Here is a 55,091-nt window from a genome sequence, read left to right as displayed (position 1 = left end):
GAACTCAGAGAGGTCTATAATTTCCGCCTTCCTCGAAATCTTCAGCACGGCTACTGGAAACTTCAGGCGTTTTGGCTCAACACCCAGCTCTTCCGAGAGCTCCCTTAGGGTTGCTCCCGCTAAAACTTCCAGGGCATCGGTGAGCTTTTTCTGAAGTTTTCGCTGTGTATGCATTGAAACGGGAAACGTGAGTGCCACCATGGCAAGGGTGAGGCCCCATGGGAGATAGCCGAGGTAGGCCATAAGGAACAGAAGGGCGAAGGCCATGAGGCCTATAAAGATTGGATTTAAGGTGAGCCTTTTCACTTTTAATTCTATTATCTTTCCGGTGGAAAGCTCGGGCTTTGAGGCCCTGCCGTTGAGTCCCCTCATTGCTACGTCCTTGTAGATTGCGGCATAGTTCTCGTCCTGTTCAACAACGGCCTTAACAGGGTTAAACGTCATCAGCACCACCACGCCCTTACCATAGTGTGCCTCGGTAATGGCCGGCTCCCCCGTGCTGTAGCTTGCTATTACATCTGCCCCCACAGGCCTGACCACAGCAATCTGAAAGCTCGTGTTGTAGAGGTAGAGCTTCCCACTGTAGTTAATGTAAACTACGTCTCCGGAGGATTTAATCCTTAGAAGGCTAACCCCAAGGATTTCGTCAAGCTCTCTACTCCAGTGCTGGACGTAGGTGTTGAGGCCAAGAACAAGAACACCCCCAATTTCCGCGTACTGTTTGAGGGCATCAATTTCATTTTGAGAGAGTTTTCCACCGTACGTCAACTGAAGGTTCAAATCGGGTATCCAGATCTCGTCGTATTGAGCAAGGTACTCAAGGCTGGAGAGGAGGGACCTGTCGTCGGGCAAATCCTTCCCCAGGTAAAGGATATCAACCGCAAAGCTGTCCATTGAGTTGGCCATCATAACATCTTCTACGTCACTGCAAACTACGAGCATTCTTGGGGTGGAAGAGCCCGAAGCCAGAGGAGACAGTAAGAGCAGGAAGATGATGAGTGTGAGGGTTAGCAAGCTTACCCTTATCGTGGTCATGGTCTAAGTTTTGGATTTGAACTCTTATAATGTTTAGCCAGTTCCTCGAACGGCGGAGCAACCTTTTAGCATTTTAAATGTTAAAAGTTCAGATTAAGCCAAATATTTTATACATAAAAATGGCAAAGCTTTTAAGGAACCGAGGGAAGGTGTAGCGGTGGTGCCCATGCTGACCTACGCCCAGGCCGGAGTCGATGACGAGAAAACTACCATAGCCTTAAGGGGGATAATATCGCTCGCAGAGGCAACCTTCGAGTTCAGGAAAGGCAAAATCGGCGAACCGGTTGAGGAAATCGGCCACTACGCCGCTGTGCTGGATTTCGGAAACTTCTATCTTGCCATGAAGACAGACGGCGTTGGAACCAAGGTTTTAGTTGCTGAAGCAGTTGGAAAGTTCGACACGATCGGTATAGACATGATAGCAATGAACGTCAATGATTTGCTCTGCGTCGGGGCGGAGCCGGTCGCTCTCGTTGACTATTTAGCCGTCAGGGAACCGGACGAGAAAGTCTTCTCCGAGATAGCCAGGGGGCTCTACGAGGGGGCCAGGCAGGCGAGGATAGCGATAGTCGGAGGAGAAACCGCAGTCATGCCCGACCTCATAAACGGCTTTGACCTGGCGGGGATGGCCATTGGCATCATCGAAAACAAAAAAGTCATAACCGGTGAAGCAATAAGGCCCGGCGATGCCGTCATAGGAATTTCCAGCTCCGGGATCCATTCCAATGGCTTAACGCTGGCGAGGAAGCTTTTGATCCCAAAATACGGCCTTGATTATGAGTATGAAGGCAAAAAGCTCTGGGAGTGGCTTTTGGAGCCAACGAGAATATACGTCAAGCCAGTTCTTGAGCTCCTTAAGAGAGTTGAGGTTCACGGACTGGCGCACATAACCGGCAGCGGGCTGCTCAACCTCAGGCGTCTCACAAACTACGGCTTCTCGCTGGAGATGCCCCCGATGGAGGGGATCTTTAAGCTCATCCACGAGAACGGCGTCCCCCTGGAGGAGATGTTCAGGGTATTCAACATGGGTGTTGGCATGATGGCCATAGTGCCCCGGGAGGAGAAGGAGGAAGCCCTCGAAGTCCTCAACAGGTATTACGAGAGCTTTGAGCTTGGAACCGTCACGAGGGAGCCGGGAATAAGGGTGGAGAACTACGGGGTAAGGCTTTAAACTCCCTTCCCAACTTTTTTGGGTCCTCCCTGAAAACCTGCCGGGCTCGTTTGGAATGCCGTGGAGGAATATGGGGTGGGGCTGAGGGGGTCGAGCTGAGAAAGAAAAAAAACGAGAAAAGCTGCTACAAAGGTTTTAATCATGCACGACCCGGAGTTTCGCCCGTGAGCCTTGCGTAGAGCTCCTCGTAGGCCTCAATGAGGTCGCCCTTGTCAAAGCGGAACACGTCTTTGTCGAGGCTCTTTCCGGTTTTCGCGTCCCAGAAGCGGCAGGTGTCCGGGCTTATCTCATCGCCTAAAACTATCTCGCCCCTGCTGTTCTTTCCGAACTCCAGCTTGAAGTCGACCAGAATTATCCCGCGCTCCCTGAAGTACTCCCTAAGGACTTCGTTCACTCTGAGGGCTATCCTCTCCATTTCCTTTATTTCAGACTCCTCTATGCCGAGGATCCTTGCGTGGTAGTAGTTTATCATCGGGTCGTGGAGGGAGTCGTTCTTGTAGTAGAGCTCGACTATTGGCTCCTTCAACTCGGTTCCCTCCTCAAGGGGGAGGCGCTTCTTCAGGCTTCCCGCAACGACGTTCCTCACCACGACCTCGAGGGGATACATGTCAAGCCTCTCGACGATTAGCTTGTTATCGCCTGCAACGCCGATGAAGTGCGTCTTTATGCCCTTCTCCTCGAGAACCCTGAAGAGGTGGGCGCTTATCTGCGCGTTGAGCCAGCCCTTGCCCCTGAACTGGGCCTTCTTACTCCCATCGAAGGCCGTCGCATCGTCCTTGAACTCCATCACGACCTTTCCCTCGTCGAGAGGAATAACCTTCTTGGCCTTTCCCTCGTAGACCTGCACGGGCATCACCATTTTTATGTAAAATCTTGTGGGTTTTTAAGGATTTTTTGACATTTAAAAGTCAATCACTGGGCAAGGTTTTTAAACTGAAACCTGTAAAGAAGTGCAGGGCCAAAGGCATTTATAAGCACGTAAACGTCAAAGGACGGTGGGACGTTGAGGGAGAAGTGCGGTATCTTTGCGACGGTCTCAGAGGACGCACCAAAGAAAGCCTACTACGCCCTCATAGCCCTCCAGCACCGCGGACAGGAGAGCGCCGGGATAAGCGTCTGGAGGCACAAGATAAGGACGCTTTCAGGGTTAGGCTTCGTACAGGACGTATTCAGGGGGCCGGTTTTAGCTAAGCTCAAATCAAACCTCGCGATAGCTCACGTCCGCTATTCAACGTCGGGCTCCCCCACCGAGACCCAGCCGCTCGAGACGGAGTGCTGTGGAAAGAGAATAGCCGTAGCCCACAACGGGACGCTCACAAACTTCCTGCCGCTAAAAAGGGAGTACGAGAAAAGGGGGGTTAAATTCCACCACTCAATTGATTCCGAGCTCCTCGGGGTTTCCTTCCTCTGGCACCTCCGGGAGAGCAACGACGAGTTCGAGGCCATGAAAGCAGTTTTTGACGAGGTTAAAGGCGCTTATTCGGTTGCATTTCTCTTCGACGGAAAGATACTGGTGGCGAGGGATCCCGTTGGCTTCAGGCCCCTCAGCTACGGAGAGGGAGACGGCCACTACTTCGCGAGCGAAGACTCGGCCATAAGGCTCTTCCTGGAGGAGAGGGGAAGGATACGGGACGTTAAGCCCGGGGAAGTCTTTCTGCTGGACGGGGAATCGGTGGAGAGCAGAGTCATGGCAGAGGAAAGGCACCACGGTTGCGTTTTTGAATACATCTACTTCGCGAGACCAGATAGTACCATCGACGGCGTCAACGTCTATTCGGCGAGGGTCAGGATGGGCAGGGAACTCGCAAAAGAAAGCCCCGCCAGCGGAGAAGTAGTCATAGATGTTCCCGATTCTGGAAGGGCCGCCGCACTCGGCTTTTCGATGGAAAGCGGGATTCCATACGCCGAGGGGCTGATAAAGAACCGCTACATAGGAAGAACTTTCATAACGCCGGGCCAGTTCAACCGCGAGCTGAAGGTTAGGCTGAAGCTTTCGCCGGTGAGGGAAATCGTGGGCGGGAAGAGGGTGGTTTTGGTTGACGACTCCATAGTCAGGGGCACTACGATGAGGAGGATAGTTTCCATGCTCAGGGAAGTCGGGGCAAGGGAGGTTCATGTGAGGATAGCGTCGCCACCGATAAGGCACCCCTGCTACATGGGAATCGACATACCGACGAGGCACGAGCTCATAGCGGCCTTTGGGAGCGTTGAAAATGTCAGGAAAGCGATAGGAGCTGACAGTCTGGCATACCTGAGCGTCGAAGGCTTGAAAAGGGCAGTTGGCAGGGAAGAGCTCTGCATGGCCTGCCTCACGGGAGATTACCCCGAGTGGGCGTTCAGGTTCTAACGTGAAGCATGAGCTGTAATCAACGGCCTTCCTGAACTTTCCTCACCCTGCAGGCTGAATACTTGAACTCCGGCGTTCCCGCCTTGTTGAGGGCCGAGCCGGTGAGCCTGTTGGCCTTGAAGTGGAAGGGGACCGCAACAACCCCCTGGGGGACACCGCCAACCTTTGCGCGCATCCTTATCCTTCCGCGCCTCGTCTCTATCTCCACCCAGTCACCATCGGCGATTCCAAGCTTAGCCGCGTCCCTTTCGCTTATCAGTGCCTCCGGTTCTCCAGCCAGCTTGACAAGTGAGGGACTCCTGAGCGTCATTTCACCGGTGTTGTAGTGGCTTATCAGCCTCACCGTGGTGAGAACGAAGGGGTATTCCTCATCGGGCGTCTCCCAGGGCGATATCTGCTCAACAGCTATAAGCCTCGCCTTCCCGTCGGGTGTTGCGAACTCCCAGGTGTGAAGCCTCTTCCTCGGCAGGAAAATTCCGTCCGAGTTCTTCAGCTCTTCTACAGTCCTTTCCTCAAGCTCCGGGAAGAGCCTGAAGTATTCCGCCGTTACTTCCTCAACGCTCGCGTAGTTAAAACCCGGCAGGCCAAGTGCCCTTCCGAGCATCGTCAGAATCTCCCAGTCGGGCTTTGAGTCTGCGTAAGGCTCGCAGGCCTTTTCACTCCACTGGATTCTCCTCTCGCTGTTCATGTAGCTCCCGCTCTTCTCGCAGAAGGCCGCTGCCGGCAGGAGGTAGTGGGCGTAGCGGGCCGTTCTCGTCGGGAAGATGTCCTGAACTACGAGGAGGTCGAGCTTTCTGAGGGCTTCTCTAACGCGTATGAAATCAGCCTCGCTAACCGCTGGATTCTCCCCGACGATGTAGAGCGCCCTCAGGTTGCCCTCCTCCACTGCATCCCAGAGCTCCGTCAGATAAAGCCCCCTCTCCGTCGGAAGATCCTCAACGCCCCAGATAGAGGCGACGCGCTTCCTGAAGCGCTCATCTGTCAGCGGAACGTAACCGGGCAGGAACTCGCTCAGCGCGCCCATGTATGCCGCTCCCTGCACGTTGTTCTGGCCTCGCATTGGGTAGAGGCCACCGCGCTCGCCAATGTAGCCGAGCAACAAAGCGAGGTCTATAATGGCCAGGACGTTCTCAACCCCGGAGACGTGCTGTGTAAGGCCCATCCCCCACATTATCGCGCCGCTTCCAGCCAAGGCGAAGGCCCCCGCGGCTTCCCTTATGGTCTCCGCCGGAATTCCTGTTACCCTCTCAGCGTACTCCGGCGTGTACTTCCTGACAGTCATCTTCACCTCTGAGAAGCCCCTCGTCCTGGAGCGGACGAAGTCCTCGTTGTAGAGCTCTTCCCGGATTATCACGTGCATCATGGCGTTGGCGAGGGTTATGTCGGTCCCGGGCCTTATAACGAGCTTATAATCGGCAAGAGCCATAGTCCTGGTCTCCCTGACGTCAACGACGATTACCTTTGCCCCCTTCCGCTTCGCCCTTAGGATATAATCCATGACAACCGGGTGAGTCTCCGCTGGATTGTAGCCCCAGATGAGTATCGCGTTGAAGCCCTCGAGGTCTTCGTAGGGGTTGGTTTGAGCACCCGCCCCAACGGCCAGCTTTAGGGCGTGGACCGAAGCCTCATGGCATAAGCGAGCACAGTTGTCGATGTTGTTAGTCCCAAATAGGCGCGCTATCTTCTGGAGGAGGTAGTTCTCCTCGTTGCTGACCTTTGAGGAAGCTATGAAAGCGACCGCGTCCGGGCCATAGAGCTCGCGGATTTCGAGGAGTTTGTTCGCTATCTCCTCAATAGCCCTGCCCCAGCTTATCGGGACCATCGCGGAGCCGACCCTCTTAAGGGGCCTCTTGAGCCTGTCCTTTGAGGTGACCACCTCAGCCGCGTGGAGGCCTTTCGGGCAGAGTTTCCCTCTGTTCGGCTCGCCGTGGTGGGGTTTTACTCTCAGGGTTTTCGGATCCACGAGCAACTTACAGCCAAAGCCGCAGTAGGGGCACACAACACTCTTGAGCCCGCTCACGCCATCACCCGATTGACAAAAGAAGTGCAAAAATAAAAAGTTTTTCTGAGAAAAATTTGCATATTTTTGTTAATCACTTGCCCATGGGGTAGTTCGGCGCCTCGTTGGTTATGAAAATGCTATGCGGATGGCTCTCCCTTATCCCCGCGTTCGTGATTATTACGAACTCCCCCTTCTCCTTGAGCTCCCTGATGTTCGCCGCCCCAACGTAGCCCATCCCAGAGCGGAGGCCGCCGACGAGCTGGTAGAGGACGTCGCTGACGGGGCCCCTGTAGGGCACAACCCCCTCAACGCCCTCCGGGACAAACTTTTGGGTTTTCATGTGGCCCCTCTGGTAGTAGCGCTCGGCACCGCCCTTCATCATAGCCCCGAGCGAGCCCATCCCGCGGTACTGTTTATAGCGCCTGCCGTCTATGACGACCTCTTTCCCGGGCGCTTCCTTTGTCCCGGCCAGGAGAGAACCGAGCATCACCGCATCAGCTCCGGCCGCTATGGCCTTGACGATGTCTCCAGAATACCTTATTCCGCCGTCCGCTATGACGTAAAGCCCGTATTCCTGGGCCCTATCAGCCACGAGAGCTATTGCAGTAAGCTGCGGGACGCCAACGCCAGCCACCACGCGGGTGGTGCATATGCTCCCCGGGCCGATTCCCACCTTTACGGCATCAGCAAAGGTCAGGTCGTCAACGGCCTTCGGGTTGGCTATGTTCCCGACGATTAAATCTGCATCGATGGCTTTCCTTATCTCCTTCATCGCCTTAATCGCCTTGAGGTTGTGGGCGTGGGCAGTGTCAACGACTATAACATCAACGCCCGCCTTATCGAGGGCCTTTGCCCTTTCGAGGTCGAAGGGGCCGACTGCGGCCGCAACTATCAAGTCCCCGTTCTCGTCTCTAACGGCGTTCCTGTACTTTCTGCGCTTCGCCAAATCACTCATCGTGATTATCCCCACGAGTTTGCCGTTCCCGTCAACCACCGGTAGCCTGTCTATCCTGTGTTCGAACATGAGGTTAAGGGCCTCCTCGGTGGTCACGCTCTCGGGAACCGTTATTGGCTCGCCCGTCATAACGTCCTTTACGAGTTTTCCCTGTTTCACGGCTATGTCCTTCTTGCTTATGACGCCGACAACTTTCCCGTCATCGATAACGGGGAGCCCGTCTATATCGTTCTTCTCCATCAGGAACAGGGCGTAGTCAACGGTCTCCTCCGGAGAAATCGATATGACGTCTTCAACGATGAAGCGCTCCGCCCTTTTGACCTTCTTGACCTGCTCTACCTGCTCTTCAATGCTCATGTTCCTGTGGATTACCCCAAGGCCGCCCTCCCTCGCCATCGCGACCGCCATCTCCCACTCGGTAACGGTGTCCATCGCGGCGCTGAGGATGGGTATGTTGAGCCTTACCCTGGGGGTGATCTGGGTTGAAACGTCAACGTCCTTCGGCTCGACCTCGGTGGCCTGCGGTATCAGAAGAACGTCGTCGAAGGTGTAGGCCCTGAGGGCATTAACAAGTTTCTGCTCAAATTTTCCCATATTGTCCGACCTCCGAAACCCTTTTTGACTTAAAAATGGCAATGGTTTTTAAGCATTTTGGGGATAAACGGGGGAAGTTGATGAGGAGTTTTGTTCAGAGCCCTTAACGAGACCCTGGCTCCAGATCAAATAGCTGTAGAAAAAGGGCCCTTCAACGTCCTCTGGTCCCGGCCCGGAGGATCACGAAGAGGAGAACCATGAAGAGAGTGATGTAGTAGCTCACCCTGAAGGGCAGGAGGCCGGCAAGGCCGAGGGTGTAAGCGGCCGTTAAAATAAGGACGAGAAAAAGGAGCATCCGATAGGCCGTTTTACGCTCCATGGACATCACCACGGGCTCGGGAGCGGCCAAGCTCATCACCCTTCAGCTCAGGATTCCTCCTCATAGCCCCTGTAAAGTTTAAGGCTTCTCCTGGCCTTAGCCCCTGTGATGGGGTGCCCCATCAGGGCCATTATCTCCTCTGCCCGGGCCTTTCCGTGCTGGAGCATCTTTCCCTCCGTCTTGATCTTCTCGATTTTGAAGGTGTAGCCGCCAACCTCGACGACCTCCCCAACCGCGAACTCCTCATCCCTTGGAACCATAACGCGGAAGGACTGCGTCATACCCTTGGGCAGGTAGATGGACACCTTGATGACCTTTGGATAGGTTAAACTCTCGCCCCAGAGGGTCTTGACCTCCCCCACCCTGGCCCGGTTGACGCGCCTGTTCTCCTCCAGTTCTATGCCCGTAATCCGAACCTCGTCTTCTTCTGTCTCCACTACGTCGCCCACGCTGATCTCCTCTCCCTCAGGAAGCTCCGCGAAAGTTTTGAAGCTGACCTCGTGCTTGCTGACCACGAGGGGAACCTTAACCAGCTTGGGAAGCGTAACGTGCCAGACGTTGTTGCACTCGTTACATCTCAGCGTCAGCTCCCTTCCCCTCTCCCTTATCACATCAACGTTCTCGCTTCCGCACTCGGGGCAGACAAATATCTCCTCCATTTTCCTCACCGGTGGGAGAAAAGTAGAGGAGTTTATAAAGGTGCCCATGTCGGGATTCAATCAGAGCTGGCTCCCCTCCCTGGGGTTCTTGATCTTCAACAGCGGGCAGACCTCCATGCACTCCCTGCAGTGAACGCAGCTGTCCCAGTCGACCACTATCTTCTTGCTCCTCTCATCTATGCTCAAAGCTCCCTCCGGGCATTTTCCAACGCAGACGCCACAGCCGACGCACTCGTAGGCCCTCTTTACAAGATAGTAAGCGTTCCAGGCTTCCTCCACGTTGGGGGCCTTAGCTTTCCTCGTTCCCGTCAGAAACTCCACTTCTCCAGCCTTAACGACGTTCTCCTCCACCTTGACCTCGCCGAGTATTGGAGCCACCTCAAGGATGCGCTTTTTGTTGAGAACCGTGTTAAACTCCAGCTCGTAGCCTTCCCCGGTTTCCCTTATCTCTACCCTCACAGGCTCCCAGGAGCGCTCCTCGGGAATTTCAACGCCGAGTTCTCCCGCAATGGCTTTCTCGCCCCTGCTCAACTTCTTCCAGCGCCAGAAACCGTAGGTGATCCACTCGTCCGGCATGTTGAAGCGTTTCTGCCAGCGCTTAAGCTCGTTCTCCCACCTGCCCCAGAGCTCGGGCTTCTCCTCCTTCAGCGTGTAGATCTCAGCTAAGGAAGAGCTGGGACAGAGGAAGCAGCCTATCCTGTCCAAGCGGTCCTCGTAGAGGGGGTTGTACTTCAGTTTCCGGGAGAACAAGTAGAGCCACGTCTCCAGCGCGCGCCAGTGGAATATGGGCGAAGCGCCGGTCTCGTTCGGCACCCAGGGGTTCCTCCACACTCTGGGCTGATTAAAGCGGTTTATGCTCTCGTACTTCCTCTGGCCAACGAACATGAGGACGCCTTTGGGATAGTTCTCTTTTATGGCGAGCGTTATCGGGCCGAGCTTTGTAACCTTACAGCACCAGCGGTAGTCCCTTCCAGGCGGTGAAAAAACATTTATCGCCCTCCAGAAGGCGTCGCCGGCGTCGGCAACTATAAACTTTACCCCCTTTGGCTCGAGCTCCCTTCTCAGCTCTTCCACGTATTCAAGCGTCTCCGGGAATTCTATGCCCGTGTTGTTGAAGAAGACGGTGAAGTCTCCCCCGAACTCCTCCAAAGCCAGCCCGAGGACGGCCAGGCTGTCCTTTCCGCCAGAGAAGGCTACTGCCACCGGAAGGTCTGAATACCTGTTCGCGGTCTTCCTCATGAAGCGCCTCGCTTCTTCCACCTTCTTCTCGAGCTCGATGCCGTTAGCACGGAGAACTTCCTCCATCGTTGCTTTCTTCCCCTCACGGTAGTTGACAGACTTCTGGTGTCTAACCTTCACTCCCGTGCCGCGCTCCCTGCTGGTTAACCCCGTGTAGTCCTTCTTCGCTATCCCTGTGGCAACGACATCCCCGTCCTCAGAGATTAGGATGACATCGTCTCCGCGCCTTATGCTCGGCTCGGCCTCGATTATCCCGACCGCGAGGAGGTTGGAGCCGTTCAGAATGGGTTCAACCGCTCCCCTGTCGATGATTACCCACTTTCTCATGGACTTTCCAAAGCGCTTCCAGAGGGCAATCGCCCCCTCCACCTTGAGCCCGGGCTTCCACCTGAGCTCGAGCGGGTCAAAGCGCACCCAGCCGAAGACGTAGCCGTCAAGGATTATCTCATAGACATCATCCTCGCCGGGGGTTTTGTTGAGGAGGACTATCTTACCTTCAAAGAGCTCGCCGAGGTCAACGCCGTAGTGCTCCCTGAAAACAGAGCGGATGAACTCGATGTCCTTCTCAAAAGCGAACCTTAAATCGCCCGGGGGGGTTATGTCGAGCCTGAAGAGGGCTTCCTTTCCATGGACGGCGCAGGAGTCCCCGATGAGCGGGACGTTGCACTCTTCGCACCAGTTGACGTAAGCCTTACCGAGGAAGACAGGCTTCCCCATGCTCTCACCAGAGGGTGAAAGGGCAGGGGGTTTATAAGGTATGGGGCGGCCGAGGTTTCACTCATCAATGGTTGTCCAACTTTTTTGAGAAACGTTTATAAGAAAGAGCACTCAACTGAACATGAAAATTTCCAGTGGTGATAGTAATGAGCTTCGCCGCAGTTGCGCTCCTGATACTGGGCGGCTTTCTTTTGCTGCTGCTTTTGCTAGGGGTGAAGGTCATAAAGCCTTACCAGAGGGGCCTCGTCGAGAGGCTCGGAAAGTTCAACAGGATCCTCGACCCTGGAGTCCACTTCATAATCCCCTTCATGGAGAACATCAAGAAGGTCGACATGAGGGAACACGTCATCGATGTGCCGCCCCAGGAGGTCATCTGCAAGGACAACGTCGTCGTCACAGTCGATGCCGTCGTCTACTACCAGATCCTCGACCCCGTTAAGGCAGTGTACAATGTCAGCAACTTTCTCATGGCCATAACCAAGCTCGCCCAGACGAACCTCCGTGCCATAATCGGCGAGATGGAGCTCGACGAGACCCTCTCCGGGAGGGACATAATCAACGCCCGCTTAAGAGAAGAGCTCGACAAGATAACCGATCGCTGGGGCGTCAAGATAACCCGCGTCGAGATACAGCGCATAGACCCGCCGAAGGACATCCAGGAGGCGATGGCCAAGCAGATGACGGCTGAGAGGGAGAAGAGGGCCATGATCCTCCTCGCGGAGGGCAAGAAGGAAGCGGCCATCAAAGAAGCCGAGGGTGAGAAGCAGAGGCAGATACTCGTTGCCGAGGGCCAGGCAGAGGCCATAAGAAAGGTCCTTGAGGCGCTCAGGATGGCTGATGAGAAGTATCTAACCCTACAGTACATCGAGAAACTCCCCGACCTTGCCAGGTACGGCAACCTCATAGTCCCCTACGACACCGAGTCGCTTATAGGGCTCCTCAGGATACTCCAGAAGGTCAAGGAGACCCCGATACCGCCCGCACCGCCCAGCGACATGAAAGAACCCCAGGAAACCGGGGGCGATATGAGCCCCGAAGACCTTGAGAACCCCAAAAAGACGACGGAGTGAGGGTTATGGAAGCCCTCCCCATTTTTCTCCTCATCCTCGGCCTCCTGATAATAGTCCTCGACATGATGGTAGTTACCTTCATAACGCCCATTGGCGTGGCCTTCGTCACCCTGGGCCTTCTCATGGGTTTCGGCATGAACTTCATGGAAAGCTTCGTTCTTTCCTTGATGGCGGCAGTGGTTGCTTACATAGCCGTGGGGAGATACATCTGGAGGGGCGTTGAGGACATCGGCGAAAAGGAGGGGAAGTACACCTTCGATTTAGTCGGGAAGGTCGGAAAGGTCGTTAAAGTGGGGGAAGACCACTACCTCGTGGAGCTCGAAGGGGACAGGTAGATAGCCCTCAGCGATGAGCCCCTCCGCCAGGGCGATAAAGTGGAAGTCACCGCCGTTGACGGTGTCAAGCTGGTCGTGAGGAAGGCAAAGGGGTAAAGTTTTAACTAACCCCTCTCACTTTTCCCGGTGATCAAATGCATCCCGGGGGATTTCTTGAGGTAATCACCGGGCCTATGTTCGCCGGAAAAACGACCGAACTCATAAAGAGGGTCGAGAGGCAGGCCTTTGCCAGGAGAAAGGTAGCGCTCTTCAAGCCGGCGATAGACACGCGCTATTCAGCCGAAGAGGTAGTTGCCCACAACGGGCTGAGCTATGGAGCTTACATCGTGCCAACGAGCGAAGAGGGAGTGGAACTAATAAGGGAGATCACCTTGAGGGAAGGCCTTGAGGTAATAGGGGTCGACGAGGTACAGTTCTTTCCGATGAAGATAGTGGAGGTTCTCGACACCCTCGCGAGCAGGGGCGTTTACGTCATAGCCAGCGGATTAAACCTCGACTTTAAAGGGGATCCTTTCCCTGTTACCAGGGAGCTCCTCGTGAGGGCCGACAGCATAGTATACCTTACCGCCGTCTGCACGGTCTGCGGGAGGCCGGCAACGAGGAGCCAGAGACTCATCGACGGAAAGCCAGCCCCGAGGGATTCACCGGTCATACAGGTCGGAGGAAGGGAGAGCTATGAAGCGAGGTGCAGGGAACACCACATCGTCCCCGAGGGATAAGCTGGTGGAAATAATCCGCTGCAGGGGGCACGGGAACGTAAGGGCCACCCACCGCTCGACCCTCGAGTTCACGAGGGAGGATTATTTGACGCCAAGGGGAGACTGCATAATCTGCGTCTCAGCGGACAAGGGAATAAACGACCTGAGCGAGGAGTTCAAGAGGGCACTCAAGGAGGGAAGAAAGCTCCTGATCAGGATAAAGGTCGGAGACCTCGTGGAGGAGATAACCGCGGAGGGCAGTCCAGGCCTTATACTCGACCATCCCCACTCCATGGTCGTGAGGAAGAGCGATTACATAGACGCGAGGACGCTGGCGATAAGGGCAAGCAAGGCGGCGAAAGACATTGACAGAAGGATAATAGAGAAGCTCAGGAACCCGGAAAGCGAAGCGCTCGTGGAACTCATAATCGTCGATTCCGATCCGTGAAGGGTTCTTCAACTCCTCTTTTTGGTTCATGCCGGCGCAAGTGGACATTCCAGTACAGGTTTGTGCGCTTTTTGCCTAATATTGTATCGTCACAAAACGAAAAGCATTAAAAGGCCCGAAAAAACACCGGAACGGGTGAGAGAAATGGGAAAAGTCCAGATCATAGACACCACCTTCAGGGACGCTCACCAGTCGCTCATAGCAACGCGCCTGCAGACGGAGGACATGTTAGCCATAGCCGAGAAGATGGATAGAATAGGTTTCTACTCGATGGAGGTCTGGGGAGGGGCCACTTTCGATGTCTGCATCCGCTACCTCAACGAGGATCCCTGGGAGAGGCTTAGGCTTCTGAGAGAGAGCATAAAGAGGACCAGGCTCCAGATGCTCCTCCGCGGCCAGAACTTAGTTGGCTATAGGCACTACTCCAACGACGTGGTCGAAAAATTCGTGGAGCTGGCTCACAGGAACGGAATCGACATATTCAGGGTCTTTGATGCACTCAACGACGTCGGGAACATGGAAGTGGCGATAAGGAAGGCCAGGGAAGTGGGAGCTGAAGTCCAAGGGGCGATAGCTTACACTACCGGTAAGGTTTTCACGCTCGAGTACTACCTGAAGAAGGTCGAAGAGTTGCTCGCCCTTGACGTTGATGTAATAACCATAAAGGACATGGCGGGCCTTTTGACGCCCCGGGCGGCCTATGAGCTTGTTAGGGAGATAAAGGAGCGCTACGGCGTTCCGGTCAACGTCCATACCCACTCCACAACCGGAATGGCAGTGGCGACCTACCTCAAGGCCGTGGAAGCGGGGGCGGATTTCATAGACACCTCCATAAGTCCTCTCGCCTTTGGAACCGCCCAGCCGGGCATACAGACGGTATGGCACGTCCTCCCGGAGACAGCTAAAAGCCCCTTAGACCACGGGCTCATTAACGAGGTCTCACGCTACCTCAAAAAGCTCCTTGAGGAGAAGTATTCCGGCCTGCTCAGCAAAGAGGCCCTCATGGTCAACCCCTACGTTCTCGAGTACCAGGTCCCCGGCGGAATGTACTCCAACTTAATAAGCCAGCTCAGGGAGATGAAGGCCCTGGACAGGCTCCAGGAAGTGCTTGAGGAGATACCGCGTGTTAGGGAAGACCTCGGCTGGCCGCCGCTGGTCACTCCAACGAGCCAGATCGTGGGCACGCAGGCGGTCCTCAACGTCCTCTTCGGCAGGTACGAGAGGATAACTGAAGAGGTCAAGAAATACATCAGGGGCCTCTACGGCAGGCCTCCTGCGGAGATAAACCCTGAGCTGAAAAAGCGCGTCCTCGGTGAAGAGAAAGCCATTAGCGTAGCGAGCGAGCCCCTTGAACCAACGCTGGAGAAATGCCGGGAGGAGCTTGAGAAATCCGGTTACCTCGAGAAGGAGGAGGACGTCCTCACCTACTGCCTGTTCCCGCAGATCGCCAGGGAGTTCTTCGAGAGAAGGAAAAGGGGGATAAAGACTCCATCGATGCCGCCTAGTGCTCAAAAGCTCAAGCTCTACGTTAACGGGGTCGAGTTCGAGGTGGGAATCGAGGGGGTTGATTTGGGCGCGCTTAAGTACCTGCCTCAAATAGCCGGGGTAGCCCAGGCTCCCAAAACGGCGCCGGTTTCCGCTCCGGGCGTCCCTGTGGCGGCCCCGGTTACAAAGCCCACTGATCCAGTGGGGGAGGGAGTCGTTACGGCACCAATGCCCGGAAAAATCCTCAGAATACTGGTCAAAGAGGGCGAGCGGGTCAAAACAGGCCAGGGACTGCTCATCTTAGAGGCAATGAAGATGGAGAACGAAATAACGGCACCGAGGGAGGGCGTGGTTAGGAAAATCCTCGTGAAGGAAGGCGCCACAGTGAACACCGGTGATCCTCTCCTCGAGATCGAGTGAGCTACTCCCTTTTTCTCCCGTTTATCAGCACGATGTCTTCAAAGAAGAAGTGTCTCCTGGCGACAATCCCGGCAGTTAACCCGGCTTTTTTCAGTCTTTCGAGGGTTTCTTCCACCCCAGTTATCGAGCTCTGGACTATCTGAACGACTCCGCCCGGTTTGAGGTAGCGCGGCACCTCCCCTATGAACCTGTCGAGGACTTCCCTCCCAGTCTCCCCACCAACGAGGGCCAGGTCAATGGGCTCCTCGGGCTCGCCTGGAAGGTAGGGGGCGTTGAAGGTTATCAGGTCAAACTCCCCCTCCACGTTCTCGAAGAGGTCGCTGAGGCGGAACTCGACGTTGTTAATCCCGTTCAGCCTGGCGTTTTCTCTGGCCAGTTCCACGGCAATCGGGTTTATGTCAACGCCGAGTACATAGCTGGCTTTCCTCGCCATCAGGAGCGCTATCAAACCTGTTCCCGTGCCAACATCCAGGGCGACGTCGCCTTTCTTAACTGCGAGGTTCTCTGCGAGCAGGAAGGTATCCTCGGCGGGTTCGTACACCTGGGGGTGGAGCCTGAGCCTCAGGCCTTCGTATTCCATGGGCATGGATAAAGGGGAAGGGTTTATAGCCATGTCTATTCCGGCCTGTAAACGCGCTTCTCAAAGGTCAGGAAGTCGGCCCATGAGGCGTGGGCGAGGAACTCGTAGCGCAGGTTGGGCCTGCCGTTCTCAAAGGCGTCCTCCCTGTGGCTGTAGCCAACGACCTCGCCAACGAAGAGCGTGTGATCTCCATAGATTCTCTTGTCCACCACGCGGCACTCGAGGTTGGCTATGGCCTCCTTTATGCCCGGCGTAGAGACGGCCTTTGAGGGGACGAGGGTGATTTTCATCTCCCTGAGCTTTGAGGGGGCCACTCTTTGTTCCCGCTATCCACACGTCCTTGAGCATGTCCAGTCCAGGAACGCTTACCACGAACTCCCCGTATCTATCGACGAGCCCGGGTGTAACGCTTCGGGGATATGGCGACCCCAATCAGAAAAGGCCTACTGGATAGCACCGTGACCCAGTCGGCGGCCATGACGTCCACTTCGTCATCCCTTCCGGAGATTATTAGATAGGTTCGCATCGGGTACAGGAGGCGGTACATGCCCATCACCCTGACATATACCTGGTGGCGGTTAAAAGTGTTGAGCCCTGCCCCGGAACTCACTGGCTCCTCGAAAGCCAGAAGGTTCCTCAGATTTTTAGGCTTTTGCGGGATTCTCCCGAAAAATTTAAATGGCAGCGGCACATATTCCGATGCACCATGCAATACTGAGGTGAGCAAAGATGAGCGAAAAAGCCGCTGTAGCTGTGGTCGTTGCCCTGTTAATAACTGCGGTGTTCGCGGTCCCTGCAACGGCCCAGGGACCGGATATGGTCAGGGTGGTTGTGACGGTGGACAAGGCGAAGTTCAATCCAGCTGGCATATCCCAGATCGGCGGCCACGTGGTCTACCAGTTCAAGCTGATTGACGCAGTCGTCCTTGAAGTTCCGGCAAACGCTGTAGGAAAGCTCAAGCAGATGCCGGGCGTTGAGAAGGTCGAGTTTGACCACCAGGCTGTTCTCCTCGGAAAGCCAACGCCATCACAGCCCGCCCAGACGATCCCCTGGGGAATCGAGCGCGTTAAGGCCCCCGAAGTATGGAGCGTGACCGACGGCTCGAGCAACGGCGTTATCCAGGTCGCTGTCCTCGACACCGGCGTTGACTACAACCATCCCGATTTGGCAGCAAACATAGCCTGGTGCGTGAGCACGCTGCGCGGTAAGGTCTCAACAAATCCCAAGGACTGCCAGGACCAGAACGGACACGGCACCCACGTGATTGGAACAATAGCGGCCCTCAACAACAATATTGGAGTGGTTGGCGTTGCTCCCGGCGTTCAGATTTACTCGATAAGGGTTCTTGACGCGCGCGGAAGCGGTTCATACAGTGACATAGCCATTGGAATTGAGCAGGCCATCCTCGGCCCGGATGGAATCGCTGACAGGGACGGAGACGGCATCATCGCGGGCGACCCGGATGATGATGCCGCCGAAGTAATAAGCATGTCCCTCGGCGGCTCAGCAGACGACAGCTATTTGCACGAAATGATAATTCAGGCCTACAGGGCGGGGATAGTCATAGTAGCCGCGAGCGGTAACGAAGGTGCCTCAAGCCCGAGCTATCCGGCGGCCTATCCGGAGGTCATAGCGGTTGGAGCGACCGACAGTAGCGACCAAGTTGCATCGTGGAGCAACAGGGGGCCGGAGGTCAGCGCTCCGGGTGTCAACATACTCAGCACCTACCCGGATGATAGCTACAAAACCCTCAGCGGAACCTCCATGGCCACTCCCCACGTCAGCGGTGTCGTTGCCCTCATCCAGGCGGCCCACTACAAAAAGTACGGCACCGTGTTGCCGGTCGGAACCTTTGAGGACATGAGCAGAAACACGGTCAGGGGGATACTGCACACAACAGCTGACGACCGCGGGCCAGCAGGCTGGGACGCCGACTATGGCTACGGTATAGTCAGGGCCGACCTTGCAGTTCAGGCGGCCCTCGGTTGACTTCCCCTTTTCTATTTCTAAGCCCTGCAGGCCTTCAGAAGGAGGGAAAGAAAGGAAATCACTTCTTCCACTCGGTGTAGCCGCAGCGGCCGCAGCTCCAGCGGTCCTTGTGGTCGGCCATGAAGACGCCCGGCCCACAGCGCGGGCAGAACCTGTTCTTCCTGACGACCTTACCGCCCTTGACCTCGTAGAGCTTCCACTTCTGGCTGGTCTTTTTATCCTTAGCCATCACTCACCACCTTCCCCCTTCTTTTCGATCAGGCCATCGCGAAGGAGTATGTACTCTGGCTCGATGTAGAGCATCCTCTCCCTCGTCTCGTAGGCCTTGGCGTAGCCCTTGGAGACGTTGCTTCCGAAATAGCTCCTGATGTACTGGAGGACGGTCGTGTTCGGGTCGAGATCGAGCATGGCGGCGAGCTTACCCTTCACCGCTTCCCTGCTCGGGGTAGGCTCACCCTCGTGGATGATGTCAAAGTATATCTCCTTCCTCCCGAGGAGCTTGTTCTCCTTTATTTCGGTCACCTTAATCTCCATTTCGAACCACCTCCATTCTGGCTAAGATGCCCGCACACCTGCGCTTGCATTCGGGTGTTACCTTTATAAGCACTACCCCCTCGTCGGGCTGGCCGTAGAGGACGACCGAGCCTGCGGGAGCGTAGAGGACGGCCGGAATGGCCGCCAAATCCTCCTCACCGTTCACTCTGACGTGAACACTCCTCCCCCGAAGGGCGATCTCAACACCCCTTCTGAGAGCGTTTAATAAAGCTTTCGTCACGGTCCCCGGGGGATTTTTCACAGTTAAAACAACGGCATTTGAATCCACATCGGGGCTATAATCCCGCCTCTTAGTTCTGTGATCGTAAACCGCTAAGTTGGGCTCAATCCCCAGTTTCAGGACGTTCTCCGTTACAACGTCCCCGACAGTCACTAAAAAAGCTCCCCTTATCCTGTCCCTGATCCTCAGATAGGGCTCCGGGATCTCCCCCCGAATAAGCTCGCCGAGGGGTTCCTTAAGCTCCTCCCTGAGCTGGGGGGTGAGGAGAAAGTAAAAGTCCGACATTTCATCTCACGCGGATTGCGTATTTACCAGGCACTTTGGCGGCATTGGGTATGCTTTCCCTGAGTTTTCTGGCTATTTCGCTCTCCGTGTTTATGATTATCACGAGGTCAAACCACTCTTCGCTTAAATCCCTGCTCCCGCAGACGGGACAGCGGTCCTCGGTGGTTATGTAGTGGCAGTGCCTGCAGGCGCGCTCCTTCACCATTAAGCCCCAGCCTCCTTGCGCTTCTCATTCTCTATCCAGTCCCTCTTTCCGAGGCCCGGCTGTCTCATGGTTAGACCGATCTTGTTCTCCCTTATGACGCGGCTCTTGACGCTTATGGCTATAATCCTGGCCCTTGCCTTGTCACCGAGCTTGAGCGTCCTCTTGGTTTCCTTGCCGAGGAACTGCTTGTTCTTCTCGTCGAAGACGACGTAGTCATCCATGAGCTGGCTGATGTGGACCAGGCCGTCCATCGGGCCGATTCTGATGAAGGCACCGTAGGGGGCAACGTCGATTACCTCGCCCTCCACAATTTCATGCATGTGAGGTTGCCAGACGAGCACGTTGAAGACAACCTCGTGGTAAGTAGCACCATCGCCGGGGACTATGACTCCCTCGCTGATTTCTTCAACGTCCATAACGGCCAGAACTACTCCCTCGTCCCTATCGTAGATACCCTCGTAAGTCTCCCGCAAGACCTCCTTAGCGGCTTCCTTCGGTTCCATTGTGAACATTCTCGGCGGAATCCTGACGACGTCCTTGACCTTCAGGAGCTTGTACATGTCATTACCCCCAATAAAGGATGAAAAGAGGTCACTCCCTCTTACCGAACTTCTCCTTGTAGAGCTCAATTGCGCGGAGTATCTCCTTCTTGGCTTCCTCAGCGTTGCCCCAGCCCTCAACTGTGGTAACCTTGCCCTGGAGCTCCTTGTAGCGCTGGAAGAAGTGGGCAATCTCGTTGAGGAATGCCTTAGGAACGTCGTCGATGTCCTTCCAGTCCTTGAAGTAGGGGTCATCAACCGGAACCGCCAGAACCTTCCAGTCTTTGTCCCCTGAGTCCTCCATCTTCATTATGCCTATGGGTCTTGCCTCGATGATGGTGAGCGGATAAACCGGCTCGCGCATTATGACCATGATATCGAAGGGATCGCCGTCGTCGTACCAGGTCTGGGGGATGATTCCGTAGTCGACCGGGTAGAAGAACGGGCTGTAAAGGACGCGGTCGAGCTTAAGGAGTCCAGTCTTCTTGTCGAGCTCGTACTTGTTCCTGCTCCCCTTCGGGATCTCTATGAGAGCGTACACGACGTCAGGAACCTCCGGTCCGGGCTCAAGCTCGTGGAACGGGTTCATCTCTAACCACCCCTTTGCCTTTCAGAAATCCTACCTATGGCTTTCAGGTTGGGCTTTTAAAGTTGTTGGTTGAGAGCCCAAAACAGGAAGAAAACGACACACCCTAAGGGAGCAGGGCACTGGGGAAGTTCTGCTGGGGATAAAAAGACATTTACGCATGACTCATTGACGTAGAATTTTTGATGCTTCTTGACTGGATGTACTATCTTTGATCGTGATTAACTTTTCGAAAGATTTAAAAATTACTGTCAGCGAGAGATTTCGGTGATTTATCATGAGTAGGTCGTGGCATCGAATTGGAGTAGCAATATTTATTATCGGAGCGTTAGTTATAAAAACGGCGCCAGTGCTGGGAAGCCCCGGCCTTGGCTTTAGCATTGTTGGCACACAAATAAGCTGGGAAGAGAACTCTACAGGGAACTAGGGGGTATGAATGTGAAGCTCGTGCGGTGGTATCTTAGGGTTTTTTCCTCCTTTATTTTTCTGCTCCTCCTGACTTCAATAATCCCCGCGGTAACGGTAATCGCAGTAAACCACCTGAACAGCCCTCCGGATGTGGACTACAGGGAGATGTACGTTTATATTACATTTTTCCCGTTAAAACCACCAGAAAACCCCATCGTAAAGGTTACAAAACCCGGCTTCACAATGGGATACGGCGAACCCATATCATATCTGAGCGACAACTACACGTACTTCTCGATGCCGGAATTTTTACTGGGCGACGCCAAGAGGGCTCTCGCCAAAAGCGGCTTCTCGGGGTCGATCTACGTTCCGGTCAGTATTGGGAAATTTGGAGGAGTCCTTCTGCCTGTCAATGGAAGCGTCTCTGGCCCGGACTGTATAGTTCTGGGAAACGAAAGTATAGAAAGGGGTAGCTACAGCTACTTACCGATCGTTATGTTATCTCCAATAGGATTCTACCAGAATCTCTCCCCTCAAACGGTGAGGATAGAAAAAGTTGAACACATCTCAACCGTTTCCCCCTCCCTCATGCCCCTGCAGGCCCTTATGAGGGAGAGTGGAATCAGGTGCATCGCTTCTGGAGAACTTTATGAGTCCATACTCCGCCTGCAAAACCTGACGCCCGGTTTAGATAACCTTCTGGTGGGAGGCTTTCTTATGGTGTTTCCAAATGAAATAAACGTCTCTGCCCTGTATCATGCCCTCTACCAGGAATTCGCCCCCCACTCCTACTATCCAAAGCTCTACATCATCACGAAGGACTACGTCAGGGGCGTGCTGTTTCCAGAAAAAAGGGCTGAGTGGAAAGATATCTGGGCAAGCTTGCTGGCCTTTTTGCCCTCAATTCCCCTAATATGGATCGTGATGAACAGGGAGAAACAGGAAGAGGAGAAGATGAGAAAACTCCTCAGAGCTTCAGGTGGAAATCCCGCTATCTTAGATGTGCTCACTTTCCTCTTCGTAGGTGCGGCAGTGGTGGTGATCTTCCTATTCACTGAAACTTCAACTGGAGCAGCCCTTCTAATAATACTGGCGGCCCTCTTTGCAATCCGGTACTACGGCGGATCCTTTAAGCCTGGCACTAAGACCACAAAAATTCTACTAAGGGCAGTGACCGTAATGACCTCCTTCGTGTTCGCCGCCTCGTCGATCTATTGGTTCCTCCCGGGTAGGTCCACGTGGGCAGAGTATATAACAGGATACACCGCCTACGTTCTTGCCCTCCCTCTGAAGCCGCTCAGCGATTACATCTTCGAGCTGGTCGGCGGAACGATTTTTGGCTATCTGCCCTGGATTTCCGGCTCGGTCTTAGCTTCCCTCCTGATAATGCAGGCTTTCTCCCGCTCCGGCAGGATACCCCACAGGATAACATCGAGGAAAGTTAGTGGGGCTTTGGCCGCTATGATAATCTTCACGGTCTTCACCGGCATAGCTCTGTCATCGCCCATAACGTACACGTACAAGAGTACCTCTGCAGGAAACCTCGGCGCAACGATCCTTGTTCAGTTCACCGGATCACTCGATTTGTCTTCCCCCGAGACTTTTGCCGAACAGGAATACAGAGAGATAGAAGCGTATAATTCCCTAACAGAGGCAATAAAAATCCACGGTGGGATTTACGGAACGGTGTGGGACGTAGGCCACGTTAGCAAGGGCAGCGGGTTAGTAGACATCGTCGCGGCATGGGTCTCAGCTTACGACAGCTCCCTGCTGGACTACCTCAGGTTTGCTAGGTCAAGGTCTAAGGAAGCCCAGGAGCTGTACGCACTGTTCTACAGCAACAGTGACAAAGCCATGATTTATCCCCGAGTCCTCAAGGAAATCAACACCAGTGGAAAATGGGCGAATCTAAGGCTAATTCCTTCCTACGCTGGCTCCGAACCAACTACGATAAAGATAGAGTATGTTCCACTCAACCAGCATGTCCCCTTTGGTTCAGATATTTTCATCCCCTTCGATGTTGCAAAAGCCCACAACATAACCCCCCTCCCGGATCTGATGTTCGTGTACGGGGGTAAAGAAGTCCTCAGGGCCATTGAAGAAGTCCACAAGAAATATCCGGGGCAGTTCGTCTACATTTCCGCCGAAGACAACATTAGAGAGGCCCGCTCGGTCTTTTTCAAAGGTGAAGTTGCAATACAACTGATCGCTTCAGCCGTCATGATTCCAGTCGTTGGCCTGATCCTGGGGCTCAGAGATGCCGAAGAACTCAGGAAGAAGAAAAAGCTCTTCACAATTTTAGGCATTTCCAAAAAAGAGTTGATACCTCCCTTACTGGCGTTTCTGCCGCTCTCTCTGATGACGGTTCCAATGCTGATCGACGCAGTAAGGCTCTACTCTCTGGGCTTTTCCGATTCGGTAGAACCTTTCCTGGCCCTCAGCGCCCCCCTCGTGGGGGTTCTGCTAAGCCCCCTGATGTACATTGCAGCAATCTGGAGGTGGGAAACTTGATCGAAGTCAAGAACCTGAAAATAGTTTATCGAGCAAATGGAAGGGATTTCATAGGGTTGGATGGATTCAGCGGTTCCTTTGAAAGCGGGAAGATAAGTGCCATCTTCGGGCCGAGCGGAAGCGGCAAAACGAGCCTGCTAATGAGTGTCGGAACCCTCCTACCGCCCACAGAAGGGAGCATTGTCTATGATGGTAGGGACGTGTATTCCCTTCCAGAAGCTGAGGTGCAGAAGCTGAGAAGAAAAATTGGAATAACCTTTCAAGAGCCAACGTTCATCAACGTTCTAAGCGTGTGGGAAAACATAGAGCTGGCGCTGTATGGAGCGGGAAAGTTGAAAGCAGAGTTCAAGAGAAGAGCTGAGGAACTTGCCTACAAACTCGGCATAGGGGATATACTTCACAAGCGCCCCACTGAGATAAGCGGAGGCGAGGCCCGGAGGGCAGCCGTAGTCAGGGCACTGGCCCATGATCCCGATGTGCTACTCCTCGATGAACCGACGGCCTATCTGGATGGGGAATCCACGAGAACACTGATAAAACTGCTGGAGGAAGAAAAAGAACGGGGAAAAACGATAATAGTTACAACCCACGACCCTGTATTTGATAAAATCGCCGATGCAAAGTTCTACCTCCAGCACGGAAAGCAAATAACCTGAGAAAAGCCAAGAACAGGCTCGGTTGATGCTTTTTCTCTTTTTGCCTTCAAAATACACCCAAAAAGGGTTTTCGCGGATTCAAGGGCTGGTATCTACCCCTTCAGAGGGCGAGATATTCAAGAAGTAAACAACCCCATCGTCGATCACGGCGTAGACCTCCTTGTTCCCGTCGAAATAGTGAACTATCGGTTTATCAACGAGGTCAAAGGCCTTCTCAAGATCCCTGACGGACTTGAGCTCGACAAGATTGTTTTTGCCACCGTCCTTTGGTGTGCCTTCAATTATGAACTTCCTCAGATTTGAGAGCTTATCTTTCGGCTTCTTTTCCCTTCTCCCGTAGAAAAAGCCCAGCGGCGGAAGGAAAAACAGGAAGGCCATCGCCGGAAACACCTTTCTGGCTGTCGAAACGCTGACCTCTCCCCAGCCAACGCCGATGTGGTTTGCGGTCTCGTTCACGTTTCTCACAACCTTGGTGTAGTCCCTGGTTAATCCGGTGAAGAACAGCATCCCGGAAGGGTCTACCTCGAGGTCAATCCTCTGATTAAAGGGTTCTCTGCCGGGCACGTCAACCTGGACGTCAAGGTATACCTCGTCCGAGGCCCGATACATCCCGGTGCCGCTCCTTACGTTGGCCAGGGCATTCTCGAGGCCTAAAACATCGAAGGTCACCGGTATGGAGAACGAACCCGTGAAATTGCCGCTCCAAGATTTTAGAGTGGTGTTAATCAGGTAGATCCGCTTATTCCCTGAAGTAACGTAGTAGTCAGCCCTGAGGGTTGCCCGGTAACTGCCCGCAACCCCCGGGCTGGTGGTGTAGCTGTAGTTCCCCCGGATCAGGGACGTTATCTTCCCGGGATAGTAGTTCAAACTGGTTCCATTTTTGTATATCCCACCCGAGAAGAGCCCGGAGTGGCTCATAGAGGCCTTCTCGGTGTAAAGTGTCTTGTAAGTGGCCCTCACGGTGGAAGGCTGTGCTGAATAAGCGGCCAAAGAATACGCCCCAAAAAAGAGCGCCATTCCAAGTGAGGCCACGACCATGGCCTTGATGAGGTTTTTTCTCTCAATATGAATCATACGTCAACACTCTCCCGTAAGCTTTCGAAAAGACGAAAAGGTGCCTCACGAGTCATCACCCGAGCACTCCACTGAAACCCAGAGGCCGTTGCTGACGATCCCATAGCCTTTAATCTCCGCCCCATTGTTCAAGGGGTAATCCCCGCACGACGTGAACTCCTGCTGGTTACCGTTGTTGACCCTTGTGAATATCGTCACGTCTATGTGCTCGCTCCCACCAGCTTGAACCGTAACTTTCCACTCCATCTTGGTTGCCGGCATAGAACGTCCATGGCCACCGTCGTTAGCGGGGAAGAAGCTGTAGCTTCCGGTGCTGGCTCCCGTTTCCGCCAGGCTCACGTTGAACTCCGCCGGAATAGTGTCCGCTATGATAAGATCAAGGTCTTCGCCCGTTGGATTCGTCACCTCGATCCGGAACGTCCACTTCTGGAAGGTCTTTAGCGGTATTCCACTTGTGTTCCCCGAGAGCAGTATCTTCCCGATCCCTGGTCCCCCAACCACGATGAGCTTTATGGGGCATACCGATACAGAGGCGCCCCCTCCATCCCACGTGGCGTACATGTCCACTGGAATTATGTACTCCCCGGGGGCCACGTTGCCCGCTATAGCATGCCCCTGAAACTTATATTCTTCACCGGGCGCCAGCGTTACTGGATTGCCCTCTTCGGTCTCTATGGACACGCCCAGTCCTCCAGGCAGGCCCGAGTAATCCGGGTAGAGCGCTATGCTCACAGCTTTATCCTCGGGCAGGTTGTTGGTTACAGTAATAGCATCAAAGTAGGGATGGGAATTCGCCCCCAAGGTCACGACGGCGGCGTAGCCGTCATCACACGTGAATCCCAGATATTCCTTATCGTAAGGCACTACAGTAAAAGCCACCTCCCTCGTGGAGCTGTAACTCCTGAAGTTGCCGCTCGAACCGACCACGAGCAGGGTTCCCAGAACCAGCGCAGTAAAAATGAAAGTCATCCTCATATCAACCATCTCCCGCAAGTTTGTTAAGGAGGCTCCTCCTCCCGATTCTGATTCTAAGGACGTCCCCCCTGCCTATCTCAGCGAGGTAATAGAAGGCGAGCAGCACAGCGGTCAGCTCCAGGGCGTAAGCCAGAAGGGGAAGGTAGGGGTTTAGGGCGTAGAGGAACCCGACCACCCTCCCGGGCAGTATCGCGGGGTAGGCCCTCACCTGGACTTCCTCCCGGTAGATCCTCGTATCCTCTGGAACCGAGACCTTCACGCCCAAAGTGTGGGAATCTTTCCCACCAACGGTGAACTCGTTCTCCCCCAGGATCTCAATCCTGTCTCCCTTGGACTCGACAAAGTAATGAAACGGGTAGAGGGCGTTGTTTTCCACGCTCAGGTTCCTCTCAAAGGTGCTCCCTGGGAGGTACCAGCCCTCCCTCTGGCCTCCGGCGAGGGTTGAGGAGTAGGTGAAAGCCAGGGTTCCCCACGATGCAACAGTGATGAAGAGGAAACCCGCTACTACTGAAACCGCCATCAAAGCGTAAACGGTACTTGCCCTGACCTTCAGGTATCCCCTTCGTTTCTTACGTCTTCTTTTCCCTTCTCCCAGGCCCGAGAAGGTTATAAAAGTACCGAGAAGCAGAATGATGGCTATGGCATAGAGGTTGGTGAGCCTGCTTCTAACTGATTCTATAAACGAGCCCCCGCCCCTAATGACGAGCGGGTGCCCAAAAACCGTCACCACTTTTCCTATTACGTCGGCCTTTTTGACCATGGGGTAAACCCCATCCTGCTGGTCGGTGGCGACGTTGTTGTCACCTTTGGTTACGTAGCCAGCTTCTGCAACGGCGAATATTCTGTGGACGGTCCAATCGTCCTGTCTGTGAAACACTATTATGTCGCCAACGTCACCGCCTTTTGAAAGAGGGTTGATAAAGAAAAGATCCCCCTTGCTTATCGTCGGGGTCATGCTCTCGGAATAAGCGTAGGACAGAAAAACGGGCCTGTCAAGGAGGAAACCAACGACTGAGGCAAGCAGGATAACCAAAATGACAGCTGTTATAATGCCCTCTACGGGTTTCCTCATCCTCAACATCCCCTAAAGGGTAACAAGGGGGCAAAAGGCCCCGGAAAGAAATCACGGTTCACATTCACCTGCGTGTGCCTCAAAGCTCATCTGGAACTGATACATGCCGGGAGCTACATTGGTGTTATCAAAGATCATGCCAACGGGTACGGGGTTACCGTGCTCGACTGTGAACTTTATGTTGTTGCCGGGCCCCGCTATCGGGTTGTTGTAGTCACCTGCGAAGAGCAGTACTTTGTTGTGGTTGCTCTTTATGTCGACACAGACCGGGTAGTCGGCCTGGTTGTTCTCCCAGAGCTCGTTGCTTACCTGGAACATCTCCTCAAAGACGTATGTTGTGTTCGGGCTCATGCCGTTTCCGCCGTTGTGGTTGGGGTTGTACTGGCTTATGTCCACGTAGAGCTTCCCGGCATCATAGGTTACATAGGGCTGAAGGGCGGTCAGATCAATAAGCTCGTTGTCGTCGGAGACAACTTGGAACGATGCAGACCTGTCGGCGGCGTAGTACCTGAAGTTGGCACCGGCACTGACTGCCAGGAGCATTCCAATCATAAGGAAGGCCAGTCCAAACAGTTTGTTCATCTTTCATTCCTCCTTCACGGGCTCACTGGCTGTCCGCACTTGCCAACGAGTTCCGCCGGCTCGGTGCCGAGTCTGTAGGCTTTAATGTGCATCACCGCGTTGTTTATCGTGCCCGGTGCCTCGTTACCCACGGTGAAGTCCATGCCAACCCTGACTGCACCGCCGCTGTTTACAACGAAGCAAACGTCGTTCTTCGCCATGTCGCTCGCGTAAACAACCTGACCGGTCGCAGTGTAGTGTATGTCCATGTCAGCTCCGTAGAACTGAATGCCCGTGTCGTCACTGGTTATCCTGACGACTATCGCCATTCCCTCTTCCCACAGGTCGTTGCTCACTTTGAATACCTCGTCAAAGTTGTACTCCGAGTTCGGGCTTAGGCCATTTCCATAGCCGGGATAGTTCGGGTTTTCCGGGCTGATGTCAACCACGAGAACGCCGCCATCGTTTATGTACGCGTATGGCTGCACCGGAGTGAGGTCGATGAGCTCGTTGTCATCGCTGACTATCGCCCAATGCACGCTCCTGTCCGCGTTGTAGTCCCTGAAGTTGGCTCCTGCCCCTAAAACGAGGCCAAAGGCCACCAGCAGGCCAAAAATTCCCAAAGCAATATTCTTTCTCATTTTTTCGCCTCCGTTTGGAGGCACCCTGGGGCAGGCCACGGTTGTGAGTGCTGGGTCCTAAAAGACCAGCTTCAATTCCGCGGCACTCATTTACCATTCAACTGCTCCATGCAGATGCCCCTTGGCGCCAACCATTACGGTCGCGCCACAGTTATTTGGGCTTCGGGATATATATGAAGTTGGGAGTTACCTTGGGGTAATACCGCGTTACTCGCCATTATCAGGTTTTTCGGGGCTTTCCTCATCCGCGGGTCTCAGAACCCTGTAGGTTCTCGCGTGCTGGATCAATGCAACCAGGAGGTAAGTAAGGGAAGCAAAGAGGAGGAGGAAGTCGCCGAACCAGAGGGCAGTAAGAGCAAAGATAAAGGAGATGCCCGCGTAGAATGCGCTCCAGCTTATGTCGTTCCTCTTAACGACTTCCATGTAGAGCGTGACGTTGTCTGGAACCCGGAGGAGTGTTATCATCCCGCGCTCAAAGGTCAGAACACCCTCATGCTCAAGTTTTGGTATGTGGGTCTGCATGAGGCTCACGTAGACGCTCTTCCTGTGCTTCCTGTCGGTGTTCCCCTCTTTCTCCGCAATGTACTCGACTGCCTCCCTGAGTTCCGCCTTTCCGTTCTTCATCTGGAGAAATTCTATAAGCAGCGTCCTCCTCTCGTTTCCGAGGATCACGTTGGATGGCGTGCTGTTGATCAACCCGCCCACCTCAACCTGTGAGGCTTTCTTTTACTCCATCTTCCGCCGTTGTAGAAGGCCTCGACCACACGAACCCTCCCGACCTTCTGCCCTTTGCAGTCAGGTATTCTCTGGAGAAGGATCCTGATCTCAAGGTCTGCAGTTTCAGACATGTTTCTCACCGCCTAATAACCACTCTCATCTGATTAAAGCGCCAGAATCTCAGACAGGTTACTAAAACTCCGCCTAACCCTACTAGGGGGTTCTCCTTAAAAGGCTTCCTGAAAAGTTCGATTTTTGGCTTTTTGGGCCGAAATAAGATTTCCGGCCGGGATTCCTCCGTCCAAAGCCTGAGAGCCCCTCAAAGAAGGTAGAGTGCCTTCAAAATTTGCTGAGTCAACGAGCATGGCCGAGCTGACTTTAAAAGACAGAGATAACTCCGGAGGCTAACACCTCCTGGACGTGATCAGGGGCCAGGGGAAAACACTCACGGGCATGAGGTGGGATGAAAAATAGAACATGGGGTTCGAAGCTTGTCTGGAGCCCGATTGGATGGTAGCCCCGCGGGGATTCGAACCCCGGTCGCGGGATCCAGAGTCCCGCATGCTTGGCCGCTACACCACGGGGCTGTACCCAATTATGCGATACCGGGGTGGTTTATAAATTTTACTCCATGGGGCACTCAGCGAAAGCCGGAAAAGGCAGGCATGGGAGTTCCAAAGGATTTAGAAAGTGCCCTTTCAAGCTTCAGAAACAGGTTGTGGTGCGGTGGCCGGGATTCGAACCCGGGTCACCGGCTTGGAAGGCCGGTGTCCTAGACCAGGCTAGACTACCACCGCATCACAAAAGTGGTGGGGCGAGGGGGATTTGAACCCCCGACACCCGGATCTTCAGTCCGGCGCTCTCCCAGGCTGAGCTACCGCCCCACGCCCAAAGATAAAAGCCGGGGTAGATTTATAAATGTTGCGGTGGCGCGAGGTGCTACTCTAACGAGTTGTCATTTTTGTGTTCAAAAAATTTTTAAATAGTAAATTTCGAAATTATAGTGCAAAACTCCAATGGAGATGATAAATGATGAAAAAATACGTTGGAGTTACTTTATTGGCGATAATAGTGCTTGGTTTTATGACGCAACCCGTTGGGGCTGGAACTCTAGAAACCGTTGTTCTGGATGATGCAAAGATTGCCGTTGAGAACGCCCAGTCAATGTCGATTTTAGTGGCGGCTGGTTATAGTGGAGTAACTGTTAAAGTCTCCGCAACGTTTAGTAGCAACCATGGTTTTGCACTTGGAGCAGCTATTGCTGGGGTATACGACACATATCTCCACAAATTTGTTGCATTTGGCCGTAGTTACGACTGGGCAGAGAAGGACTATGATACGTGGGGCCCTATTGACATAACCAAAATATATTACAACAAAAACTTCCGATGGACCAGAGGCCTTCAAATAGATGTCGATCCCTATGGGAATGCTGCGTATGTTTCCACGGAATTTCACTTAACGGTCATCAAAGTTGTTGACAGAACATGGCCACTAAGTAGTTATACAGTACTTCTCTATGACACTCCGCATGAACTTGTTGGGATCGCCATAAGAAACAATGTAATGACATGATGAAAGGAGGAAAAATCCATGAGAAGACGCCTCTCTCTTTTAATTGTTTTGCTCCTTACCACGATAGCAGTTCAAAACGGCTACACTGCCGCGGAACCTCTGCCCCAGAACGTTTCCCCCATATACAAAATTAGCACTACAGTCCTATACTGGAACGGAACCGGTTACCTTCCCCTCACTGTACCCGGAGACGGAAAAACCCTAATAATGGCAACCGCAGGCTACCGTGCACTTATCACCAATGTCACGGTTCTCAACGAAACTAAAGAAAAGTGCATCATCAGGGTGGACTACATAATAACCAAAATTCACGGTGCGGAGGTACCCATGAACGAAACCCTCTCTAGGACTTTCGTCGTCGATCCAAGGACGAACTCCTTTATCCTGAACGGCACAACAGCTTTCTTCCCCTTCTACGTGTGCAGAAATGACCTGAAGTACACCTACCACTTCGGCGAAAGGATAGAAGCGAAAAAATTCGGAGACTTTATGGTGTGGAAGAACGTGACCTACGAGGGGAGCCAAGCTACCCTGAGGTTCGAACCCCTCTACACATTTCTCGGAAAGAACGTGATGGCTTACCTCTGTTCGGCCGTTGATCTTGAGGAGAAAAAATGCGTTAAGTTTGATCCGGATCCATCACCCACGTTAGACGCGGGTGTCTCTTCGCACTACCTGATGAGTATTTACGGGATATTCCCCGGGGATCCTCTGGGAATTTTTAACGGGCCAGTTGAGGTCTCAGGGGAGATAGTAAAATCGGAAAGAACGGCCAAGCTTTTGGGCGCCAGGCCCGTAACCCTGGATGGCGGTTTTAATCCCCTGTACGCACTGCTCGGTGTAATCATACTGGTGGTCGGTGTAATAGCTGCGAGGAGGGCACGGTGATGAAGTGGCTCGGAAGAAGGTTAAAGAACGACCGGGGAGTAGTGGCACTCTCGGTTCTGTCCCCGATGATAGTTTATTTCGGGATGTGGCGAAAGGTTACCTCTTACTGGCCCACAAATCTGGAGGGCTTTGAAAGACTCCTCCCATGCAACCTGACCCAGCAGGCACTCCCCAAAATAACTGAGGGCTCCCAGCTTTTGTTCTCGAGGGTAAGCGATGCCCAGGCCAAAGCGCTGGGGGAAACCCTCATCTGGGGCCTTCTCGCGGTCTTCTTCCTTGCGGGAACTTTCGTGGTGTACACCCTTGGGAGGGCAGTTTCAAGCGAAGACTTCATCAACATAGCCGTTCTTAGGGGTTCCAAGGGAGGGGCCCTCCTTGAATACTTGAAGGTGTTTGTCCTCTATTCCCTGTACATCTCCGTCACACTGGCACCGTTACTGGCCTTTATGTTCAAGGCTTACGCCGTGGATATTCATGCGAGGGGCCTTGTTTCACTTCTCGTTGTCATATTTGGGGTAGCACTCTGGGGTGTTGCGGTTGCTCTCCTGACGATTTCCCTCCTTAGGGATTCCCCATCGGCCATTATATCCCTGTTTGGGATCATTCTTGGAGTAATGGCCGGGGGAAAGATCGCTGAGGTACTGCTACCGTATCACAGCCTGTTTATCTGGATCCTCTCAGATTTCAAAATTGCCCTATCCCCGTACTCCTCAGCCGGGATTCTCCTCAACCCACTTTTCATAGCCGGAGCTTATTTCATATTTGAAAGGAGGGATTTCGGATGAAGGCCTCGTTCCTCAAAATATTCCTGGCGGCATATCTCCTGCTGGCCATCACGTTCATCATCACCTACAACTCAAGCATGGAGTCAACATCGAGGAGCTGGGAAAGGATCAGCCTGAACCTTCCAGGCATGTGCAGGGTCGTTGGCGAGCCAGTCCCGCTTAGAATTTCCGGGCTTTACAGGATGGACTTTCCCGAGGGAGTGCACATTGTCACGCCCGGAGGAACCATCACCGAACCGGGAAAGATAGAGGTTACCACCAGGGGTGTCTACATCGAGTTCACCAAACCCATTAACGAGAGTGTACAGGTAAAGATTGAAGCCGTTCCGGACTGGAAAGGGGCCGGACTGGCGCTTATTGCAAGTCTCGTGGGGGGTGTTGTGGTTGCGTCAGCTTTTAGAATCCTCGGGCTTGAGTAAGACTTATGGAAGGGGAGAGAACTCCGTCAAGGCCCTTGACAGCGTGAGCTTCAGACTGAGCGAGGGGATATCCTACATCCTCGGGCCGAACGGGAGCGGAAAAAGCACGTTGATAAAGATAATCGCCAAGCTCCTCCGCCCGGACTCGGGAAAGGTGAGGATACACGGTAAACCCCTTGAGGAGTATCCACTTCGAAATGTGGGTTTCGCCTTTGAGAAGCCCGTTCTCCACTCAAGGCTCAAAGTTCAGGAGTACCTGAAGGATGTTGCAGACTACCGGGGGTTCGACAACACCGAGGAGCTCATTGAGACCTTCAGACTCAGCTCAGTGAGAGACAGAAGGTTTGGAGAACTGTCCCTGGGATATAAGAGACGCTTCCTGGTTGCCGTTGCCTTTGCCGGCTATCCAGGTGTGGTCTTTCTGGACGAGCCTTTCAGCAACGTCGACATAGTGGCAAAGGCGGAGATCATGGAAGGCATAATATCGATCAACAGGGAGAGAAACGTCAGCACGGTAATAGTCTCCCACGTCTTTGACAGCCTCTCCAAGATCGATTCGATGGTAGTCCTTTACAGCGGAAAAGTCGTCGCCAATCCAATAGGGCAGGAGGTGAAGCTCCTCAAAAAGGTCCGCTTTGTGTTCAACGAAGGCGCCGTTGAAGACATCGGGGAAGCACTAAACCGCATACGGGCGGGTGAAGACCCAATAGAAGTCGAGTGCAGCGGGATCGAGGAATCAATAATGGAGATACTGAAGGGCGGCCAAAAACAAAACTAAACCTTAGGCTCGACAGCGTAAACGGTCATGTCCTCCCCTAAGGCATCCACCAGCCCGCGGTGCCTCCTCACACAGCTCTCGCACTGGCCGCAGTGGATGGGCTTTCCGTCCTCAGTGAAGCCCTCAGGCATGTAGCAGGAGCTGGAGTACTCGTATTTCGCGTTCAACTCTTTCAAGAGCCTCGCTATCCCCTTCTTGTCGAGGTTTATGAGCGGGGCGACCACCTTAACCTCGCTCAGCGTTCCATATCTCAGCGCCTCGTTCATTTTCTCTGCAAACTCCAAGGTGTTGTCCGGGAAAGTTGCTCCTTCCTCTGCGTTGAATCCAACTATGATGTCCCCGCCGCCGAGGGCATCCAAAAGAGACGCTGCGACGCTTATGAGGACGAAGTTACGGGCGGGAACCCAGACGCTCCTGGCAGTTTCCCGGGCAACGCCCATGTCCTCAAGCTCCTGTGCGGTGACTTTGGGCGCCTCCCCACCGACGAGAGTTGTTCCGCGGAGCTTCGAGAACTCCTCGAGGAAGTCGAGCCTGATTATTTTCAGTGGAATATTCAGCTCTTTCGAAAAGAACTCAGCTACCCTGTTCATCACCTTCTCCTCGTTGCTGCCGTAGTTGACGGTGAGCATCATAACCTCGTCGTAGTTCTTCTTCGCCCAGTAAAGGCAGGCCGTGCTGTCCAAGCCACCAGAGAACAGAACAACGGCGCGCTTCATTCAACCACCTCCGGTAGCAGTTTAACATTATTCCGGGCACGGTTTCTAGGCTTTCTGTCATAGGTCACTATTAAATAGTCCTTTCCCTCACTTCAGAGCCAGTCCCACGATATCCTTCACGCTCGAGAAGCCCTCTTCCTTTAGATACCTCTCAATCCCCTCGTTTATCTCCCTGAAAACCTTCCAGCCGCGGAGGGAGACGGCCGTTCCTATCTGAAGCGCCGAGGCTCCAGCAAGCAAAAACTCGACCGCGTCCTGCCAGGTGGTTATGCCTCCAATCCCAATGACCGGGATGTCAAGGGCCTTTGCGAGGTCGTAGACGGCCCTGAGGGCGACGGGCTTAACCCCCGGCCCGGAGTAGCCCCCAACCCTGTTGCTGAGGACGGGCCTCTTTGCATGGACATCAATAGCTATTGCCTTCAGCGTGTTTATGGCAGAAACACCGTCCGCCCCGGCCCTTTCAGCCGCTAAACCGAGCTTCGTTATGTCATCGGTGTTAGGGGTGAGCTTCGCTATGACCGGCCTGTCTGTGGCGTCCTTGACGGCCTTAACAACTTCGTAGACGTTCTCCTGTTTCTGGCCGATCTCCATGCCGTAGCCTTTCGCGTGGGGACAGCTGAGGTTGAGCTCAAAGGCGTCTGCGACATCACCCAGCTTTTCTGCGAGAAAGGCGAACTCCTCAGGTGTTCCGCCGAAGATGGAAACGATGAGCGGGAAATCAAAGGTGTAGCCCTCAACCATCTCAAGGAAGCCCTTCCAGCCCGGGTTTGGCAGTCCCATCGCGTTTATAAGGCCGTAGGGGAGCTCCACTATCGTTGGATTCTCGTAACCCTTCCTTGGCTCAATTCCTATTGATTTCGTTACAACTCCACCTGCTCCCTCCTCGTGGGCGCGAATCCACTGCTCGGGCACCTTATCGTTTATTCCCGATGCGAGGATGAGGGGGTTCTCGAACCTTATCCCGAAAAGCTCAACTTCAAGGCCCGCCATTTTGACACCTCAACATCAAAAAAGCCAGGTGCTATTAAGTTTTTGCCCATGAGTTTGGGGAAGCCTTTAGCGGCGGCGGGCGCGCCCGGAGGTGGGAACCCTCCTCCAGCGGCTTCCACCGGGGCTTGCTCACCCCCGCCACCCCGGGAGCGCCGCACGTCCCGCCTACCGTTGCTCCCTTCCGGGCCTGGCGGGGTTCGGCGGGTAAAGGAGGTTAGCGGAGCCCTCCAGCTCCGCCCCCTCCACCGCCGGCCCCCCGGGACGAGGGCTCATCGTTGCGCCCCGGCTTCCGCCGCCGGACTTGGGAACCGCCCCCCAGGCTTCGGCCCCGGCATATCGACGGTTTCCGGTTACAGGGGACGCCGAACCCCCCGGCCTAGCCCGCCGCCAAAGGTAGTTATCGGGGCTGAATATATAAAGCTTTGGTAGGTCGAGAACCAAAGGTTGTCCACCTTTAGGTTAAAAAATTTTCATAAGTTCCCCCGGCCAACCCGTTCACGGGTGACGTTCAATGCGCCTCAATGAACATCCAATTCTGAGATTTAAACGGGGCAGGGAGGTCACAATATACTTCAACGGGCAACCCTTGAAGGCCTTTGAGGGAGAACCCATCGCCGCGGCGCTCCACGCCGCAGGAATAAAGGTCCTGAACTATTCTGCCAACGAAAAGCGTCCCAGAGGCCTCTTCTGCGCAATAGGGAAGTGCTCCTCATGCCTCATGATAGTAAACGGCATACCGAACGTCAGGACGTGCATAACCCTCGTGGAGGACGGGATGCGGATAGAACCCCAGACTGGGAAGGCAAAGCTGCCCAAAGAGGCCAAACCCCCGGAGTTCAGGGACGCAAAGGCCGTGAAGGCAGATATAGTTGTCATCGGGGGCGGGCCCGCCGGTCTGATGGCGGCGATACACGCGGCTGACACGAGGGCGAGCGTTGTTCTCCTCGACGAGAACCCCATGCTGGGCGGCCAGCTCGTCAAGCAGACCCACAAGTTCTTTGGGAAGAGGGAGCAGTTCGCCGGCGTCAGGGGCGTGGAGATAGCGAAAATCCTAGAGGAAGAGGTCAGAAAGAGGAAAAACATAGAGGTATTCCTCGAGACCTCGGCGGTGGGCATCTTCCAGGAGGGGGACGAAAAGCTCGTCATCGGCGTGAGGGAGAACAGGGAACTCATTGAGTTCAGGGGAAGGGCACTTGTAGTGGCCACAGGCGCCATGGAGAGGATGATTCCCTTTGAGAACAACGATCTACCGGGAATCTACGGCGCCGGAGCGATTCAAACGCTGATGAACACCTACGGGGTAAAGCCGGGCGACAGGGTTTTAATAGTCGGTGCCGGAAACGTCGGGCTAATCCTGACTTACCAGCTAGTCCAGGCGGGGGTTAAAGTTGAAGCGATAGTCGAGGCGATGCCAAAGGTCGGCGGCTACTTCGTGCATGCCGCCAAGGTGAGGCGCCTCGGAATCCCGATCCTCACGAGGCACACAATTCTAAGGGCAGAAGGAAAGGAGAGGGTTGAAAGGGCTGTAGTAGCCCAGCTCGACGGGAACTGGAAACCGATACCCGGGACGGAGAAGGTCTTCGATGTGGATGTGATAGCCCTTGCCGTTGGGCTGAGGCCGAGCATAGAGCTCCTCCACCAGGCCGGCTGCCAGATAAAGTTCGTCCCCGAGCTCGGCGGCCACGTGGCGGTTCGCGATGGGTGGATGGAGACAACAGTCAGGGGGATATTCGTTGCCGGGGACACGGCTGGGATAGAGGAGGCGACGACGGCGATGCTTGAGGGAAAAATGGCGGGCATAGCGGCGGCCCTGAGGCTGGGAATAGCTGAGGAGGGCTGGGTGAAGGAAATAGAGAGGGCCCAGCGTGACCTCGAGGAGTTCCGCTCCGGGCCCTTCGGAAGGCACGTTGTCGAGGGAATAAGGAAGATTCTTGCGGGGGTCGGTGGGAATGTCTGAGGTTCCTCCCTACCTTCAGAGGGGATACATAACGCCCGAGGAACTTTTTGGGATAATTCCTAAGCCGAGCGAGGAGAGGTTGAGGGCAAGGCCCGTCGCAGTTCCGGAGTGCCCACAGGAGATACCCTGCGCGCCCTGCAGGGAGGTATGCCCAACCAACGCGATAAGCATGCCCACGCCGAACGACATACCAATAGTGGACTACGAGAAGTGCATAGGGTGCTCCCTCTGCGTCCAGATATGCCCCGGGTTAGCGTTCTTCATGGTGCACTACGTTGGCGATAAGGCAAGGATAACGATGCCCCACGAGCTTCTGCCGCTACCTGAGAAGGGAGAAGAAGTGGTTCTCCTCAACCGCCTTGGGGAGCCCGTCGGGAAGGGAAGGGTCCTCACCGTTGTTCCAAGGGAAAAGACGAAGGGGGACACGCCGATAATCACCGTCGAGGTGCCTGTGGAGCTGGCCTGGGACGTCAGGGCGGTTAAGGTGGTGAGAGGATGAAAATCCAGCGTATTTGGGTTGGAGAGCCATTGGAACGCGGAGGTTTCAGAGGGGTTCGCGGTCTAACCGCGCCCGAAGGGCGCATTTCAAGTATGAACACCCAAAGAAAAGCATGGAGTCGAGCTCTAACACCTACCGAAGCGAGTTGTAGTGTAAAAACTTTTCCGCCAGCGCTTGCGCAAGCAAGGGCTGTTAGGGTGGTGAGAGAATGAGCGACGGGAAGGTAATCATCTGCCGCTGCAACGACGTGACGGTGGAGGAAATTGAAACGCTCATAGACGAAGGGGTTACGGACATCGAGGAGATAAAGCGCCTCCTCCGCATTGGAATGGGGCCCTGCCAGGGGAGAACCTGCATACCGCTTGTGATATCCATTCTCGCGAGGAGAACGGGCAAGAAACCCGACGAGATTCCCCTCCCGCGGGCCAGGGTCCCGATAAGGCCAGTCCGCGTTGAGGTGCTGGTGGGTGGTGGCGATGAGTAAAGTTGCGATAATCGGCGGCGGGATAACAGGCGTTGCCACCGCCTATGAATTAGCAAAGCTCGGAGAAGAGGTCATCCTCTTCGAGAAGAACTACTTTGGCTCAGGCTCGACCTTCCGCTGTGCCACCGGAATCCGCGCCCAGTTCACGGACGAGGCCAACATAAGGCTCATGAAGTACGCGGTCGAGCGCTGGGAAAAACTTGGGGAGGAGCTGGGCTTCGATATAAACTTCAGGCAGACAGGCTACCTTTTCCTCGCGACGAGTGAGGAAGAGGTTGAGGCCTTCAAAAACAACATCAGGCTCCAGAACAAATTTGGCGTTCCCACGAGGCTCATAGACATGGACGAGGCGAAAGAGATAGTCCCGATCCTCAACACCGAGCCATTCTTAGCCGGGGCCTGGAACCCCAGGGACGGCAAGGCAAACCCGTTCAAGACGCTCTTCGCCTACCTTTTCCGCGCGAGGGAACTCGGCGTTGAGGCGAGGGAGAAAGCTGAGATAATCGGCTTCGAGCGCGAGGGCAAAGAGATAACCGCCGTCAAATACAGGAGTAACGGGAAGGTCGAGAGCGTTAAGGTAGATGCCGTTCTGAACGCGGCCAACGCCTGGGCGCCGCTCATAAACGAAATGGCCGGTTTGAAGAGGGAGCTCGTGCCGATTACCCCGTATAAGCACCAACTGGTCAAGACTGAACCCCTGGAGAGGGGCCAGGCGGAGCCGCTCGTCTGCCCGCCGAGCTGGAACGACGCTTACATAATCCAGGACGGCGAGGACGGCGGAATAATCTGCGGCGCAGGGATAGAGCACAGGGCAAAAAGCATGGACGACTACGAACCTACCTACGACTTCCTGCGCGGCGTTCTCCGATACGCTACTATGATAGCGCCGCCGCTCAGGCACGCCCACATCGTCCGCCAGTGGGCAGGCTTCTACGCCAAAACCCCCGACAAGAACCCGGCCATAGGGAAACTCCTCGACAACTTCTACATTGCCGCTGGCTTCTCCGGCCACGGCTTCATGATGGCCCCCGCGGTTGCCCAGGCCATGGCGGAGCTTATAGCCAAGGGACGCTCAAAGGTCCCCATTGACTGGGACTGGTATGACCCCTACCGCTTCGAGCGCGGTGAGCTCCGCTCCAGCGCCTTCCAGATAGGGTAATTCTCCGTTCCTTTCCAATTTTTGCCACATCCACGGCAAGAAAAAGGTTATAAAGGGCCCCGGTCAACACCGGGAGGGTCATCATGAGGATAGTCTTCGACATAGGTGGCTCTATTTTGGTTCCGGAAGACCCGGACGTCGAGTTTATCAAGGCAATAGCCTACGAGCTCGTCAAGATAAGCGAAGACCACGAGGTGGCCGTCGTTGTTGGCGGCGGTAAAGTGGCCAGGAAGTACATCAATGCCGCCAGGGAGTTCACACACAACGAGACCTTCAAAGATTACATAGGAATCCACATCACGAAGGCGAACGCGATGCTGCTCATTGCCGCCCTCGGCGAAAAGGCCTATCCCTTCGTCGTCGAGGACTTCCGCAAGGCATGGGAAGTGATACAGCTCAAGAAGATACCGATAATGGGCGGAACCCATCCCGGGCACACTACCGATGGCGTCGCTGCCCTTCTCGCGGAGTACCTGAGGGCAGACCTCCTCGTGGTTGTCACCAACGTGGATGGAGTTTACGACTCCGACCCGAAGAGGAACCCGAAGGCCAAGAAGCTCGACAGAATAACCCCCGAGGAGCTCGTTGATATAGCGATGGAAGGCGAGAGTAAAGCGGGAGGAAGCGGCGTCGTTGATGCCCTAGCCTCAAAGGTCATCCAGCGCGGAAGGATAAGGACCTACGTCGTGGGCAGGGAAGACGCCTATCATCTCTTCGATGTGGTGAGAGGTAAGCACAACGGGACTGTCGTGGAGCCTTGAACCTCTTCCTCTTTCTCGGCTCTAATGTCGCCGGAAAGCCGGCCGCTGGGCTAACCCTTTTATACCCCTTTCCCCTTTTTCCACCGGTGGCGTACATGAAAATCGTGGTTGTCGGTTCTGGCACAGCTGGGAGCAACTTTGCCCTCTTCATGCGCAAGCTCGATAGGAAGGCTGAGATAACCGTCATCGGGAAGGAGCCGACGATGCAGTATTCCCCGTGCGCACTCCCCCATGTGATAAGCGGGACGATTGAGAAGCCCGAAGATGTCATCGTCTTCCCCAACGAGTTCTATGAAAAGCAGAAGATAAATCTCATGCTGAACACGGAGGTCAAGGAGATAGACCGCGGGAGGAAGGTCGTGATAACGGATAAGGGCGAGGTTCCCTACGACAAGCTCGTTTTAGCGGTCGGCTCAAAGGCCTTCATCCCGCCGATAAAGGGCGTTGAGAACGAAGGCGTTTTCACCCTCAAGAGCCTCGACGACGTGCGCAGGATTAAATCCTACATAGCTGAGAAGAAACCCCGGAAGGCCGTCGTAATCGGCGCCGGCTTAATAGGCCTCGAAGGGGCCGAAGCCTTCGCTAAACTCGGCATGGAAGTGCTAGTGGTAGAGCTGATGGACAGGCTCATGCCCACGATGCTCGACAAGGACACCGCAAAGCTTGTTCAGGCAGAAATGGAGGAGCACGGCGTTTCATTCCGCTTTGGAGCTGCCGTCAGCGAGATAATCGGAAGCCCGGTTAAGGCGGTTAAGATAGGAGATGAAGAGGTTCCGGCAGACCTCGTTTTAGTTGCCACGGGGGTAAGGGCAAACGTTGATCTGGCCAAGAAGACGGGCCTCGAAGTCAACAGGGGAATAGTGGTCAACGAGCACCTCCAGACGAGTGATCCGGACATTTACGCGATAGGCGACTGTGCGGAGGTTATTGATGCGGTTACCGGGCAGAGAACCCTCAGCCAGCTCGGAACCTCGGCTGTTAGAATGGCAAAGGTTGCCGCAGAGCACATAGCTGGTGAGGAAGTTTCCTTCAGGCCCGTCTTCAACACGGCAATAACCGAGCTCTTCGGCCTTGAGGTAGGCACCTTCGGAATAACCGAGGAGAGGGCGGAGAAAGAGGGCATTGAGGTAGTTACCGGCAAGTTCAAGGGCTCGACCAGGCCAGAGTACTACCCGGGGGGCAGGCCGATAACGGTGAAGCTGATATTCAGGAAGTCCGACGGGAAGCTCATCGGAGCGCAGATAGTCGGCGGCGAGCGCGTCTGGGGCAGGATAATGACGCTTTCAGCCCTGGCACAGAAGGGTGCAACGGTCGAGGATGTGGCCTACCTTGAGACCGCCTACGCCCCGCCGATAAGCCCGACAATCGACCCGATAACAATAGCGGCGGAGATGGCCCTTAGAAGGTTCCGCTGAGCTTTCTCTTCTATTTATGCCGTTGAAGCATCGGCAGGGTTTAAGTGCTCTTCCAACAGCTTAAGTTTTAGGTGGTGGAGAATGAAGGTAGGGGAGAGGGATAAAATCCTGCTCGGGCTCGGGACAGGGGTTCTCCTGGCCTCATCGCTAAGGGTCTTCGTGGCCGGGGCTTACTCAAGCCTCGAAAAAACGTTCTTTTACGGCGTTAACTTCCCCTCAGGGATAGGGATACTCCTCTTCATCATAGCGGCCTTCCTCGTTGGAAGGCTGAGCAGAAAAGCTGGAGCGGTAATAATGGCCCTCTATGCGCTCGCTTCCCTGGCAACGGACGCGACTGAATACACCCACCTCATAGCGGCCTTTGCCATCCCCCTAGCCCTCGCACTCGCCAAGGAGGTTGAGGTGAAATATCTCGCCATGGGCCTCGTGGCGGATTTGAGCCTCCGCGTCCTGGCCGTTGGGGGCGAACCCGTTGACTTCCCGCACACGAGGGTTATTCTCGCGCTGTTGCTTTTCCCCGGAGCCTACGCCCTCTGGAGGGAGCCAGGAACGCTGAAAAAGCCCGGCTTCGGCCTCTACGCCTTCGCGGCTGCTCGAACTGGGCCTCATCTATCCAAACGCCATCATGCGCTACTCTGGCGTTAACGTCTACTATCTTCCCCAGCTCGTGGGCTTCTCCCTCGTGGTCGCTCTTGCGATCCTGCTGGGCCAGTTCCTGTCGAAGAAGCCGGGCCTCGCAGCTACTATGCTGGTCCTCGGCTCGGCATCCCTCTTCGTGAAGCCCGCCGGCCTCATAGGTCTTCCCCTGGCCCTCGCCTCGACGGTGGCACTCCTTGAAGGCGCGAAAGGTAGCAAAGGAGGAGTCCTCGGGGCCGTTTACCTTTTCCTCGTTGCGACCTTTGCGCTGGGCGCATACATCGGGAGGGACATAGGCCTGGCCTTCATGGAGGACAGGCTTGAAGCTCTAATTCTGGCCGCGGCGGTTGTATACGCCCTGAGCTCCTACAAGGGGAACGTCGAGGTTAAGCCTCCAAAGGTAAAGGAAATTGCCGGCTCCCTGGCCGGTCTTGTAGCAATGGCCGTTATAGTGCTGGCGCTCTTCAATGTTAGCCCGGTCTACGAGCCGGCAAAGAAGGAGGTTTTAATCTGGACATACAACGTCCACCAGGGGTTCGGGCCCTACAGGGGAACCTTCAACGGCTACGAGCTTGTGAACCTCCTCAGGGAGCAGAAACCGGACATCTGGGCCGCTCAAGAAGTTGTCGGCGGGATGATAGGGAACGGCTATCAGGACGTGCCGCTGATTATATCAGTATACCTCGGCTACGCTTACGAATATAAGCCCGCCGTTGAGGGCACCTACGGCATAGCTGTCTTCTCCCACTGGCACATGAGGACAGAGGGTGAGCTCAACCTGAAGAGCGTCGGCCAGGCCAGACCAGCCCAGAAGGTCTCGATAGAGGAGCTCGGGATTACCTTCGTCAACGTCCACATGGGACTGAGCGAGGAAGAGCGCGCGATGCAGGCGGAAGAGCTGTTAAGCTTCGCCAAAGCTTCACCCGTTGCCCAGATTATAGCCGGCGACACCAACGCCGAGCCCCACGAAAGGGCCATAGAGATACTAACCCGCGACTACCGCGATGCCTTCGAGAAGAGGCCGCCCTACACCTTCAACTGGGGCAACGTAGACATCGAGAACATAGACTACATCCTCCTCAAAAAGGACTGGGCCGCGGAAGTGAAGGACTACGGTTGCCTCTGCGAGGTTGAAGTCTCCGACCACAGGCCCTTGTGGGCGCTTTTGAAGCTCCCGTGAGCTTTTTGCCCTTTTTCTGCTGAGACTACCTCTTAGCTCAGGGTTTTTAGAGGCAGATAAGGAAAATCCGAGCCCGCCATATTTTCTCTCGCCCATTGGAGATACCCCAACTTGACGCAAAATTTATAAGCTAAATGTCCATCAAAGTGCCCGGATGATGGGTGTTATTCCCCGGACTGTACAAATAAACAAAGGTGAACTGAACATGAGGAGGAGTGTAGTGGTTTTTGCCCTCCTGCTGGTCGGGCTTATGATGGGAACGGCCGCAGCAGCCCCCGTCCCCAGCACCGGCAGCGCCGCGTATTACTACAAGGACTATGGCCTCCTGACCCCGAGCCTCTTCAAGGAAATACAGCACGAAGGAACCAACAGCCTGGTGGACGCGATAATAATGTTCCAGAACGCAGTCGAAAAGAAAAAAGCCATCGGAACCCTTGAAAAGATGGGCGCTAAAATAAAGTACGACTACGAGATAATCCCCGCCGTGGCAGTTACGATAAAAGCCAAAGACCTCCTTCGCATATCCTCAGGCGAAATTCGCATCTCCGGCATAACGTTCGTCCAGGAGGACTACAAGGTTCAGATCAACGTCGAGACGGAAGGCCTCGACGAATCGGCCGCTCAGGTAATGGCCACCAACATGTGGAACCTCGGCTACGATGGTTCTGGAATCACAATCGGTATAATCGACACCGGTATCGATGCCTCTCACCCCGATCTCCAGGGCAAGGTCATTGGATGGGTGGATTATGTTAACGGCCGCTCGAGCCCCTACGATGACAACGGTCACGGAACCCACGTGGCCAGCATAGCCGCCGGAACCGGAAAAGCGAGCAACGGCAAGTACAAGGGAATGGCCCCGGGAGCCAAGCTCGTTGGGATAAAGGTTCTCGGTGGAGATGGAAGCGGTAGCATCTCAAACATCATAGCCGGCGTCGACTGGGCAGTTCAGAACAAAGACAAGTACGGTATAAGGGTCATCAACCTCTCCCTCGGCTCAAGCCAGAGCTCAGACGGTACCGACTCCCTCAGTCAGGCGGTTAACAACGCCTGGAACGCTGGTATAGTCGTCTGTGTCGCCGCTGGAAACAGCGGGCCTAACAAGTACACCATCGGCTCACCCGCAGCTGCCAGCAAGGTCATAACCGTGGGTGCAGTCGACAAGTACGACGTGATAACCGACTTCTCAAGCAGGGGCCCAACGGCTGACAACAGGCTCAAGCCTGAAGTCGTTGCTCCGGGCAACTGGATTATCGCGGCCAGGGCCAGCGGAACCCAGCTCACCAGCGTTACCATCGGTGACTACTACGTCGCCGCCCCCGGAACGAGCATGGCAACCCCGCATGTTGCAGGCATCTCCGCCCTCCTACTCCAGGCCCACCCGACCTGGACCCCGGACAAGGTAAAGAGGGCCCTCATCGAGACCGCTGACATAGTCAAGCCCGATGAGATAGCGGACATAGCTTACGGTGCCGGAAGGGTCAACGCCTATAAGGCTACCTACTACGACAACTACGCCAAGCTCACCTTCACCGGCTACGTCTCCAGCACGGGCCAGACAAGCCACCAGTTCACGATAAGCGGTGCCTCCTTCGTCACCACCACCCTCTACTGGGACAACAGCAAGAGCGACCTTGACCTCTACCTCTACGACCCGAACGGCAACCAGGTTGACTACTCATACACGGCCTATTACGGCTTCGAAAAGGTCGGCTACTATAACCCAACCTCCGGAACCTGGACGCTCAAGGTCGTCAGCTACAGCGGCTCAGCAAACTACCAGGTTGATGTAGTAAGTGACGGCTCCCTCGGAGGGCCAAGCGGAAGTGGGGGAAGCCAGCCGACCGTTGACGAAAAGACCTTCACCGGAAAGGTCAGCCGCGGCAGCTACAAAGTCCACCAGGTGACCGTCAACAGCGGGGCAACCAGGATAACCGGCGACCTCACCGGCAGCAGCTACGACGACCTTGACCTCTACCTCTACGACAACAACCAGAACCTCGTCGACAGGTCGGAAAGCTCTACCTCAAGCGAGCACGTCGAGTACAGCAACCCCTCCCCAGGAACATGGTACTTCCTCGTCTACGCCTACAGCACCCGCTACTCCAGCGCCAGCTACAAGCTCACCGTTAAAATCTACTACGGGTGAAGTCTTTTAACTTCCTCTTCTTTTTCCCCTGAGGTGGTTGGGATGAAGAGAATTCTCGCGGTAGTGCTCATTCTGCTGGCATACTCTTCCACCTTGGCTTCCGCTGAAATCAGGCCCTACGTTTACGAACCCACGGTTCCGGATACGGCTTTTGCAGTTCTGGCCATGTACAAGGTGGGGGAGTATGAAAAAGTTCTGGAAGGCTGCGAATGGCTCATGGCAATAAGAACGCCCTTCGACTCGTGGGGCTACGCCTACGGAGAGGATCACGAGGCCAAATACACCGCAATGGCCATTATGGCACTCATAAGGGGGGAGAGCGTAGCCAGGGGAAGGTATGGGGATGTCATAAACAGTGCCGCGTACTGGCTTATTTACAAACAGAACCCCGATGGATCCTGGGATGACTACATCGATACAGCATTGGCCGCGGTTGCCCTAAAAGAAGTCCTGCAGAGCAAGTACCTCAACACCGAAATGCCAGGGCTCAGGGAGCAACTGAAAAAAGGCCTGAACAGGGCCATCGGGTGGTTAGAGCTCAACGGGCCGCAAAACGATGAGGAGAGAATTTTCAGGGACATCGCGCTTGGGGATAAGAACGACCTCAAGGGTCTGAAGATGGAAGGTGAGCTGGAGGCTTACAGGGCGTTCGCCTTAGCTTATCTGGGGGAAAAGGTCTCCCTGAGCGAAGATTTTTCCACGCCAATGGCCACTGCGATGGCCCTCTACGCAACCGGCGAAGAGAGATACAAAGAAAAGCTCATGGAAATGGAACACTTCGGCTTCTGGGGAAAGCTACACTACCGCGTCTTGGATCTCCTCGATGTCTCAAGAATAAAGGGCTTCGAGGAGCTCAGGGGAACGGCCTGCCCGTATTTAGAGGAGATACCGCTAACTGAAGAGTGGCAGAAGGCAGTCTACGCCCACTATTACCTGCTCTGCTCAAGAAGGCCAGAGCTCCCCGAAAACTACACTTCACTGCTCCCGTGGCAGGTGGCAGAAGTTGCCCGGGTAAAGGCGCTTCTCAACAAGCCTTACAGCGGCGAGGTTGAGTACCTCATTACCAACTCAGAGAACGGGAGCTGGGGGGACTTCTACAACACGGCCTACGTGGTATGGGTTTTAAAGGATCTCAACGTCTCGTATGACTACGAGAAGCCCCTCAGCTACCTTTCAGAGAACCTCACATGGATGCTGAGCGAAAAGAACCCCGAGACAGGGGACCCGCTGTACTACTCAACGCCGACCTACTACTTCTCCCAGGCGGCGGTGGTCTTCAAGCAGTTCGGGATGAATGGGGAGCTCAACGTAACCCTCAACGTGCTCAGGGAAAGGCAGTACCCCAACGGAGCTTTTTCCTACACTCATCAATCGGTGACGGGAATAACCACAACTGCCAGCATCCTGTGGAATCTACAGACTGCTGGATTAGACAACACGGACCTCTACAAAAGGGGAGTGGACTTCCTGAGGAGAGTCCTCTATGCGGATCTGCCAGAAATTGGGCAGGAGGTTCAAAACGCCACTTTTCTCATGATAAAGGGCGGGACCTACGCCGGGAACTCGACGGGGAGAGTGAACCCCAACGGACTCGACGGATACGTGATGATATACCCATCAGACAATCCGCTCACGATAAAGGCAGTCGAAGTTGGGGGATTTACCGCAGAAAGCCCATGGGCTCAGGAGAAAACGGAGTATGTGCGCGTGGTGATAGTTATAGCGGGGCTCTTCCTGGCAATGTACGCGGTTATCTGGATCGAAAACAGAAAAAGGAGCTGAAGGCCCTTTTCCTTTTCCAATCAGGTAGTTGACGATTCTTCATCATCGTAGAGCTCCTGGCCGACGGTTATTTCGCCCTCGAAGCCCTTTGATCCCTCAAGGGTCTGGATCCTGAACATGTAGCTCTTGTACCAGTTGTAGCCCGGCATGACCTTGAGCGGGAGAAGCCTCCATGCCCTCGTCTCCTCAACGTAGTCCCAGTTGACGTACTCGTTGAAGTTCCTGATGATGTCTGTGATGACCACGTTGAACTCGTTGAGGAGAACCCTCTGTATGTCCCTCCACTTGTCAATCGAGCTTTCCCTCCTCGTTATGCCGAAGTAGCCGGCGCAGCCAGGCCCCTTGAGGGTGGCTATTCCCCTTCCGATGAAGGAGCGGATGGCGTAGACTGTCTCTGGCGGATCCGTGACGAAGGTGTCGAACCTGCGGAGGGCGTAGTCCGGGAGGGGCTTTCTGAGGTCGAAGGTGAATATCTCGATGTTCCCGTAGCCTATCTCATCGGCGGCCCTCTCTATGAATTTCGTAAGCCTCTCGTCGATATCTAAAACGGCTATGCGCTTTGGAAGGCCGCTGAGCATCAGCGCCACACTGGTTAAGTCATCATCGCCGAGGACGAACACCTCTTTGTTCTCAAGGTCGCCCCTGCTGTGCATAAAGGCGACCCTCGCCACGGTAGTCTCGGGGGTAACGTAGGCCTGGTCAAACTCGTGAAGTGGCTCGGGTCTGTCCTTCGTTAGCTCCCTGAACTCCACGAGGAGCTCCGAGAAGGCGTCCAGCTCAACCGTCTTGCCCTGGCAGTGGCGGCATGTGTAATCGGCCCTCGGACCGATGCCATATTTCTCAACCAGCTCTTTGCCCTTCTTCGTAAGGGTCACCCGGTCGTCCTTAAAGGTAACGTAACCGAGCTCATACAGGGCTGTAACCACCGCAACGACGAGAGGAAGCGGCTCCTCGCTGAGGTCAACGACCTTCCAAACGTCCCCGCTGGCCAGAATAGCGCTCAGAACGTTCTCGACGGTTCTCTCATAAACGGGAATGCTCGTCTTCTCCTTAACCCTCTCGATTATCTCCCTCATCGCAAGCACCTCCAGAAGGATTTTACGCGGAAAGGAGTTAGGAGGGCCTCTTTTAAGGTTTTCCCAGCGGTATTGACTGACCATCCATAATGTTTTTGTAAATTCTTTGCGGAGTCATAGAGGTGACGGAAATGTTTGAAGCCATCATTACAAGGCTGTTAAAACTTAAGGCACCGAGTACTCGAAAACTTAAAATTCCACTTGCAGGTATCAGAGCATTTAAAATTATCCTAGAATCAGAGGAAATTTCCACTCCGGAAGTTGCTGTCGAGATAGCTGTGGCAGAGTTCTCCAGATATTCTGAAGGGGATCCTCAAGTGATCTCTGATTTCAAGAAAATTCTTGTCAGAGAATTTTCAGGGGTCACTAATGCTAAACTACTCAAGAAAAAAGCCAAGGCCCTCAAAGAAATATGGGAAATTGAAGCCAGAACGTTAGCCATCAAAAACAAACGGAATAAGTGGTTGTCGATCCGCGTTACTGAGGAAGAGTATAATTCAATTTCAAAACAGGCAGAGGAGGAGGGGTTGGACATATCTAACTATATTAGAAAGAGACTGGGGCTGGAATATAGATCGTGAATATCATGTTACACCAAAAATTTTATATTTATGTTGCACGTAATTTTATCGAATGCCTTATTAGGGCATGACCAAACTAATAGTTAGGAGGATGTACTTGATGGCAGAACCCATCCTTAAGTGGGCCGGAGGAAAGAGACAGATACTTCACGAAATCGTTGCGTTAATGCCCGAGGACTTTAGAAATAGAACGTTCCACGAGCCTTTTTTTGGCGGCGGTGCGGTAACTTTTTGGATGGAGCCCAAAAAGGGGACTATAAACGACATAAATCCCAAACTCATAAACTTTTACATTGTCGTCAGAGACTACGTTGATGAACTAATTGAAGATGCAGAAAGGCACAAAAACGAGAAAGAGTACTTCTACAAGGCCCGTGCTGAGTTTAATAAGATAGTCAGAAACGGATTTGAGATTCCGAATATCAGACTAGCGAGCCTGTTTTTGTATCTGAATAAAACCGCTTTTAATGGACTTTACAGGGAGAACAAGCGGGGGGAGTTCAACGTTCCATTTGGCAGATATAAAAACCCTAAGATAGTGGATGAAGAACGACTCAGAAAGGCGAGCGAGGTTTTGAGAAATCTAGAGATTTACAACGAAGACTTCACGTATATCCTAAAAGTCGCCAAGCCGGGGGATCTGGTTTATTTTGATCCCCCCTACCACCCGGTTTCAGAAACCGCCAGTTTTACTAGCTATTCGAAGGAGGACTTCAGCAAAGAAGACCAGGAGCGTCTTAGAGATGTTTGTCTTGATCTCCATGAGAAAGGAGTCTACTTCATCCTGAGCAACTCCTATGTAAAGCCAGTTCGTGAGCTGTATGAGGGAATTGAGGGGTTTGAAATACTCAAGATCTACGCAAAGAGGCCAATAAACTCAAGAGCTGACCGCAGAGGTGAAGTGCCAGAGATGCTTGTTACAAATGTTCCCACAGAATTACGAGTGGGTCGTGAAAGAGCAAAGCTTCTCGTAAACAACGGTAGACTATGGACCTTAGTGACTTCTAAGTCGCTTGTTGAATATTTAACTATTGCAGAGCGATCTACTTAAAAAGTTCCACCATCTTTTAATATTTGGTGAGGTTCGTGAGAGTAGATGATATTTTTGAGATAGTCCAAAATTTAAAACCTGCAGAAATAAAGGAGACCCAAAAGACCCGCAGGGTCATTAAAGAAGGAGGAAGGGCCTTGTTATATTCTGGTTCCAATGGAACCAAGGTCTACGTTGTCAGAACAGACAGAATATGCCCTGGAGATTTTAAAGTGGTTCTCCAGCCTAAAGGGAGAAAAGAATTTGCTCCGACACATGTCAGGTTGTTCTTTGACCTTTACCTTAAACGGATAAGTGACGAAAAGCATGCAAAGATTGTGTTTTTGGCATTTGAACGAATTAATCATGGGGAGGACATAAATAAAGTTCTAGGCGACGTTCGGGGCGTGACTTTCTCGATGGAACTTGATCCCTCCGATGTGTCAGTTTTCTATGGATCATTATTAATGGCTGAGCAGGATTGGAATTACGGTAGTTTGGGATGTAAAGAAAGCAAACTTGATCCTCCTCGAGAGTTCCTTATGCGGTTCATACGATGGATCGCACAGAGTGACTATGGCGATATAGACAAAATAATAACAACTGCCGTCCGAAATAGGCCAGCACCGAAAAGATATGGTACTCCTCTATTTGAGCTTTGGAGAAGTTAAACCATCGTACTCTCTTGGAATTTTTTGATTTCCTCTTTTTCTCCCGGTTTTCTAAACACAAAAAGATGTTCATGTGCAATCAAATAAAAATCCCTCTTCCGCGTTTTCCAGGGTTCTGTACCCCGCATATGATGCTGAACCTTAATAATGTTCTCCTTTAATATAAATCCCGTTTCCAAAAACGCTTTCATGACTCTAAAGGCTATAGGAACGTAATGTCGGTGACTTCTAGTGTCTCCCATTAAAATAGCCGCGTATTTTCCGGGTTTGAGCACTCTATAGAACTCCTCAGCAACTTTTTTCATTTCTGAAACAAACTCGTCTATTGATCTAACGTTGGAAAGATCCCCCTCCACACGAGAACGTGCTCTTTTTGTGTATCCAATGATGTTAGCATAAGGGGGATGAGTGGCTATTAGATCTACGCTTTCGTCTTCAATTTTGTCTAATTTTCTTGCATCGCCGTAATAGAGACGAATTTGAGGTTTCACCCACTCAATACTCTCTTTTAGTCCGAGGTAGAAGCTTAACGTAGGCTGTGCATCCTTGAGGGGATCATACTCAAAATTCAAGCGATCCCACGCAACCATTAAGGCCTCATAATTTATGTCAACACCAATCCCATGTCGCCCCAGGAGCTTGCACTCTATCAGCGTCGTTCCGCTTCCTAAGAACGCATCTAGAACAACATCCCCCGGTGTTGTGTACTGTAATATTAGATTTCGTGGAACTTGGGGAGCCCAATTTCCTCTGTATCCTGCATTTGCATGGTGAGTTGCCCATTTTCCCCGTTCGAGGAAGCTCCATACTGTCGTTGTTTCAAGCTTGAAGTTTTGAGGTTGAAACGTTTTGATTGGGATGGGTTTTCCAATCTCTATTCTTTGATCCTCTATAATGACGTGATCGTGTTGTTTAATGAACTCTAAATATTCCTCAAACGAAACTTCTCTCATTGCCAGCCCCCTAATTGATTAAGAAGCAAACATTAATAACAGTTATCCCGAAGTTTACGAGGATGATGATTCAGCCAATAAAAGAAGATTTCGTCAAAAGGTATCGCCTGCAGTACAACCTTGAGGCCCTCGAGGGGGTTAGGGGAGAAATCGGAGAGATAGCTTATTCCCGCCTGAAAGCTTTGATAGAATACCGCCTTTACGGGAAGGAATTCGACCGCTCCCCAACGGGAGTAAAAATAGCCCTTGCCTTTTCAGCTGGCTCCGACAGCACCGCCTCGCTGAAAATCCTCCGCTGGGCCGGCTTTGACGTGGTTCCAGTTACCGCGAAGCTACCTCAGATGGATGAAAAGGTAATAGAAAAGGCCAGGAGCGAGGGGGCAATCCTCATAGAGGTTCCCAACTACCTCGAGGCTGTAAACGCCCAGATGGAGAAGGGGGCGCCGATATGCGGGAAGTGCCACTCCATGGTCATGGAAAGCATTGAAGACTACGCACGGGAGAGGGGGATAAAAATCCTCGCCTCCGGCGACCTTCTGAGCTCTGGCTTAATCTCAATCTACCGCTCCAGTAAGCTCGTGATCCTCAACCTTCCGGCCTTTTTGGAGCTCGACAAAGCGGAGATAATAGAGCTCATAGGCGGGAAGTACGAGCTGAGCTTTGGATGCCCTCTGCTCTGGGAGGCTTTCAGACGTTACCCTGGCATCAAGCGCTTCGCAATCCAGCGCGTCCTCCGCGAGCTCAGGGCAAGGGCAATAACCCCAGAAATAGCCGAGGCACTCATCAGGGACATACTCACCCGCTAATTCCCACTTTTGACCCAAAAGGTTTAAATCTGTCTTTCCAAACTCCCGCAGGTGAGGTTAATGCTCACGAAGGAAGAGGTTGAGAAGGTCGTTAAGGGCATAGTTGAAGATAAGTTCATCAAAGCCATTGAGGTGGACGAGAGGGGCAACGTCACGGTTACCCTCGCTAAGGACACGCCCAACATAGACAACGTCCTCATAAAGCTCCACTCCGAGATTGGAAAGCTCGAAGGGGTTGGCCTTATAACCGTAAACCGCGAGCGGGAAGAGAAGGCGGGCGAAGGCCAAAACGTTCAGCTCACGAAGGAACTGATATTAGAGAGGCTTAAAGAGGTAATAGACCCGGAGGTAGGCCTCGATGTTGTTAACCTCGGCCTGATTTACGAGCTCGAGATAAGGCCGGACAACACCGTTTACGTCAAGATGACGATGACGACTCCAGGCTGTCCCCTCACGATGTGGATTCTAAGGGCAGTCGAGGACAAGATACTCGAGATTCCGGGGGTTAAGGATGCCGAGATAGAGCTCACCTTTGATCCCCCCTGGAGTCCGGACATGATAAGCCCGGAGTACAAGAAAAAGCTTGGCCTCTACTGAACTGATCTGTCTTTCCCAGCACATTGAAGTTCATCTTTCCTTTCCACGAATTTTGTCCCCGCAGTCTTTTTCCTGGCGAAAAGTTTATATTAGCCCAGGTTCATCTAAACCCGGTGATGTTCTATGGCGTGGAAGGTAACGGTTGACCAGGACACCTGCATTGGGGATGCCATCTGTGCAAGCCTCTGCCCGGATGTTTTCGAGATGGGCGACGACGGAAAGGCCCACCCGATAGTCGACACCACCGACCTCGAGTGCGCCCAGGAGGCCGCTGAGGCCTGCCCGGTCGGCGCTATAAGCCTCGAAGAGGCCTGAAGCCTCTTCTTTTTCCTTTCTCGTCGATTGTGTGGGTTTTTAAGTGTTCGTGGCCGGTTTACAGTGCCGGCTCTGCTTTTTGGGTTTGATAAGAAACGAAAGGTAGAAAGAAATCACTCGAGCGTCAGGTTGAACCTTTTGGCCTGCTCCAGCACGTACTCCCTTATCTCCCTCGCCTTCGGAAGCTCGGCGACTATCTCGCCGTTTTCTATGAGTGGTTTAAGGAGCGGCTCGACCTTTGCCCCGCAGACCGGGCAGTGTTCAAGCTTTCTGTCTGCAGGAACGCGGTGGTAGTGGCCGTTCTCACAGCGGTAGACCTGCTTCCTCCCGCTGAACTTTCCCCGCTTGGCTATGGGCTTTCCTTCAACCTCCACTATGTCGAGGGAGAAGTCTATCGGCTTCGCGCTGGCTATGGCAGAGCCGACTCCGAAGGCATCGGCAACGTCAACTATCTCCCTTATGCTCTCCTCGTTTAGACCCCCTGAGACGAAGATCTTGACCCAGTTGTAGCCCCTTAAATCGAGCTCCCAGCGAACCTCTTCCACTATGCGCCTGAAGTTGCCCCTCCTTGAGCCCGGCGTGTCCAGCCTTACCGCGTTTAGCCTCTCGCCGAGCGCCTCGGCGGCCATCAAAGCCTCAAACTTCTCGTCACAGAAAGTATCAACCAGGGCAGTCCTCGGGGCCTCCGGTTCAACCACCTCGTCGTAGTACTTCCAGGCCTTTACCTGGTCACCGACGGTTATGATGAGGGCGTGGGGCATGGTTCCTGCGGGCTTTTCGCCAATCATCTCTGCTCCAAGAACACCGGAGACGCCGTCGCAGCCCCCTATGAAGGCCGAGCGGTCTATCATCGGAGCTATTGCAGGGTGCATGTGCCTTATGCCAAAGGAGTAAACCGGCTTGAAGTTTGCCGCCATCTTAATCCTCAACGCCGCGGTGGCTATTCCGCTGGCCTGGCTGAGCATCCCGAGCAGGGCCGTCTCATAGACTCCAAACTCCTCGTAGTAGCCCTCTATCTGGAGAACCGGCTCGTAGGGGTGGAATACCGTCCCCTCGGGCATGGCGTAAACGTTCACGGGGAGGCCTTCGAGAAGCTTTGCAACCTCCTCAACTCCAGCAAGAATACCCCACCTCCAGCCGTTGGGGAGGGAAGTGGTTGTAACGTCGGCGAAGACCTTCCTGTGGATGCCCTTTTCCTCCAGTATCTTCTTCGTCCTGATGAAGTAGACGTCAGTCGTTTTTCCAGCCTTTATATCCTCCTCGTGGGCGATGTAGAAGTCGCGCATTTCCACCACCATTTGAATTATGCAAAAGGGAGTTTAAGGTTTTCCTCAGAGGGAGAAGGGGAGCCCGACCTTTTCTCCCCTCTCGATTTTGTGGAGCTCCACTCTGTAGGCCTCAAGGGGCCTGTCCTCCACATTAAGGTAGCCCGCGAAGGTCTTTGGTTTTTTCTCAAGCCCACCAAAGAACTCGGCGTAACGCTTGTCCCTGACGATGTGGTGGTCGAGGACTATCTCGGCGTCCGTCTCGCGGATTACCTCGTTGAGGTTTTTGATTCCGGTCTCCCACGCACCGGAAGCCCTGGGGCCGAGGTATGTGGGCGGCCCGCCGGTTACGAGCAGGTCCGGGTTTTTGGCAATTATCCACTCAACGGCTTTTCTGTTCAACAGCTGTATATCGCTGGCATGGACTACACTCTTAGAGCCGTCATCGACGAGAACCATCACGACGAAGCCAAGCTTCGAGCCTTCGCTCCCGTGCGGGACTGCTGGAGAGAACTCAAGCCTAACCCCGCCGACGTCAAAGGTTCTCCCGTCGGCA

Annotated in this window: 57 protein-coding genes, 3 tRNA genes, 1 other RNA gene and 2 pseudogenes (2 of these 63 running past the window's edge); 31 read left to right on the top strand and 32 right to left on the bottom strand. The window is 53.9% G+C overall.

The features are described from left to right. A protein-coding gene (locus ACZ47M_RS09375; protein WP_315341561.1) for a beta-galactosidase trimerization domain-containing protein crosses the window boundary here: on the bottom strand, positions 1–1,035 show its 5' portion. Its footprint begins 273 nt before the window's first position; 1,035 of the gene's 1,308 nt are visible here — the first part of the coding sequence; its start codon is at positions 1,033–1,035; its stop codon lies off the left edge, out of view. Positions 1,036–1,201: 166 nt separating this feature from the next. On the opposite strand from ACZ47M_RS09375, the gene purM reads away from it, so the two are divergent. Further along, positions 1,202–2,206: a phosphoribosylformylglycinamidine cyclo-ligase gene (gene purM / locus ACZ47M_RS09370; protein WP_315342209.1), complete on the top strand. Its 1,005-nt coding sequence runs from the start codon at positions 1,202–1,204 to the stop codon at positions 2,204–2,206. Between the two features lie 139 nt (positions 2,207–2,345). Here the strand turns inward: purM and purC are convergent, their stop codons facing one another. After that, positions 2,346–3,053, bottom strand: a complete 708-nt coding sequence (purC, locus tag ACZ47M_RS09365) for a phosphoribosylaminoimidazolesuccinocarboxamide synthase (RefSeq protein WP_315342212.1) — start codon at positions 3,051–3,053, stop codon at positions 2,346–2,348. 156 nt (positions 3,054–3,209) lie between these two features. Between purC and purF the strand changes: the two genes are divergently transcribed. Then, complete coding sequence (gene purF, locus ACZ47M_RS09360) at positions 3,210–4,553, top strand: amidophosphoribosyltransferase (protein WP_315341563.1); 1,344 nt, start codon at positions 3,210–3,212, stop codon at positions 4,551–4,553. A 19-nt stretch (positions 4,554–4,572) separates the two neighbouring features. Here purF and fdhF read toward each other — a convergent pair whose 3' ends face one another. The 5 genes from fdhF to ACZ47M_RS09335 form a co-directional block, all read right to left on the bottom strand. After that, positions 4,573–6,573 carry a formate dehydrogenase subunit alpha gene (gene fdhF / locus ACZ47M_RS09355; protein WP_315341566.1) on the bottom strand — a complete coding sequence of 667 codons (2,001 nt, stop codon included), beginning with the start codon at positions 6,571–6,573 and terminating at the stop codon, positions 4,573–4,575. 73 nt (positions 6,574–6,646) lie between these two features. Continuing rightward, positions 6,647–8,104: an IMP dehydrogenase gene (guaB, locus tag ACZ47M_RS09350; RefSeq protein ID WP_315341569.1), complete on the bottom strand. Its 1,458-nt coding sequence runs from the start codon at positions 8,102–8,104 to the stop codon at positions 6,647–6,649. Positions 8,105–8,255: 151 nt separating this feature from the next. Beyond that, positions 8,256–8,423 (bottom strand): hypothetical protein, encoded by a 168-nt coding sequence (locus tag ACZ47M_RS09345; RefSeq protein WP_315341572.1) that lies wholly within the window; start codon positions 8,421–8,423, stop codon positions 8,256–8,258. 47 nt (positions 8,424–8,470) lie between these two features. Then, entirely contained in the window at positions 8,471–9,082 is a 612-nt protein-coding gene (locus ACZ47M_RS09340) for an HVO_0476 family zinc finger protein (protein WP_315342213.1), read from the bottom strand. Between the two features lie 60 nt (positions 9,083–9,142). Beyond that, the gene (locus tag ACZ47M_RS09335; RefSeq protein ID WP_315341575.1) at positions 9,143–11,038 is read right to left on the bottom strand and encodes a phosphoadenosine phosphosulfate reductase domain-containing protein; all 1,896 of its coding nucleotides are present in this window, start codon (positions 11,036–11,038) and stop codon (positions 9,143–9,145) included. Positions 11,039–11,184: 146 nt separating this feature from the next. Between ACZ47M_RS09335 and ACZ47M_RS09330 the strand changes: the two genes are divergently transcribed. From ACZ47M_RS09330 to ACZ47M_RS09310, 5 genes and pseudogenes are all read left to right on the top strand, one after another. Further along, positions 11,185–12,108, top strand: coding sequence for an SPFH domain-containing protein (locus ACZ47M_RS09330; RefSeq protein WP_315341578.1), 924 nt, complete (start codon positions 11,185–11,187; stop codon positions 12,106–12,108). Positions 12,109–12,113: 5 nt separating this feature from the next. After that, a pseudogene (locus ACZ47M_RS09325) lies at positions 12,114–12,539 on the top strand (NfeD family protein). A gap of 38 nt (positions 12,540–12,577) precedes the next feature. Beyond that, a complete protein-coding gene (locus ACZ47M_RS09320; protein ID WP_315341579.1) occupies positions 12,578–13,162 on the top strand; it encodes a thymidine kinase in 585 nt (194 codons plus the stop codon). Beyond that, positions 13,119–13,589, top strand: coding sequence for a DUF371 domain-containing protein (locus tag ACZ47M_RS09315; protein ID WP_315341582.1), 471 nt, complete (start codon positions 13,119–13,121; stop codon positions 13,587–13,589). Before ACZ47M_RS09320 ends, ACZ47M_RS09315 begins: the two co-directional genes overlap by 44 nt. Positions 13,590–13,733: 144 nt before the next feature. Continuing rightward, complete coding sequence (locus ACZ47M_RS09310) at positions 13,734–15,494, top strand: pyruvate/oxaloacetate carboxyltransferase (RefSeq protein ID WP_315342215.1); 1,761 nt, start codon at positions 13,734–13,736, stop codon at positions 15,492–15,494. 1 nt (position 15,495) lies between these two features. On the opposite strand, the gene ACZ47M_RS09305 is transcribed toward ACZ47M_RS09310, so the two are convergent. Then, positions 15,496–16,080, bottom strand: coding sequence for a HemK2/MTQ2 family protein methyltransferase (locus ACZ47M_RS09305; protein WP_315341584.1), 585 nt, complete (start codon positions 16,078–16,080; stop codon positions 15,496–15,498). A gap of 29 nt (positions 16,081–16,109) precedes the next feature. Beyond that, positions 16,110–16,627: pseudogene (locus tag ACZ47M_RS09300) on the bottom strand (flavin reductase family protein). A 176-nt stretch (positions 16,628–16,803) separates the two neighbouring features. Here ACZ47M_RS09300 and ACZ47M_RS09295 point away from each other — a divergent pair. Then, the gene (locus ACZ47M_RS09295) at positions 16,804–18,063 is read left to right on the top strand and encodes a S8 family peptidase (RefSeq protein ID WP_315341586.1); all 1,260 of its coding nucleotides are present in this window, start codon (positions 16,804–16,806) and stop codon (positions 18,061–18,063) included. A gap of 58 nt (positions 18,064–18,121) precedes the next feature. Here the strand turns inward: ACZ47M_RS09295 and ACZ47M_RS09290 are convergent, their stop codons facing one another. The 6 genes from ACZ47M_RS09290 to ACZ47M_RS09265 are packed head-to-tail and all read right to left on the bottom strand — an operon-like array spanning position 18,122 to position 20,456. Next, entirely contained in the window at positions 18,122–18,292 is a 171-nt protein-coding gene (locus ACZ47M_RS09290) for a 30S ribosomal protein S27ae (protein ID WP_010480224.1), read from the bottom strand. Then, positions 18,292–18,597, bottom strand: coding sequence for a 30S ribosomal protein S24e (locus ACZ47M_RS09285; protein WP_315341591.1), 306 nt, complete (start codon positions 18,595–18,597; stop codon positions 18,292–18,294). Before ACZ47M_RS09285 ends, ACZ47M_RS09290 begins: the two co-directional genes overlap by 1 nt. Further along, positions 18,587–19,123 carry a GTP-dependent dephospho-CoA kinase gene (locus ACZ47M_RS09280; RefSeq protein WP_315341594.1) on the bottom strand — a complete coding sequence of 179 codons (537 nt, stop codon included), beginning with the start codon at positions 19,121–19,123 and terminating at the stop codon, positions 18,587–18,589. The genes ACZ47M_RS09285 and ACZ47M_RS09280 overlap by 11 nt, the downstream gene beginning before the upstream one ends. A gap of 1 nt (position 19,124) precedes the next feature. Then, entirely contained in the window at positions 19,125–19,325 is a 201-nt protein-coding gene (spt4, locus tag ACZ47M_RS09275) for a transcription elongation factor subunit Spt4 (protein ID WP_315342218.1), read from the bottom strand. 2 nt (positions 19,326–19,327) lie between these two features. Beyond that, entirely contained in the window at positions 19,328–19,888 is a 561-nt protein-coding gene (locus tag ACZ47M_RS09270; protein WP_315341596.1) for a DNA-directed RNA polymerase, read from the bottom strand. Positions 19,889–19,919: 31 nt separating this feature from the next. Continuing rightward, a complete protein-coding gene (locus ACZ47M_RS09265; protein WP_315341598.1) occupies positions 19,920–20,456 on the bottom strand; it encodes an inorganic diphosphatase in 537 nt (178 codons plus the stop codon). Positions 20,457–21,011: 555 nt separating this feature from the next. Between ACZ47M_RS09265 and ACZ47M_RS09260 the strand changes: the two genes are divergently transcribed. Together ACZ47M_RS09260 and ACZ47M_RS09255 are read left to right on the top strand one after the other, a co-directional pair. Then, positions 21,012–23,372 (top strand): hypothetical protein, encoded by a 2,361-nt coding sequence (locus ACZ47M_RS09260; protein WP_315341600.1) that lies wholly within the window; start codon positions 21,012–21,014, stop codon positions 23,370–23,372. After that, positions 23,360–24,028, top strand: a complete 669-nt coding sequence (locus ACZ47M_RS09255) for an ABC transporter ATP-binding protein (protein WP_315341602.1) — start codon at positions 23,360–23,362, stop codon at positions 24,026–24,028. Before ACZ47M_RS09260 ends, ACZ47M_RS09255 begins: the two co-directional genes overlap by 13 nt. 78 nt (positions 24,029–24,106) lie before the next feature. Here ACZ47M_RS09255 and ACZ47M_RS09250 read toward each other — a convergent pair whose 3' ends face one another. The 10 genes from ACZ47M_RS09250 to ACZ47M_RS09205 all read right to left on the bottom strand — a co-directional run bounded on the left by ACZ47M_RS09250 (position 24,107) and on the right by ACZ47M_RS09205 (position 29,952). Then, positions 24,107–25,102: a DUF5305 family protein gene (locus ACZ47M_RS09250; protein WP_315341604.1), complete on the bottom strand. Its 996-nt coding sequence runs from the start codon at positions 25,100–25,102 to the stop codon at positions 24,107–24,109. A gap of 45 nt (positions 25,103–25,147) precedes the next feature. Further along, positions 25,148–26,077 carry a hypothetical protein gene (locus tag ACZ47M_RS09245; RefSeq protein WP_315341605.1) on the bottom strand — a complete coding sequence of 310 codons (930 nt, stop codon included), beginning with the start codon at positions 26,075–26,077 and terminating at the stop codon, positions 25,148–25,150. Between the two features lies 1 nt (position 26,078). Continuing rightward, entirely contained in the window at positions 26,079–27,149 is a 1,071-nt protein-coding gene (locus ACZ47M_RS09240; RefSeq protein ID WP_315341607.1) for a signal peptidase I, read from the bottom strand. A gap of 51 nt (positions 27,150–27,200) precedes the next feature. Next, entirely contained in the window at positions 27,201–27,731 is a 531-nt protein-coding gene (locus tag ACZ47M_RS09235) for a DUF1102 domain-containing protein (RefSeq protein ID WP_315341610.1), read from the bottom strand. Between the two features lie 14 nt (positions 27,732–27,745). After that, on the bottom strand, positions 27,746–28,351 hold the full coding sequence (locus ACZ47M_RS09230) for a DUF1102 domain-containing protein (protein ID WP_315341613.1): 606 nt from the start codon (positions 28,349–28,351) through the stop codon (positions 27,746–27,748). 207 nt (positions 28,352–28,558) lie between these two features. Continuing rightward, complete coding sequence (locus ACZ47M_RS09225) at positions 28,559–29,047, bottom strand: DUF7344 domain-containing protein (RefSeq protein ID WP_315341616.1); 489 nt, start codon at positions 29,045–29,047, stop codon at positions 28,559–28,561. Then, the gene (locus ACZ47M_RS09220) at positions 29,044–29,199 is read right to left on the bottom strand and encodes a hypothetical protein (RefSeq protein WP_315341619.1); all 156 of its coding nucleotides are present in this window, start codon (positions 29,197–29,199) and stop codon (positions 29,044–29,046) included. The genes ACZ47M_RS09225 and ACZ47M_RS09220 overlap by 4 nt, the downstream gene beginning before the upstream one ends. Before the next feature lie 380 nt (positions 29,200–29,579). Next, positions 29,580–29,655, bottom strand: a tRNA-Gln gene (locus ACZ47M_RS09215). Between the two features lie 132 nt (positions 29,656–29,787). Further along, positions 29,788–29,865 (bottom strand) — tRNA-Gly (locus ACZ47M_RS09210). A gap of 10 nt (positions 29,866–29,875) precedes the next feature. Then, positions 29,876–29,952 (bottom strand) — tRNA-Phe (locus ACZ47M_RS09205). Positions 29,953–30,100: 148 nt separating this feature from the next. On the opposite strand from ACZ47M_RS09205, the gene ACZ47M_RS09200 reads away from it, so the two are divergent. Genes ACZ47M_RS09200 through ACZ47M_RS09180 form a run of 5 tightly spaced genes read left to right on the top strand, consistent with a single transcriptional unit; the run spans position 30,101 to position 33,513 of the window. Further along, positions 30,101–30,643 carry a hypothetical protein gene (locus ACZ47M_RS09200; protein ID WP_315341622.1) on the top strand — a complete coding sequence of 181 codons (543 nt, stop codon included), beginning with the start codon at positions 30,101–30,103 and terminating at the stop codon, positions 30,641–30,643. An 18-nt stretch (positions 30,644–30,661) separates the two neighbouring features. Then, entirely contained in the window at positions 30,662–31,531 is an 870-nt protein-coding gene (locus tag ACZ47M_RS09195; RefSeq protein WP_315341624.1) for a hypothetical protein, read from the top strand. Further along, complete coding sequence (locus tag ACZ47M_RS09190; protein ID WP_315341626.1) at positions 31,531–32,316, top strand: hypothetical protein; 786 nt, start codon at positions 31,531–31,533, stop codon at positions 32,314–32,316. Before ACZ47M_RS09195 ends, ACZ47M_RS09190 begins: the two co-directional genes overlap by 1 nt. Further along, positions 32,313–32,735: a hypothetical protein gene (locus ACZ47M_RS09185; protein WP_315341629.1), complete on the top strand. Its 423-nt coding sequence runs from the start codon at positions 32,313–32,315 to the stop codon at positions 32,733–32,735. Before ACZ47M_RS09190 ends, ACZ47M_RS09185 begins: the two co-directional genes overlap by 4 nt. Continuing rightward, a complete protein-coding gene (locus ACZ47M_RS09180) occupies positions 32,701–33,513 on the top strand; it encodes an ABC transporter ATP-binding protein (RefSeq protein ID WP_315341632.1) in 813 nt (270 codons plus the stop codon). The genes ACZ47M_RS09185 and ACZ47M_RS09180 overlap by 35 nt, the downstream gene beginning before the upstream one ends. Here the strand turns inward: ACZ47M_RS09180 and queC are convergent. The 3 genes from queC to ffs form a co-directional block, all read right to left on the bottom strand. Continuing rightward, on the bottom strand, positions 33,510–34,229 hold the full coding sequence (queC, locus tag ACZ47M_RS09175) for a 7-cyano-7-deazaguanine synthase QueC (RefSeq protein WP_315341634.1): 720 nt from the start codon (positions 34,227–34,229) through the stop codon (positions 33,510–33,512). The two genes, ACZ47M_RS09180 and queC, sit on opposite strands and share 4 nt — an antisense overlap. Before the next feature lie 87 nt (positions 34,230–34,316). Beyond that, a complete protein-coding gene (locus ACZ47M_RS09170; protein WP_315341636.1) occupies positions 34,317–35,219 on the bottom strand; it encodes a dihydroorotate dehydrogenase in 903 nt (300 codons plus the stop codon). 73 nt (positions 35,220–35,292) lie between these two features. After that, positions 35,293–35,606, bottom strand: an RNA gene (ffs, locus tag ACZ47M_RS09165) — signal recognition particle sRNA. Between the two features lie 124 nt (positions 35,607–35,730). On the opposite strand from ffs, the gene ACZ47M_RS09160 reads away from it, so the two are divergent. The 10 genes from ACZ47M_RS09160 to ACZ47M_RS09115 all read left to right on the top strand — a co-directional run bounded on the left by ACZ47M_RS09160 (position 35,731) and on the right by ACZ47M_RS09115 (position 47,241). Further along, entirely contained in the window at positions 35,731–37,176 is a 1,446-nt protein-coding gene (locus tag ACZ47M_RS09160) for an FAD-dependent oxidoreductase (protein WP_315341639.1), read from the top strand. Then, a complete protein-coding gene (locus tag ACZ47M_RS09155; RefSeq protein ID WP_315341640.1) occupies positions 37,169–37,675 on the top strand; it encodes a 4Fe-4S dicluster domain-containing protein in 507 nt (168 codons plus the stop codon). Before ACZ47M_RS09160 ends, ACZ47M_RS09155 begins: the two co-directional genes overlap by 8 nt. A 208-nt stretch (positions 37,676–37,883) precedes the next feature. Then, positions 37,884–38,159, top strand: a complete 276-nt coding sequence (locus tag ACZ47M_RS09150; protein WP_315341641.1) for a (2Fe-2S)-binding protein — start codon at positions 37,884–37,886, stop codon at positions 38,157–38,159. Next, positions 38,152–39,318, top strand: a complete 1,167-nt coding sequence (locus ACZ47M_RS09145; RefSeq protein WP_315342221.1) for an NAD(P)/FAD-dependent oxidoreductase — start codon at positions 38,152–38,154, stop codon at positions 39,316–39,318. The genes ACZ47M_RS09150 and ACZ47M_RS09145 overlap by 8 nt, the downstream gene beginning before the upstream one ends. Before the next feature lie 83 nt (positions 39,319–39,401). Beyond that, positions 39,402–40,079 (top strand): UMP kinase, encoded by a 678-nt coding sequence (gene pyrH / locus ACZ47M_RS09140; protein WP_315341644.1) that lies wholly within the window; start codon positions 39,402–39,404, stop codon positions 40,077–40,079. 95 nt (positions 40,080–40,174) lie between these two features. Then, on the top strand, positions 40,175–41,494 hold the full coding sequence (locus tag ACZ47M_RS09135) for an NAD(P)/FAD-dependent oxidoreductase (RefSeq protein WP_315342224.1): 1,320 nt from the start codon (positions 40,175–40,177) through the stop codon (positions 41,492–41,494). 81 nt (positions 41,495–41,575) lie between these two features. Then, complete coding sequence (locus ACZ47M_RS09130) at positions 41,576–42,139, top strand: hypothetical protein (RefSeq protein WP_315341647.1); 564 nt, start codon at positions 41,576–41,578, stop codon at positions 42,137–42,139. Further along, complete coding sequence (locus ACZ47M_RS09125) at positions 42,120–43,310, top strand: endonuclease/exonuclease/phosphatase family protein (protein WP_315341650.1); 1,191 nt, start codon at positions 42,120–42,122, stop codon at positions 43,308–43,310. The genes ACZ47M_RS09130 and ACZ47M_RS09125 overlap by 20 nt, the downstream gene beginning before the upstream one ends. A gap of 205 nt (positions 43,311–43,515) precedes the next feature. Beyond that, on the top strand, positions 43,516–45,459 hold the full coding sequence (locus ACZ47M_RS09120) for a S8 family serine peptidase (protein WP_315342227.1): 1,944 nt from the start codon (positions 43,516–43,518) through the stop codon (positions 45,457–45,459). Positions 45,460–45,501: 42 nt separating this feature from the next. Continuing rightward, a complete protein-coding gene (locus ACZ47M_RS09115) occupies positions 45,502–47,241 on the top strand; it encodes a prenyltransferase/squalene oxidase repeat-containing protein (protein WP_315342229.1) in 1,740 nt (579 codons plus the stop codon). 20 nt (positions 47,242–47,261) lie between these two features. Here ACZ47M_RS09115 and bpsA read toward each other — a convergent pair whose 3' ends face one another. Further along, a complete protein-coding gene (gene bpsA, locus ACZ47M_RS09110) occupies positions 47,262–48,317 on the bottom strand; it encodes a N(4)-bis(aminopropyl)spermidine synthase (protein ID WP_315341652.1) in 1,056 nt (351 codons plus the stop codon). Between the two features lie 131 nt (positions 48,318–48,448). On the opposite strand from bpsA, the gene ACZ47M_RS09105 reads away from it, so the two are divergent. The 3 genes from ACZ47M_RS09105 to ACZ47M_RS09095 all read left to right on the top strand — a co-directional run bounded on the left by ACZ47M_RS09105 (position 48,449) and on the right by ACZ47M_RS09095 (position 50,599). Further along, positions 48,449–48,898, top strand: a complete 450-nt coding sequence (locus ACZ47M_RS09105; protein WP_315341655.1) for a plasmid mobilization protein — start codon at positions 48,449–48,451, stop codon at positions 48,896–48,898. A 91-nt stretch (positions 48,899–48,989) separates the two neighbouring features. Next, a complete protein-coding gene (locus ACZ47M_RS09100) occupies positions 48,990–49,949 on the top strand; it encodes a DNA adenine methylase (RefSeq protein ID WP_315341657.1) in 960 nt (319 codons plus the stop codon). Between the two features lie 26 nt (positions 49,950–49,975). Continuing rightward, positions 49,976–50,599 (top strand): hypothetical protein, encoded by a 624-nt coding sequence (locus ACZ47M_RS09095; protein WP_315341659.1) that lies wholly within the window; start codon positions 49,976–49,978, stop codon positions 50,597–50,599. On the opposite strand, the gene ACZ47M_RS09090 is transcribed toward ACZ47M_RS09095, so the two are convergent. Further along, complete coding sequence (locus ACZ47M_RS09090) at positions 50,596–51,552, bottom strand: TRM11 family SAM-dependent methyltransferase (RefSeq protein ID WP_315341661.1); 957 nt, start codon at positions 51,550–51,552, stop codon at positions 50,596–50,598. The two genes, ACZ47M_RS09095 and ACZ47M_RS09090, sit on opposite strands and share 4 nt — an antisense overlap. A 65-nt stretch (positions 51,553–51,617) precedes the next feature. Here ACZ47M_RS09090 and ACZ47M_RS09085 point away from each other — a divergent pair, with 65 nt between their 5' ends. From ACZ47M_RS09085 to ACZ47M_RS09075, 3 genes are all read left to right on the top strand, one after another. Further along, positions 51,618–52,358, top strand: a complete 741-nt coding sequence (locus ACZ47M_RS09085; RefSeq protein ID WP_315342231.1) for an ATPase — start codon at positions 51,618–51,620, stop codon at positions 52,356–52,358. 60 nt (positions 52,359–52,418) lie between these two features. Beyond that, entirely contained in the window at positions 52,419–52,955 is a 537-nt protein-coding gene (locus tag ACZ47M_RS09080) for a metal-sulfur cluster assembly factor (RefSeq protein WP_315342233.1), read from the top strand. 123 nt (positions 52,956–53,078) lie between these two features. Further along, positions 53,079–53,270, top strand: coding sequence for a ferredoxin (locus tag ACZ47M_RS09075; RefSeq protein WP_010480178.1), 192 nt, complete (start codon positions 53,079–53,081; stop codon positions 53,268–53,270). 113 nt (positions 53,271–53,383) lie between these two features. Here the strand turns inward: ACZ47M_RS09075 and ACZ47M_RS09070 are convergent, their stop codons facing one another. Further along, positions 53,384–54,556 (bottom strand): nicotinate phosphoribosyltransferase, encoded by a 1,173-nt coding sequence (locus tag ACZ47M_RS09070; protein ID WP_315342236.1) that lies wholly within the window; start codon positions 54,554–54,556, stop codon positions 53,384–53,386. 45 nt (positions 54,557–54,601) lie between these two features. Continuing rightward, positions 54,602–55,091: the 3' portion of an MBL fold metallo-hydrolase gene (locus ACZ47M_RS09065; RefSeq protein WP_315341664.1), read on the bottom strand. 410 nt of this gene lie beyond the right edge of the window; the window shows 490 of its 900 coding nt (coding positions 411–900); its start codon lies off the right edge, out of view; it ends in the stop codon at positions 54,602–54,604.

The sequence above is a fragment of the Thermococcus waiotapuensis genome, from assembly GCF_055384795.1.
This window is presented reverse-complemented; position numbering and strand designations above follow the sequence as displayed.

Bases quoted from the DNA above. Each gene is read 5' to 3' on its own strand.
- purM (WP_315342209.1), top strand. From the start codon at position 1,202: ATGCTGACCTACGCCCAGGCCGGAGTCGATGACGAGAAAACTACCATA.
- guaB (WP_315341569.1), bottom strand. From the start codon at position 8,104: ATGGGAAAATTTGAGCAGAAACTTGTTAATGCCCTCAGGGCCTACACC.
- ACZ47M_RS09345 (WP_315341572.1), bottom strand. From the start codon at position 8,423: ATGGAGCGTAAAACGGCCTATCGGATGCTCCTTTTTCTCGTCCTTATT.
- ACZ47M_RS09340 (WP_315342213.1), bottom strand. From the start codon at position 9,082: ATGGAGGAGATATTTGTCTGCCCCGAGTGCGGAAGCGAGAACGTTGAT.
- ACZ47M_RS09335 (WP_315341575.1), bottom strand. From the start codon at position 11,038: ATGGGGAAGCCTGTCTTCCTCGGTAAGGCTTACGTCAACTGGTGCGAA.
- ACZ47M_RS09330 (WP_315341578.1), top strand. From the start codon at position 11,185: ATGAGCTTCGCCGCAGTTGCGCTCCTGATACTGGGCGGCTTTCTTTTG.
- ACZ47M_RS09320 (WP_315341579.1), top strand. From the start codon at position 12,578: ATGCATCCCGGGGGATTTCTTGAGGTAATCACCGGGCCTATGTTCGCC.
- ACZ47M_RS09315 (WP_315341582.1), top strand. From the start codon at position 13,119: ATGAAGCGAGGTGCAGGGAACACCACATCGTCCCCGAGGGATAAGCTG.
- ACZ47M_RS09310 (WP_315342215.1), top strand. From the start codon at position 13,734: ATGGGAAAAGTCCAGATCATAGACACCACCTTCAGGGACGCTCACCAG.
- ACZ47M_RS09305 (WP_315341584.1), bottom strand. From the start codon at position 16,080: ATGCCCATGGAATACGAAGGCCTGAGGCTCAGGCTCCACCCCCAGGTG.
- ACZ47M_RS09295 (WP_315341586.1), top strand. From the start codon at position 16,804: ATGAGCGAAAAAGCCGCTGTAGCTGTGGTCGTTGCCCTGTTAATAACT.
- ACZ47M_RS09290 (WP_010480224.1), bottom strand. From the start codon at position 18,292: ATGGCTAAGGATAAAAAGACCAGCCAGAAGTGGAAGCTCTACGAGGTC.
- ACZ47M_RS09285 (WP_315341591.1), bottom strand. From the start codon at position 18,597: ATGGAGATTAAGGTGACCGAAATAAAGGAGAACAAGCTCCTCGGGAGG.
- ACZ47M_RS09280 (WP_315341594.1), bottom strand. From the start codon at position 19,123: ATGTCGGACTTTTACTTTCTCCTCACCCCCCAGCTCAGGGAGGAGCTT.
- ACZ47M_RS09270 (WP_315341596.1), bottom strand. From the start codon at position 19,888: ATGTACAAGCTCCTGAAGGTCAAGGACGTCGTCAGGATTCCGCCGAGA.
- ACZ47M_RS09265 (WP_315341598.1), bottom strand. From the start codon at position 20,456: ATGAACCCGTTCCACGAGCTTGAGCCCGGACCGGAGGTTCCTGACGTC.
- ACZ47M_RS09250 (WP_315341604.1), bottom strand. From the start codon at position 25,102: ATGATTCATATTGAGAGAAAAAACCTCATCAAGGCCATGGTCGTGGCC.
- ACZ47M_RS09245 (WP_315341605.1), bottom strand. From the start codon at position 26,077: ATGAGGATGACTTTCATTTTTACTGCGCTGGTTCTGGGAACCCTGCTC.
- ACZ47M_RS09240 (WP_315341607.1), bottom strand. From the start codon at position 27,149: ATGAGGAAACCCGTAGAGGGCATTATAACAGCTGTCATTTTGGTTATC.
- ACZ47M_RS09235 (WP_315341610.1), bottom strand. From the start codon at position 27,731: ATGAACAAACTGTTTGGACTGGCCTTCCTTATGATTGGAATGCTCCTG.
- ACZ47M_RS09230 (WP_315341613.1), bottom strand. From the start codon at position 28,351: ATGAGAAAGAATATTGCTTTGGGAATTTTTGGCCTGCTGGTGGCCTTT.
- ACZ47M_RS09220 (WP_315341619.1), bottom strand. From the start codon at position 29,199: ATGTCTGAAACTGCAGACCTTGAGATCAGGATCCTTCTCCAGAGAATA.
- ACZ47M_RS09200 (WP_315341622.1), top strand. From the start codon at position 30,101: ATGAAAAAATACGTTGGAGTTACTTTATTGGCGATAATAGTGCTTGGT.
- ACZ47M_RS09195 (WP_315341624.1), top strand. From the start codon at position 30,662: ATGAGAAGACGCCTCTCTCTTTTAATTGTTTTGCTCCTTACCACGATA.
- ACZ47M_RS09190 (WP_315341626.1), top strand. From the start codon at position 31,531: ATGAAGTGGCTCGGAAGAAGGTTAAAGAACGACCGGGGAGTAGTGGCA.
- ACZ47M_RS09185 (WP_315341629.1), top strand. From the start codon at position 32,313: ATGAAGGCCTCGTTCCTCAAAATATTCCTGGCGGCATATCTCCTGCTG.
- queC (WP_315341634.1), bottom strand. From the start codon at position 34,229: ATGAAGCGCGCCGTTGTTCTGTTCTCTGGTGGCTTGGACAGCACGGCC.
- ACZ47M_RS09170 (WP_315341636.1), bottom strand. From the start codon at position 35,219: ATGGCGGGCCTTGAAGTTGAGCTTTTCGGGATAAGGTTCGAGAACCCC.
- ACZ47M_RS09160 (WP_315341639.1), top strand. From the start codon at position 35,731: ATGCGCCTCAATGAACATCCAATTCTGAGATTTAAACGGGGCAGGGAG.
- ACZ47M_RS09155 (WP_315341640.1), top strand. From the start codon at position 37,169: ATGTCTGAGGTTCCTCCCTACCTTCAGAGGGGATACATAACGCCCGAG.
- ACZ47M_RS09150 (WP_315341641.1), top strand. From the start codon at position 37,884: ATGAGCGACGGGAAGGTAATCATCTGCCGCTGCAACGACGTGACGGTG.
- ACZ47M_RS09145 (WP_315342221.1), top strand. From the start codon at position 38,152: ATGAGTAAAGTTGCGATAATCGGCGGCGGGATAACAGGCGTTGCCACC.
- pyrH (WP_315341644.1), top strand. From the start codon at position 39,402: ATGAGGATAGTCTTCGACATAGGTGGCTCTATTTTGGTTCCGGAAGAC.
- ACZ47M_RS09135 (WP_315342224.1), top strand. From the start codon at position 40,175: ATGAAAATCGTGGTTGTCGGTTCTGGCACAGCTGGGAGCAACTTTGCC.
- ACZ47M_RS09130 (WP_315341647.1), top strand. From the start codon at position 41,576: ATGAAGGTAGGGGAGAGGGATAAAATCCTGCTCGGGCTCGGGACAGGG.
- ACZ47M_RS09125 (WP_315341650.1), top strand. From the start codon at position 42,120: ATGCGCTACTCTGGCGTTAACGTCTACTATCTTCCCCAGCTCGTGGGC.
- ACZ47M_RS09120 (WP_315342227.1), top strand. From the start codon at position 43,516: ATGAGGAGGAGTGTAGTGGTTTTTGCCCTCCTGCTGGTCGGGCTTATG.
- ACZ47M_RS09115 (WP_315342229.1), top strand. From the start codon at position 45,502: ATGAAGAGAATTCTCGCGGTAGTGCTCATTCTGCTGGCATACTCTTCC.
- bpsA (WP_315341652.1), bottom strand. From the start codon at position 48,317: ATGAGGGAGATAATCGAGAGGGTTAAGGAGAAGACGAGCATTCCCGTT.
- ACZ47M_RS09105 (WP_315341655.1), top strand. From the start codon at position 48,449: ATGTTTGAAGCCATCATTACAAGGCTGTTAAAACTTAAGGCACCGAGT.
- ACZ47M_RS09100 (WP_315341657.1), top strand. From the start codon at position 48,990: ATGTACTTGATGGCAGAACCCATCCTTAAGTGGGCCGGAGGAAAGAGA.
- ACZ47M_RS09090 (WP_315341661.1), bottom strand. From the start codon at position 51,552: ATGAGAGAAGTTTCGTTTGAGGAATATTTAGAGTTCATTAAACAACAC.
- ACZ47M_RS09085 (WP_315342231.1), top strand. From the start codon at position 51,618: ATGATTCAGCCAATAAAAGAAGATTTCGTCAAAAGGTATCGCCTGCAG.
- ACZ47M_RS09080 (WP_315342233.1), top strand. From the start codon at position 52,419: ATGCTCACGAAGGAAGAGGTTGAGAAGGTCGTTAAGGGCATAGTTGAA.
- ACZ47M_RS09075 (WP_010480178.1), top strand. From the start codon at position 53,079: ATGGCGTGGAAGGTAACGGTTGACCAGGACACCTGCATTGGGGATGCC.
- ACZ47M_RS09070 (WP_315342236.1), bottom strand. From the start codon at position 54,556: ATGCGCGACTTCTACATCGCCCACGAGGAGGATATAAAGGCTGGAAAA.